General features: G+C 37.3%; 48 protein-coding genes and 1 pseudogene (2 of these 49 only partly in view). 24 read left to right on the plus strand and 25 right to left on the minus strand.

Going from position 1 to position 57,671, the window contains the following annotated elements; genetic code table 11:
• The 3 genes in view from ODR02_RS04730 to ODR02_RS04740 are tightly spaced (at most 33 nt apart) and all read left to right on the plus strand, a layout consistent with a single transcriptional unit that may run on beyond the window.
• Nucleotides 1-393 carry the 3' portion of a S9 family peptidase gene (locus tag ODR02_RS04730; protein WP_209786301.1) on the plus strand. The gene continues 1,650 nt to the left of window position 1, outside the view, so only the last 393 of its 2,043 coding nucleotides appear in the window; its start codon lies beyond the left edge, outside the window; it ends in the stop codon at nt 391-393.
• Nucleotides 394-414: 21 nt separating this feature from the next.
• Complete coding sequence (locus ODR02_RS04735) at nt 415-783, plus strand: four helix bundle protein (RefSeq protein ID WP_209786302.1); 369 nt, start codon at nt 415-417, stop codon at nt 781-783.
• Between the two features lie 33 nt (nt 784-816).
• Entirely contained in the window at nt 817-1,155 is a 339-nt protein-coding gene (locus tag ODR02_RS04740; RefSeq protein WP_209786303.1) for a hypothetical protein, read from the plus strand.
• 115 nt (nt 1,156-1,270) lie between these two features.
• Here the strand turns inward: ODR02_RS04740 and ODR02_RS04745 are convergent, their stop codons facing one another.
• On the minus strand, nt 1,271-1,762 hold the full coding sequence (locus ODR02_RS04745) for an SRPBCC family protein (protein ID WP_209786304.1): 492 nt from the start codon (nt 1,760-1,762) through the stop codon (nt 1,271-1,273).
• Between the two features lie 201 nt (nt 1,763-1,963).
• Here ODR02_RS04745 and ODR02_RS04750 point away from each other — a divergent pair, with 201 nt between their 5' ends.
• The 5 genes from ODR02_RS04750 to ODR02_RS04770 all read left to right on the plus strand — a co-directional run bounded on the left by ODR02_RS04750 (nt 1,964) and on the right by ODR02_RS04770 (nt 8,221).
• Complete coding sequence (locus ODR02_RS04750; RefSeq protein WP_209786305.1) at nt 1,964-3,508, plus strand: sensor histidine kinase; 1,545 nt, start codon at nt 1,964-1,966, stop codon at nt 3,506-3,508.
• 146 nt (nt 3,509-3,654) lie between these two features.
• Nucleotides 3,655-4,341, plus strand: a complete 687-nt coding sequence (locus tag ODR02_RS04755; protein WP_002982671.1) for a response regulator transcription factor — start codon at nt 3,655-3,657, stop codon at nt 4,339-4,341.
• Between the two features lie 78 nt (nt 4,342-4,419).
• Nucleotides 4,420-5,064, plus strand: a complete 645-nt coding sequence (locus tag ODR02_RS04760; protein WP_309511733.1) for a hypothetical protein — start codon at nt 4,420-4,422, stop codon at nt 5,062-5,064.
• Nucleotides 5,065-5,083: 19 nt separating this feature from the next.
• Nucleotides 5,084-5,446, plus strand: a complete 363-nt coding sequence (locus tag ODR02_RS04765) for a hypothetical protein (RefSeq protein ID WP_209786307.1) — start codon at nt 5,084-5,086, stop codon at nt 5,444-5,446.
• 69 nt (nt 5,447-5,515) lie between these two features.
• Entirely contained in the window at nt 5,516-8,221 is a 2,706-nt protein-coding gene (locus tag ODR02_RS04770; RefSeq protein WP_309511734.1) for a TonB-dependent receptor domain-containing protein, read from the plus strand.
• Nucleotides 8,222-8,425: 204 nt separating this feature from the next.
• Here ODR02_RS04770 and ODR02_RS04775 read toward each other — a convergent pair whose 3' ends face one another.
• From ODR02_RS04775 to ODR02_RS04830, 12 genes are all read right to left on the minus strand, one after another.
• A complete protein-coding gene (locus tag ODR02_RS04775; protein WP_309511735.1) occupies nt 8,426-8,923 on the minus strand; it encodes a phosphoheptose isomerase in 498 nt (165 codons plus the stop codon).
• Between the two features lie 25 nt (nt 8,924-8,948).
• The gene (locus tag ODR02_RS04780; RefSeq protein WP_309511736.1) at nt 8,949-11,231 is read right to left on the minus strand and encodes a GH92 family glycosyl hydrolase; all 2,283 of its coding nucleotides are present in this window, start codon (nt 11,229-11,231) and stop codon (nt 8,949-8,951) included.
• A 21-nt stretch (nt 11,232-11,252) separates the two neighbouring features.
• Complete coding sequence (locus ODR02_RS04785) at nt 11,253-12,113, minus strand: ROK family protein (RefSeq protein ID WP_309511737.1); 861 nt, start codon at nt 12,111-12,113, stop codon at nt 11,253-11,255.
• 132 nt (nt 12,114-12,245) lie between these two features.
• Nucleotides 12,246-14,654 carry an endo-beta-N-acetylglucosaminidase H gene (locus ODR02_RS04790; RefSeq protein WP_309511738.1) on the minus strand — a complete coding sequence of 803 codons (2,409 nt, stop codon included), beginning with the start codon at nt 14,652-14,654 and terminating at the stop codon, nt 12,246-12,248.
• Between the two features lie 57 nt (nt 14,655-14,711).
• Nucleotides 14,712-16,862, minus strand: coding sequence for an endo-beta-N-acetylglucosaminidase H (locus ODR02_RS04795; RefSeq protein WP_309511739.1), 2,151 nt, complete (start codon nt 16,860-16,862; stop codon nt 14,712-14,714).
• Between the two features lie 109 nt (nt 16,863-16,971).
• On the minus strand, nt 16,972-18,399 hold the full coding sequence (locus tag ODR02_RS04800; RefSeq protein WP_105683164.1) for a glycoside hydrolase family 125 protein: 1,428 nt from the start codon (nt 18,397-18,399) through the stop codon (nt 16,972-16,974).
• Between the two features lie 32 nt (nt 18,400-18,431).
• Complete coding sequence (locus ODR02_RS04805) at nt 18,432-20,663, minus strand: GH92 family glycosyl hydrolase (protein ID WP_309511740.1); 2,232 nt, start codon at nt 20,661-20,663, stop codon at nt 18,432-18,434.
• Nucleotides 20,664-20,779: 116 nt separating this feature from the next.
• Nucleotides 20,780-21,751 (minus strand): glycoside hydrolase family 130 protein, encoded by a 972-nt coding sequence (locus tag ODR02_RS04810; protein WP_047376309.1) that lies wholly within the window; start codon nt 21,749-21,751, stop codon nt 20,780-20,782.
• Between the two features lie 32 nt (nt 21,752-21,783).
• Entirely contained in the window at nt 21,784-23,082 is a 1,299-nt protein-coding gene (locus ODR02_RS04815; RefSeq protein ID WP_309511741.1) for an MFS transporter, read from the minus strand.
• Nucleotides 23,083-23,254: 172 nt separating this feature from the next.
• Nucleotides 23,255-24,880, minus strand: a complete 1,626-nt coding sequence (locus tag ODR02_RS04820; RefSeq protein ID WP_209786317.1) for a SusD/RagB family nutrient-binding outer membrane lipoprotein — start codon at nt 24,878-24,880, stop codon at nt 23,255-23,257.
• A gap of 17 nt (nt 24,881-24,897) precedes the next feature.
• A complete protein-coding gene (locus ODR02_RS04825; protein ID WP_309511742.1) occupies nt 24,898-27,858 on the minus strand; it encodes a SusC/RagA family TonB-linked outer membrane protein in 2,961 nt (986 codons plus the stop codon).
• Nucleotides 27,859-28,244: 386 nt separating this feature from the next.
• The gene (locus ODR02_RS04830) at nt 28,245-29,123 is read right to left on the minus strand and encodes an AraC family transcriptional regulator (RefSeq protein WP_105683159.1); all 879 of its coding nucleotides are present in this window, start codon (nt 29,121-29,123) and stop codon (nt 28,245-28,247) included.
• A gap of 199 nt (nt 29,124-29,322) precedes the next feature.
• Here ODR02_RS04830 and ODR02_RS04835 point away from each other — a divergent pair, with 199 nt between their 5' ends.
• The 7 genes from ODR02_RS04835 (at nt 29,323) to ODR02_RS04865 (ending at nt 36,696) form a co-directional block, all read left to right on the plus strand.
• Complete coding sequence (locus ODR02_RS04835; RefSeq protein ID WP_309511743.1) at nt 29,323-30,189, plus strand: helix-turn-helix domain-containing protein; 867 nt, start codon at nt 29,323-29,325, stop codon at nt 30,187-30,189.
• Nucleotides 30,190-30,277: 88 nt separating this feature from the next.
• A complete protein-coding gene (locus tag ODR02_RS04840) occupies nt 30,278-30,697 on the plus strand; it encodes an OsmC family protein (protein WP_002982623.1) in 420 nt (139 codons plus the stop codon).
• Nucleotides 30,698-30,872: 175 nt separating this feature from the next.
• Nucleotides 30,873-31,478, plus strand: coding sequence for a TetR/AcrR family transcriptional regulator (locus ODR02_RS04845; protein WP_209786320.1), 606 nt, complete (start codon nt 30,873-30,875; stop codon nt 31,476-31,478).
• A 10-nt stretch (nt 31,479-31,488) separates the two neighbouring features.
• Nucleotides 31,489-32,757 carry an acetyl-CoA C-acetyltransferase gene (locus ODR02_RS04850; RefSeq protein WP_309511744.1) on the plus strand — a complete coding sequence of 423 codons (1,269 nt, stop codon included), beginning with the start codon at nt 31,489-31,491 and terminating at the stop codon, nt 32,755-32,757.
• Between the two features lie 11 nt (nt 32,758-32,768).
• Entirely contained in the window at nt 32,769-33,194 is a 426-nt protein-coding gene (locus ODR02_RS04855) for a PaaI family thioesterase (protein WP_209786322.1), read from the plus strand.
• A 2-nt stretch (nt 33,195-33,196) separates the two neighbouring features.
• Nucleotides 33,197-34,438, plus strand: coding sequence for a beta-ketoacyl-ACP synthase II (gene fabF / locus ODR02_RS04860; RefSeq protein WP_209786323.1), 1,242 nt, complete (start codon nt 33,197-33,199; stop codon nt 34,436-34,438).
• 725 nt (nt 34,439-35,163) lie between these two features.
• Nucleotides 35,164-36,696: a hypothetical protein gene (locus tag ODR02_RS04865; protein ID WP_309511745.1), complete on the plus strand. Its 1,533-nt coding sequence runs from the start codon at nt 35,164-35,166 to the stop codon at nt 36,694-36,696.
• Nucleotides 36,697-36,944: 248 nt separating this feature from the next.
• On the opposite strand, the gene ODR02_RS04870 is transcribed toward ODR02_RS04865, so the two are convergent.
• The 4 genes and pseudogenes from ODR02_RS04870 to msrB all read right to left on the minus strand — a co-directional run bounded on the left by ODR02_RS04870 (nt 36,945) and on the right by msrB (nt 39,257).
• Nucleotides 36,945-37,367, minus strand: coding sequence for a hypothetical protein (locus ODR02_RS04870; protein WP_309511746.1), 423 nt, complete (start codon nt 37,365-37,367; stop codon nt 36,945-36,947).
• 110 nt (nt 37,368-37,477) lie between these two features.
• Nucleotides 37,478-38,233 (minus strand): murein L,D-transpeptidase catalytic domain family protein, encoded by a 756-nt coding sequence (locus ODR02_RS04875; RefSeq protein ID WP_105683153.1) that lies wholly within the window; start codon nt 38,231-38,233, stop codon nt 37,478-37,480.
• A gap of 193 nt (nt 38,234-38,426) precedes the next feature.
• Nucleotides 38,427-38,765 (minus strand): annotated as a pseudogene (locus ODR02_RS23565) (DUF7079 family protein); the annotation flags it as partial.
• Nucleotides 38,766-38,810: 45 nt separating this feature from the next.
• Nucleotides 38,811-39,257 (minus strand): peptide-methionine (R)-S-oxide reductase MsrB, encoded by a 447-nt coding sequence (msrB, locus tag ODR02_RS04880; RefSeq protein ID WP_245169797.1) that lies wholly within the window; start codon nt 39,255-39,257, stop codon nt 38,811-38,813.
• A gap of 213 nt (nt 39,258-39,470) precedes the next feature.
• Here msrB and ODR02_RS04885 point away from each other — a divergent pair, with 213 nt between their 5' ends.
• Nucleotides 39,471-40,715, plus strand: a complete 1,245-nt coding sequence (locus tag ODR02_RS04885; protein WP_209786327.1) for a DUF445 domain-containing protein — start codon at nt 39,471-39,473, stop codon at nt 40,713-40,715.
• A 26-nt stretch (nt 40,716-40,741) separates the two neighbouring features.
• Complete coding sequence (locus ODR02_RS04890) at nt 40,742-41,632, plus strand: hypothetical protein (RefSeq protein ID WP_309511748.1); 891 nt, start codon at nt 40,742-40,744, stop codon at nt 41,630-41,632.
• A gap of 32 nt (nt 41,633-41,664) precedes the next feature.
• Here the strand turns inward: ODR02_RS04890 and ODR02_RS04895 are convergent, their stop codons facing one another.
• Both ODR02_RS04895 and ODR02_RS04900 read right to left on the minus strand, forming a co-directional pair.
• The gene (locus ODR02_RS04895) at nt 41,665-42,702 is read right to left on the minus strand and encodes a quinone-dependent dihydroorotate dehydrogenase (protein WP_309511749.1); all 1,038 of its coding nucleotides are present in this window, start codon (nt 42,700-42,702) and stop codon (nt 41,665-41,667) included.
• 313 nt (nt 42,703-43,015) lie between these two features.
• Nucleotides 43,016-43,711 (minus strand): pseudouridine synthase, encoded by a 696-nt coding sequence (locus ODR02_RS04900; protein WP_209786330.1) that lies wholly within the window; start codon nt 43,709-43,711, stop codon nt 43,016-43,018.
• 196 nt (nt 43,712-43,907) lie between these two features.
• On the opposite strand from ODR02_RS04900, the gene ODR02_RS04905 reads away from it, so the two are divergent.
• The 4 genes from ODR02_RS04905 to ODR02_RS04920 all read left to right on the plus strand — a co-directional run bounded on the left by ODR02_RS04905 (nt 43,908) and on the right by ODR02_RS04920 (nt 48,282).
• Nucleotides 43,908-44,108 carry a hypothetical protein gene (locus ODR02_RS04905; RefSeq protein WP_209786331.1) on the plus strand — a complete coding sequence of 67 codons (201 nt, stop codon included), beginning with the start codon at nt 43,908-43,910 and terminating at the stop codon, nt 44,106-44,108.
• A 51-nt stretch (nt 44,109-44,159) separates the two neighbouring features.
• Entirely contained in the window at nt 44,160-45,701 is a 1,542-nt protein-coding gene (locus ODR02_RS04910; RefSeq protein ID WP_105683146.1) for a glycine--tRNA ligase, read from the plus strand.
• A gap of 104 nt (nt 45,702-45,805) precedes the next feature.
• Nucleotides 45,806-46,645, plus strand: a complete 840-nt coding sequence (locus ODR02_RS04915) for a hypothetical protein (RefSeq protein WP_309511750.1) — start codon at nt 45,806-45,808, stop codon at nt 46,643-46,645.
• A gap of 107 nt (nt 46,646-46,752) precedes the next feature.
• Nucleotides 46,753-48,282, plus strand: a complete 1,530-nt coding sequence (locus tag ODR02_RS04920) for a hypothetical protein (RefSeq protein WP_209786334.1) — start codon at nt 46,753-46,755, stop codon at nt 48,280-48,282.
• A gap of 120 nt (nt 48,283-48,402) precedes the next feature.
• On the opposite strand, the gene ODR02_RS04925 is transcribed toward ODR02_RS04920, so the two are convergent.
• Nucleotides 48,403-49,731: a M48 family metalloprotease gene (locus ODR02_RS04925; RefSeq protein WP_309511751.1), complete on the minus strand. Its 1,329-nt coding sequence runs from the start codon at nt 49,729-49,731 to the stop codon at nt 48,403-48,405.
• Nucleotides 49,732-49,830: 99 nt separating this feature from the next.
• On the opposite strand from ODR02_RS04925, the gene ODR02_RS04930 reads away from it, so the two are divergent.
• From ODR02_RS04930 to ODR02_RS04940, 3 genes are read left to right on the plus strand one after another with little or no spacing between them, the layout of a single operon-like run.
• Nucleotides 49,831-50,964 carry a serine hydrolase domain-containing protein gene (locus tag ODR02_RS04930; protein ID WP_209786336.1) on the plus strand — a complete coding sequence of 378 codons (1,134 nt, stop codon included), beginning with the start codon at nt 49,831-49,833 and terminating at the stop codon, nt 50,962-50,964.
• A 5-nt stretch (nt 50,965-50,969) separates the two neighbouring features.
• Entirely contained in the window at nt 50,970-51,581 is a 612-nt protein-coding gene (locus ODR02_RS04935; RefSeq protein ID WP_209786337.1) for a YdeI/OmpD-associated family protein, read from the plus strand.
• 11 nt (nt 51,582-51,592) lie between these two features.
• A complete protein-coding gene (locus ODR02_RS04940; protein WP_309511752.1) occupies nt 51,593-53,152 on the plus strand; it encodes a tetratricopeptide repeat protein in 1,560 nt (519 codons plus the stop codon).
• Here ODR02_RS04940 and ODR02_RS04945 read toward each other — a convergent pair whose 3' ends face one another.
• From ODR02_RS04945 to ODR02_RS04965, 5 genes are all read right to left on the minus strand, one after another.
• On the minus strand, nt 53,153-54,064 hold the full coding sequence (locus ODR02_RS04945; protein WP_209786339.1) for a hypothetical protein: 912 nt from the start codon (nt 54,062-54,064) through the stop codon (nt 53,153-53,155). It lies immediately after the preceding gene.
• A gap of 11 nt (nt 54,065-54,075) precedes the next feature.
• A complete protein-coding gene (locus tag ODR02_RS04950; protein ID WP_309511753.1) occupies nt 54,076-54,888 on the minus strand; it encodes a hypothetical protein in 813 nt (270 codons plus the stop codon).
• An 11-nt stretch (nt 54,889-54,899) separates the two neighbouring features.
• On the minus strand, nt 54,900-55,760 hold the full coding sequence (locus ODR02_RS04955; RefSeq protein WP_209786341.1) for a hypothetical protein: 861 nt from the start codon (nt 55,758-55,760) through the stop codon (nt 54,900-54,902).
• Nucleotides 55,761-55,992: 232 nt separating this feature from the next.
• Nucleotides 55,993-57,264, minus strand: a complete 1,272-nt coding sequence (locus ODR02_RS04960) for a Y-family DNA polymerase (RefSeq protein WP_209786342.1) — start codon at nt 57,262-57,264, stop codon at nt 55,993-55,995.
• A 172-nt stretch (nt 57,265-57,436) separates the two neighbouring features.
• Nucleotides 57,437-57,671: the 3' end of a Na+/H+ antiporter gene (locus tag ODR02_RS04965; RefSeq protein ID WP_209786343.1), read on the minus strand. It continues 1,349 nt past the right edge of the window; 235 of the gene's 1,584 nt are visible here — the last part of the coding sequence; the start codon falls outside the window, past its right edge; it ends in the stop codon at nt 57,437-57,439.

A 57,671-nucleotide genomic window follows, 5' to 3' on the forward strand; every position in this document is an offset into this window, starting at 1 on the left:
TTCCATGGAATTGTAGCACAAGTCCCTTTCGTAGACGTTGTGAGCACCATGCTGGATGATACAATTCCTTTGACAACAGGAGAATATGATGAATGGGGAAATCCAAATGATGAGGAATATTATCATTATATGAAAGACTACTCTCCTTATGATAATGTGGAAGCTAAAGATTACCCGCACATGCTCATCACTACAGGGTTCCATGACTCTCAGGTACAGTATTGGGAACCTGCAAAATGGACAGCAAAACTAAGAGAATTAAAGACAGACGACAATATTTTAGTCTTTAAAACGGACATGAGCTCAGGACACGGAGGAGCAAGTGGAAGATTTGAGTCTCTGAAAGAAGATGCACTGGAGTATGCATTTCTATTAAAGATAAATGATCAATGATAAAAGATAATTGATATGAATATGGACAACAATTACAATCAGATGTTTGCACAAAAGACTAAATCTTTAACCATAGCAATCATTAATGAGTTGTCTAACATTTCATATTCTGATAAAATATCAAATATAAGAAAACAAGTTTTCAGATCTGTTTCCTCAACAGCAAGTAACTATAGAGCGATATGCAGAGCAAGATCCAGCAAAGAAAAGTATTCTAAAATATGCATTGTCGTAGAAGAAGCTGACAAAACTTTATTTTGGCTGGAGTTAATAGAGGAGCTACATTTACTTGAAAAAGAAAGTTTAGATGTTCTTATTAAAGAAGCCACCGAAATTTTGAAAGTGACCTCTGCCTATAAAAGGAAATTAGGTAAAGAATTAAAGCGTTAAAACATCAATTATTAATTATCATTTATCAATTATATGAACGAATCCGAATATTGGAAAAAGATAGAACAGTTCTTCGAAGACAATTTTCAGACTGAGAAGAATCCGCCCATTGAAACCCTTTTATTTCTGATAGGGCTACAGGAGCTGGGAAGCGGCCAGCAAAAATACACGAAAGAAGATAAAGTAAATCTGATTCACATTGCAGTATGCAGGTTGCTTGAGCCTTTTGGATATTATAAGTTTACGCATTATGAAGACGGATGGCCACAGTTTGAAAGTCTGGAAGAACTTCCGGAATTAAGACCCAATGAGCAGACCCTTCTTATGAAAAAGGCAATTATTCAGTATTTCCAGGAAGAAGAGCTTTTATAAAGGCTGGAAGTTTGAAGAATGAAACAGGAAGTTAATCCTGTCGATAAATAAAAAGAGGGTTTTCCAATGGAAAATCCTCTTTTTTATAAATAAGTATTTTTTAACCTGTTCAAATTCATCCAATTAATTCTTCCAATTGATTCAGCCCCATTTTAAATCCTTCTTCAAATCCCATATCCATGAGCTTTTTCATAATTTCAGGAGAATGGTAATGAATATTAATAGTCACTTTGGTTCCTTCTTCTATTCCGGTAAAACCGATCAGCCATTTTGACCTTGGAAAATCTTCATTGATATTTCCTTCTTCATCCGCGAAAGCACTTAGCCAGTCAAGGCTTCTGTGTTCCATTATCTCCCCATACTGAGTTTTAGAATACATAGGTCCTTTTTCTCCGTTGGGTCCTACCATTGCATACATCCAGATTCCTCCTTCCCTGAAATCCTGACTTATCGTCTCGCATTTCCATGGTTTGGGACCCCACCACTGATCCAGTAATTCAGCCTGGGTAAAATAGTTCCACACTGTTGAAACATCAGCTTTATAAATCTTCATGACATAAGTACTTGCTGCATCAAAATCTTTGTTGAAAATGATATTAGATTCCATAAATATTTATTTTTAATAAAGTTAGCACTTTATTTATAGAAAGGGACTTTTCATATGACAACTAAAAGATAATTCATAAAAAATTGTTAAAAAACACTCTTTTAAGAGAAAAAAAACAATTTTTTGGCTCGTTTTTTGTTTATGTACTCTTAAAACAATTAATTTTAACATTCATTTTTCCAAAACCTATATAATTAAATAATGAATAACAAATTCATCCCAATAATTTCAGTGTTTATGACGATCTCACTGATTGTCTTTGTAACGCTCCAATTTTATTGGCTGAAAGGCTATTACGGCGTACTGGAACAGGATTTTTCAAATAAAGTGTATGCAGTTTTGGAAAGTACTTCAAAAAGTATTGAAGAAATTGAGGCTGACAAATACCTGAATCAGGATTATAAAGATTTCAGGAAAAATATTCTTGCCAACAGCAAACAGCCATCTTTAACCACCATCCAGCAGGTGGCGGATTCCGGTACTCAGAGACAGATTATCTATTCTAAAAATATTATTGAAAAAACACAGCTTCCCATTTCCCAAAAAGGAGATTCTATTAAGCTGACCACTTTATATACAGATGAAGCCGCCTATAAAATAAAAAGAGATACCACCAATCGCGAACTTCTGACGCAAGATATCAATCAGGAGATTGAGACTGGAGATTACTCCATGAAAGAATTCGTCAAAGTATATGGAAACAATCTTCCTATCACTAAAAGAGTGGATCCGAAAACCCTGGACTCTGTTATTGCAAAAGAACTTAAAATACGAGGTATAACAGCTAAATTCGGATATGGAGTTCTGGACAGCAACAATAAGCTTACAAGCATTGCCAATAAGGCTTACAAGGAGAAAAAAGACAGTAATACCTACAGCTTTCCTCTTTTTGCCGATAAGAAAAATACGTTATACAGCCTCGCCTTAGTATTCCCTAAAAAAGAATATTCCCTTGCGATGAACAACTGGCCAATGCTTCTGGGAACATTCCTGTCCCTTCTTACGATTCTTGGGATTTACATTATTTCCATCAATTATATGATGAGGCAGAAGAAACTTGCTGAAGTAAAAACAGACTTCATCAACAATATGTCCCATGAGTTTAAAACACCATTGGCAACCATTTCTGTGGCTACGGATTCATTAGCTAATGACAAAATAGCCACCAATCCGGATAAGGTAAAATATTACTCCGAACTGATCAAGCAGGAGAACTTAAGGATGAAAAAGCAGGTGGAAAACGTACTCAATATGTCTAAGCTTGAAAGGAATGAAGTAGAACTATTCTTAAAAGAAACCAATGTAAGGGAATTGATTAAAAGAACAACCGAATCTTTCAATCTGATTGTACAGCAAAGAAACGGTTCTCTTACTCAGAAATTCAATGCCACTCATTATAATTTTAAAATAGACGAGTTCCATATCTCGAATATGCTGGTCAACTTACTGGACAATGCCAATAAATATTCTCCTGAAGCACCGGAAATACATGTGGAAACAAGAAACGAAGGACACTGGTATATCATTGAAATTTCCGACAAAGGAATGGGAATGGACACCCAGAATAAAACCAAAATTTTCGAAAAATTCTTCAGAGAAGAAACCGGAAATATTCACAACGTAAAAGGACAGGGATTAGGCCTTTCCTACGTTAAGAAAATTGTAGAACTGCACAAAGGACAGATTATCGTAGATTCTCATAAAGGAAAAGGAAGTATTTTTACGATAAAACTGCCGATGGGTTAGGAAATAAACGATGAATGATAAGTGATAAAAACATCAATTATCAATAATCATTTATCAATTATAAAAAAGGTTAAACCAAATATCAAAATATAGAAGATAGAGTGAGGAAGTTCATTCTTAATGTTAATTATTAATTATTAAAAGTTATGAGCAACAGAATATTATTAGTAGAGGACGATCAGAGTTTCGGGGCGGTGCTTAAAGATTATTTAACCATCAATAATTTTGAAGTAACTCTTGCCACTGATGGGGAGCAGGGACTTAAAGAATTTACAGAAAATGAATTCGATATCTGCATATTTGACGTAATGATGCCTAAAAAAGATGGGTTTTCATTAGCGGAAGATGTAAAAAAGATTGATAAAAATACACCCATCATATTCCTTACAGCAAGAAATATGAGAGAAGATATTTTGAAAGGATATCAGCTGGGTGCTGATGATTATATCACAAAACCATTTGATACTGAACTTCTTTTGTACAAAATCAAAGCAATTCTTCAGAGAAGTTCTACCTTGGAAAATGAGGAGCAGGAACAATTCAAAATCAGCAATATTTTCTTCGACTCTATGTTGAGGCAATTGAAAGTAGGTGATAAAGAATACAAACTTTCTCCTAAAGAAAACGAATTATTAAAACTTCTTTGCATCCATAGAAATGATTTCATGCCGAGAGATCTTGCGTTAAGAAAGATCTGGAAAAAAGAGAATTACTTTACAGCAAGAAGTATGGACGTATATATCGCGAAGCTTCGTAAATTATTAAAAGACGACGAAGGATTGGAAATTATCAACGTTCACGGAGAAGGATTTAGACTTTTGGTAAAAAATTAATCCAAAAATCAAATTATAAGTATAAAATTAGCAAAACAATTGAAAATGTTTTGCTAATTTTGTTTCATACCCATGGATATGAAGAATACATTTATAGGTTTGATCGCCGTATCACTATTAGCTGCCTCTTGTAAAAAGGATGAAAGAGCTACTTATTTAAAAGAAGAAGCCAACGCTGGCCAGCCCAACGTGGCCCTAAATACTACCTCAAAAACAGCTCTGATGGATCAGGCAGGCATCCAATCCAGCCCTGCTCCTGCACCAATGGCTACAGCTCCCGGAATGAATCCTCCACACGGACAACCTGGCCACCGATGCGATATTCCGGTAGGACAGCCGCTGAACAGTAAACCTGCCGGAGCGACTCCCACTACACAGAATGTAAACGTGAATGGAGGCAACACCATTCAAATTGATCCTAATGCAGTATCGCCAGGGAAAATTACCCTTGATAACAACGGGAAACAGGTAAAAACGGCTCCCGGAATGAATCCTCCTCACGGGCAACCGGGACACCGCTGTGATATTCCGGTAGGACAGCCTTTAAACAGCAAACCTGCTCCCGCTCCACAAGCTGCACAAAATGTAATTCAGACAATACCAGCGCCTGCTCCCGCACCAGCTGCACAAAATCTGGCAATGGGTGAAAAACCAAAACTGAATCCGGCACATGGTGAGCCCTGGCACAGCTGTTCTCTAAAAGTTGGTGATCCTTTACCATAAATTTTGTATTTTTGCAGATATGAAGCTGTTTCACCTACTTGCAATAGTGTTTTGCCTGGGAGTCTTTTTGATTCCCAAGGATAACTTCTATGCACAAGGAATGCAGGAAACATGCTGTAAAGCAGAATCTTCCAAGAAAATGGACTGCTGCAAAAATCATTCTTCAAAAAAAGACAGCCAACATGATAAAACAAAATCATGTAATGATGACTGCTGCTCATCCTGTGTGGCCTGCTATACTTTTATTGAAACGCCTTTCTCAAAAAATCTACGTTTGGAACTGTCTTATTACAAAGCGAATAAGAATCCTCAGTTTCAATATTCAGATCCATATCTTTCAGACCGTTTAAAGGAAATCTGGCAACCACCTAAGGTAGGTTAATTAAAATATCACGAGTTCATTATACTATGTAATGAGCTGTTTTTTAATTAATTTAAACTTTTAAACAAAATGAAATTACCTATTTCCAGGTTTATACTTGGTGCATTATTCCTATTTACACAATTTATATCTGCTCAGACACTTTCAAAAAATCAGTTCAAAGTAAAAGGGAACTGTGAGATGTGTAAAACAAGAATTGAAAGTGCTGCCAAAAAAGCGGGTGCAAAAACAGCAGTTTACTCTGTTGATCTTCAAACCCTAACTGTAGAAACAGATAAGATATCTACAGATTATATTTTGCAAAAAGTGGCTGAAGCAGGCCACGACAATGAGAAGTTCAAAGCTCCGGATACTGTTTATAATAGCCTTCCGGGATGTTGTCTGTATAGCAGAGATCTGCAGCCATCACAAGCGGAAGCCCATCACGAACACCATACCAATGCTAATGTTTCTGATAAAAAAGAAAACGAATTCTATGTAAGGGGAAACTGCGCTTCATGTAAAGCCAGAATAGAAAAAGCATCAAAAGATGCCGGAGCCAGTGCAGCAAAATGGAATGCACAAAAACAAACGGTTACACTGAATTTTGACCCTTCAAAAACCTCATCAGATAAAATTTTAAAAGCAATTGCTGATGCGGGTCATGACAATGAAAAATACAAAGCTTCAGATGCTGTTTATAATGGACTGCCGGGATGTTGTCTGTACGACAGAGAGTTTACTTTCGGTGAGCCTAATCCCAAGGTACATTATGAAGAAGAAGCAAAACATGAAGATCATAAAGATCATGAGGCCTCTTCAGCTAAAGAGGATCATTCCCAGCATGAAAAGAGCATTGACGGAGTGGTAGTAACAGGTTCTAAAGCAGCAACAGCTTTAAGTAAGAAAGAAGCCGGACTTGTTTTTAATATTGATAAGAAAGAGCTGTTAAAGGCTGCTTGCTGTAATCTGTCTGAAAGTTTCGAAACCAATGCAACGGTGGATGTATCTTTCAGCAATGCCGTTACAGGAACAAAACAGCTGAAAATGCTTGGCCTGGATCAAAAATACACCAGCCTAACGAAGGAACAGTTGCCTGAAATCAGAGGACTTGCTTCTGCATACGGACTCAACTTTATTCCGGGAAGATGGATTGAAAGTATCCAGCTTACTAAAGGTGGAAGTACTGTAACCAACGGTTATGAAAGTATCACGGGACAGATTAATACTGAACTTTTGAAGAATGCAAAAACTCCGGAAACATCATTAAATATTTTTTCTGATTTTAACGGAAGAGCAGAAGTGAATATTACCAATGTGTCTCCTATCAATGATAAATGGTCACAGACTTTCCTTCTTCACGGAAACGGAACTTTCGGGAATACAGATATGAATCATGATGGTTTCCTGGACAGACCGAAAGGAACACAGATCAATGCTGCTTATTTGCTGAATTATAATGACCTTGAAAAATCAGGATTCGGGTCTCACTTTGGAATTAATTTTATCAGAGATGAAAGAACCGCAGGACAGGTTGCTTTTGATAAAAAGCTTGGTCAGGACAAACAGCCTTTTTATGGGGTAGGAATTGATATCTCAAGATTCCAGGTGTGGAATAAAACAGGATATGTTTTTAAAGGAAAACCTTATCAAAGTATCGGATGGATGAACCAGTACGTTTATCATCAGCAGGATAGTTTCTTCGGATTGAGAAATTATGCGGGGCAGCAGCACACCTATTACTCAAATTTAATCTTTGAAAGTATCATCGGAAATACCAATCATAAGTATAAAGCAGGAGCAAGTTTCCTATATGACGGTTATAAAGAAACGTATTTGATAGATGATATGAGAAGAAATGAAATTGTACCGGGTATTTTTGCGGAGTATACTTTAACTGGTTTAAAATATACTTTAGTAGCAGGTTCAAGAGTAGATTTCCACAATCTTGCAGGAACACAGTTTACGCCGAGACTTAATTTTAAATATGATTTCACTCCTCAGACTATTGTAAGACTTTCTGCAGGAAGAGGATTCAGAACAGCCAATGTATTTGCGGAAAGCCAGCAGTATTTTGCATCGAACAGAGCGATTAATATTTTGCCCAACGGTGGAAATATTTATGGCTTAAAACCTGAAATTGCATGGAACTATGGGGCAAGCTTACAACAGGAATTCAAATTATTCGGAAGAAAATCCAGCATTGTTGCCGATTTCTTCAGAACAGATTTTCAGGATCAGGTATTGGTGGATCTTGACAAATCTCCTCAACAGCTAACATTTTATAATCTGGAAGGAAAGTCTTTTGCCAATTCATTCCAGACCCAATGGGATCTTATGCCCATAAAAAATCTTGAAGTAAGGCTGGCCTATAAATATTATGATGTACAGGCCGATTATATTGGGGGAAGAAGAGAAGTTCCTTTCATGGCAAAACACAGAGGTTTTGTGAATTTAGCGTATTCTACCAATAAAAATAACAATGGAGGATTCTGGAGTTTTGATACTACTTTAAACTGGGTCGGAAAACAGAGACTTCCTGATACATCAAGTAATCCGGCAGAGTTTCAGTTAGCAACCTATTCTGAATCTTATGCCGTTCTGAACGCTCAGATCTCAAAAAATTTCAATAAAAAGATCAGAGCTTACGTAGGAGGAGAAAACCTGACTTCTTATTATCAGAAAAATGCGATTGTTGATTTTAAAAATCCTTTCGGAAATTATTTTGACGGAGGAATGGTGTATGCTCCTATTATGAAAGCTAACTTTTATGTAGGACTGGATGTGACGTTTTAAAAGCTGGAAGCTGGAAGAATGAAGCTGGGAGTGCTATTAGCCGATGGAATTCTTAATTGGAATAAATTACAGGTATTCTCTAATAAAATCTTACAAATTTTAATTATGATATTTAGAGGTTCTGATAACCTCCAGTAGCTTCCTTCTTCCAGCCTCAAGCTTCCTTACAATAAAAAATCCGCTTCAATGAAGCGGATTTTTTATTTATCTTCCAAAGTCATCCTGTACTCTTACGATATCATCTTCGTCTGAAGGATTGGTTGCATCGGTATGCTGCCAGATTTCGGCTACAATTCCCCAGCCTGCAAGACCAATCAATCTGTGTCTTTCTCCCTGCTGAAGTTTTACCTGATCTTTCGGACCATATTCTCCCAATTCTCCTTCTTCATCAGTGTTGCTTCTTTTGATACCAACGGTTCCTTCCACCACCTGCCAGATCTCAGCTCTTCTGTGGTGATACTGCCAGCTTAATCTTGCTTCCGGAGCAACGATAAGAATTTTCGGGCTTAGCTTCCCTCCTATTCTCAGATTGTCTACATCAATCCCATCGAAATATTGGTTAGCAAAATCCTGTGCCTGCGTTTCATCAATCACAAAGAATCCTCCCCATGGTCTTGTATCATCTTTTGCTGCGATGTTAAAACCTTGCGTTTCCAGCATGCTTTCTACTCTATCGAATATTTCTTTTTTTTCTGTACTCATACAGCTTGTATTTCTAAATTAAAAATTATTTATTTGATTCTTCTTTTGACATTGAATAGGGAAAATCTTTTTCCTGTGAACCTCTTTCTTTGTTAGGCTTATTATCCATTTTAAAGTCTAAAACAGCTCCTTTCATTAATTCTTTATGGCTTAACCAGTTTTTGGAATAAGGCTGCTGATTGACATTCAAAGATTTTACATATAAATTCTCCGCATTATTTTCCGGAGCTTTTACTTCAATTTTCTTACCATTTTCAAGATGGATGGTAGCTTCTTTAAATAATGGTGCTCCCAATACATACTGATCTGTTGCCGGTGTCACAGGATAAAACCCAAGGGCTGAGAAAATATACCACGCAGAAGTCTGTCCGTTATCTTCGTCTCCGCAATATCCGTCAGGGGTAGCGTGATACAGTTTATTCATCACCTGTCTTGCCCAATATTGTGTTTTATAAGGCGCTCCTGCATAATTGTACAGATAGATCATATGCTGGATAGGCTGATTTCCGTGGGCATATTGTCCCATATTCATAATCTGCATTTCTCTGATTTCGTGAATTACGCCTCCATAATAACTGTCATCAAAAACCGGTGGCAATGAGAATACTTCATCCAATTTGGCTTCAAATTTCTTTTTTCCACCCATCAATTCAGACAAACCATCAATATCCTGGAAAACAGACCATGTGTAATGCCAGCTGTTTCCTTCAGTAAATGCATCGCCCCATTTGAAAGGATTGAAAGGTTTCTGGAAATTTCCATCCTTGTTTTTACCACGCATCAATCCGGTTTCTTTGTCAAATACATTTTTGTAATTGTAGGCTCTTTTCTTGTAAATATCAATCTCAGAAGCTGGCTTCCCTAATGCTTTTCCTAACTGATAAATTGAAAAGTCATCATAAGCATATTCCAGTGTTCTTGCTGCATTTTCGTTAATTTTCACATCGTAAGGGACATAGCCTAACGTATTGTAATATTCCACTCCGGCACGGCCTACAGCTTCTATTGGACCTTCATGATTCGCACCGTGTTTTACAGCCTGCCAAAGCGCTTCCGTATCATATCCGCGAAGTCCTTTGATGTAGGCATCTGCCACTACTGATGCGGAATTATTTCCAATCATAATATCAGAATATCCCGGACTGCTCCATTCTGGTAAAAATCCTCCTTCTTTGTAAGCATTTGCTAATCCTTCCTGCATTTCTACATTGATACCTGGATAAACAAGATTCAGGAAAGGATACAAAGCCCGGAAAGTATCCCAGAATCCGGTTCCTGCAAACATTCTTCCGTCAACAATTTTACCATTGTAAGGGCTCCAGTGTTTTATTTTATTCTGAGCATCTATTTCATATAATTTTTGCGGGAAGAATAAAGTTCTGTATAAAGAGGAATAAAAAGTTCTCATCTGCTGGTCTGTTCCTCCTTTTACCTCAATCTTTCCTAATGTTTTGTTCCAGATATTTTTAGCATCGGTTTTTACCTGTTCAAAATTTCTGGTTCCAATTTCTCTTTTAAGATTCAATTCTGCCTGCTCAAAACTGATGAATGAAGAGGCTACTTTTGCATAAACCGTTTCTTTATTTTTAAGCTTAAATCCTACTACAGCTCCTGTATGATCGCTGGTAATTTCCAACTGATCATTCACCAACTTATCATCTTTCCATGTTTTTGTCAGTTCAAAATCTTTATCAAACTGAATGACAAAGTAGTTTTTAAAGTTCTCATATTTCCCGGTAGAATACCTCGTTGTATAACCCAGGATTTTTCTTTCCTTCGGTAAAATCTTGATATAAGATCCTTTGTTTAATGCATCAACAACTACGTAAGCGCTGTCTGTCTTTGGAAAATCAAATTTAAAATAAGAGGCTCTTTCCGTAGGGGTAAACTCTGTAGTGACATTGATATCTGCCAGATAAACACTATAAAAGTAAGGCGTAGTAACCTCAGCTTTGTGGCTGAACCAACTTGCTCTTTCGTCTTCTTTGAATTTTACTTTTCCCACTCCCGGCATGATGGCAAATGCGCCATAATCATTCATCCAGGGAGAGGGTTGGTGCGTTTGTTTAAATCCTTTTATTTTATCTGCATCGTAGGTATATGCCCATCCGTCACCCATCTTACCGGTCTGGGGAGTCCAGATATTCATTCCCCATGGAAGTCCGACGGCCGGATAGGTATTTCCATTGGATAAAGAGGGTTTGGATTGTGTTCCCATTAGAGGATTCACATAATCTACGGGAGATACATTCTGACCTAAAGCCCAGGCCTGTAATAACAGTAAGCAAGTAGAAAATATAAACTTCATTGTATCTTTTCGTTTGTTAATTTATATAAGCTTTTTTAATGCATAGCTGGCAGCTCCAAGAATGGCTGCATCTTCAAATATAGCAGAAATTTTAACCTGCAAGTTAATATTATTCTTTGTTAAATTCTGAATAAATCTTTGCTCGAAATGAGGATAAGCTTTGGCAATATTTCCTCCTATAACTAAAACTTCCGGTTTGTAATGATCTACATATCTGATAATAAATTCTGAAAAAGAATCTGCGTATTCATCAAAAATTCTGGTCTGTATTTCTGTAGGTTTATCCAACAAATCTTTGGTTCCCGAGATTTCTTCTCCGGTCAGTTCTTTATAATGATTCACAAACCAGCGTGTCGCCAGATAATCTTCACAGATAGAATCTCTGAAAGGAGAATCCCACAAGTCTTCATCGGAAGCAAATTCTCCATTAAAGAAGGTCGTTCCCAATCCTGTACCGAGAGTCACTCCAAAAGCACTATCGAATCCTTGAGCACAACCTCCGAATACCTCCCCTTCCATGAAGGCCGCCGCGTCATTTACAAAATGAATCTGTTCCTGAGAAATATCCAGTCTTTTTGCCAGCTCTTCTTTAATATTGACCTGATAGATATCTATAAATTTCCCCTGCTGCATTAGGGATATCCCGTTTTCATAATCGAAAGGTCCCGGCATTGCGATACCAATGAGAAGATTTTCTTTTACCAGATCATGAGCCACTTTATGAATGGCGGAAACCCAGGCAGTGAAAATAACTTCTTTATTTTCGAAAGCATCTACATGTTCTCTTACATAGGTAGAAGAAATGATTTCACGTTTTTCCGGATCTACCTGAGCCAATGTGATGTGCGACCCTCCGATATCTATTCCTACAATATTCTGCATTATTTTTTTATTTTAAATTCAAGACATCCCTGTGACTGAAAAAACAGACAAACAGAAGTATGCCCCTGTCTGTCTGCTTTGTATTTCAGACTTTATATTTATAATCCTGATAACTATATCATTATCTGAATCTTACTTTACAATAATTTTACCTGTTGAAATTACTTTACTGTTTGCGGATGTAATCTTGTAAATATAAGTACCACTGATTAAATCCTGTGTATTCACAGCATTATTATTTTGATTAATGCTCTGTTTTTTGAATAATTTTCCTGAAACATCATACAATGCCACTTCACTTGCAGAGTTGTCGCTGATGGTAAAGTGAATATCATTTCCTCTTTTCACAGGATTTGGATAGACTGTACTGTTCTCTTTTATCGATTCAATATCTTTCACGGCAAGAGATGAAGCACAGGCCACATCTGTTCTCCAGTTGGCATCTGTCATATTGATCAGGGTGGCAAAATGAGTGTTTGCCGTAGCATCTAAAGCACCTAAGCCACTTCCTTCATCCATTTTCCAATTGGCTTCAAGACCTGTGGAGTTGGCAGGAACATTACAGCTGTTACTCAATATTTCCTGTGGTGTTAGTGCTTTTTTCCAAACTCTGAATTCATCCAGAAAACCGTTGATTGTACGGGAATTGTCATAATTTCTTCCCAGATAAAGGATTCCGTTTGCTGTAAAGTTACCCGTTACTGCAAAGCTGGCATCAAGGTTTCCGTTGACATAAATTTTCATCGCTGCCCCATCATAAGTGGCTGCTATATGATACCATGTATTGGTATTGAATGCGGTATTTGTATTAAGCTTCACCTGTGATGAACCGAAGCTCAGGATAAACTGAAGTTTGTTATTCGCCAGATTTCCATCTCCGAAACGAAGCATTGCCGAGTTATTATCTCCTACTTCCACTCCCATTACTGATGAAATATAAGGGAATCCTGTTTTGAAAGCATTCACTTTTACCCAACCTTCAAATGTCATGGCATTTCCGCTCAGGTTAAATTGTCCTGCATTAAGATAGTGCGTGCTTCCGTTGAAAGAAAGAGATCTTGCTCCGGGACTTGTAACAAGTGCAAAGCCACTGTTGAATGATCCTTCTCCTGAATAGGTACTTGTAGTTCCTCCGGCACATCCCGCCTGTACTTTCCATACATAATTTGTATTTGGGGTAAGATTTTGAAGGGCGTAAGAGTTGGTTGTAATATTCGGAATTTCAGACCAAGTGGTGGCTGCTGCAGTTTTATACTGCAGTGTATATGAAGTTGCATTTCCTGCATCCCAAGATAGCTGAGCAGTATTACCAAGGAAACTTCCGGAAGTTAATCCTGATGGCGTAGTGCAGCCACTTCCGGAGTTAAACCTTGGTGCAAAAATATAAGTACTTGTTAATGTCGGTGAGCAGTTGGACTGTATTCTCCAATCGTAATTGGTGTTCAGGGTAAGGTTATTGATGACAATATTATTTCCTGAGTAATTATTGGCTACGTTTGTCCATACTGTAGAGTTGGCCGGTTTGTAATCAATGTTATAAGACTGGGAAGCGTTGGAAGTCCAGTTTAGTTTTGCTGAAGTTCCTGTTACATTGGAAACATCAAGTCCCAATGGCGGATCACAGGTTTGTCCCTGAGACCATGAGTATAATTGACCGCTTAAAAGTGTATTTTCATTATAAAGAATATTGGAACCTGTGCTCAGATAGCTGGCTACATTGGTTCCTCCCAGGTCATACCACATGAATACACCATATTGGTCATTCTTTGTACTGGTTGCTAAGCTTGCCAGTGTAGTTGCTGATGTAGAACTTGGATTCGAATTTTGGATCCATGTTGCCGCTGCAGAGATTTTGGATTTATTAAGAGGAGGAACAACAGGCGCATTGTATGTACTGTACATCGCATTCCATGTATAATCAATATAATTTCCTGCTAAATCTCCATTATAAGTTTGTCTTGTGGTAGCCGGGCCATAGTAGTAGAATGTAATCAGTTTATCCGGCATTGCTGCTTTCAATTCCTGCAGCAGCATTACAAAAGAACTGTTATTAGGCTGCCCTGTTCCGTTATTTCCATATCCTGCGTATTCATCATCAAGGTCTACTCCATCCAGACCGTAAGTATAAACGGTATGAGCCACCTGCAAAGCGAAATCTTTTGCTGCTTCACGGTTAGGAAAATTAGAAATTCCTGCTCCCTGGTGATTTCCTAAAAGATCAAGCAATACTTTTATCCCTTTTTGCTGTAAAGGTTTTACATAGGTATTGACATCATTAAGGACTTTGGTAACATTGTTATTGTTTGAGATATAAGCACGGTTTTTGGAAACATCATAGTTGATATTCGCTGCAAAAATAATAGCCACATCAAAAAGCTGTCTGTTCGTATTCTGCAAAGTATAGGAACCTGCATTCAGCGGATTATTATTATTTACTTCCACATAGCAGACACCTAAAGGATCAAGCTGCTGTGCTTTGAGTAATGGAGCCGACTGAAGCATTAAGGCCATCAGGGGAATAAAAAAGGATTTTTTTCTCATAGTATATCAATTTTGTAGTAGAAAAATCATTGGGCCGAAGCCCAATGACTGTGGTTATTATTTTACAATTAGTTTTTCGGATTGTTTTAAGCTTCCATCATGAGATTCAAACTGAAGAATATAATTTCCTGCAGAAATTCTGCTTAATTCGTATTGATTGTCTCCTGAGTTCAGGGATTTTGTGTCTACAATTCTTCCGTTAAAATCATAAACCGTTAATTTCCCTTTGCTGTATTCATCAGGAACAGAGACTGTAAGTGATGAAGATTTGCTTACCGGGTTAGGATATAATTTTATTTGATTTTTAACGCTTATCTCTCCCACATTTATCGCCTTTTGGCCTGAAGTTCTTGCTAATGCTGAACTTCCTGTTGTACATGGTAGATCTGTTCCCCAATTAGACGCATCAACACCTGTTAATGTTAAAGTCACTCCGTTTCCGGAAGTATCCTGAACTGTAGAACCACTGCCTTCGTTAAACTTCCAGTAGGCAGCCAGTGAAGTTGCCGGAACGGATACATTACACATATTCTGACTGATTTCGGTCTGGCTCAAAGCCCGTTTCCAAACTCTTACCTCATCTATCTTTCCATTGAAGTTTCGGGAAGTATTGTACAAATATCCTACATTGAACGCTCCGTTTGAATTCACACTTCCGGTTTGTGCTTTAGTGGCATTCAGAACTCCGTTGATATACAATTTCATATTGCTACCATCATAAGTAGCTGCCACATGATACCAGGTATTGGCATTTAAAACCGTTGCAGAAGCCAGTTTTTGCTGTACATTGTTAATACTTACGACAAACTGCAGTTTATTATTTGCCAGACCTGCATCTCCTAATCGTAAGAATGCAGAATTGCTGTCGCTGATCTCCGTTCCCATGATCGAGGAAATATATGGAGATGCTGATTTGAATGATGAAGGCTTGATCCATCCTTCAAAAGATAATGCAGAACCGCTTAGATTCATACTTCCGGCAGCTCCTGATTCCGTGCTTCCATCCAGAGACAGAGCATAAGAACCTGTAGGCGTTGTTCCTGAAGTGCTTGTAAATCTTGGAGCAAACATATAAGCGCTTTTCACGCTGCAGTTGGTTCTGATTCTCCAGTCATATTCGGTATTGGCTGTTAATCCGGAAACGGTTACGGAAGTGGAACTTGTTGCTGATACCGCATTGGTCCAAGTTGTTGAAGATGCTGGTTTATAATCAATATCATAAGTATTGGTTCCTACGGCTGACCAGTTTAGTTTTGCACTTGTTCCCGTAAGATTGCTTGTATACAATCCGATAGGTGCATCACAATTAGTTCCTTGTGTCCATGATTGTAAAGGAGTGCTTAAAACAGTTGGCTCTCCGTACAACGTCTGAGTTCCTGCTGAAAGTTGTGACGTTTCATTAGTTCCATGTAAATCATACCACATGAATACTCCGTATCCGCCATTTTTGGTCTGGGTAGCCAGACTGGTGGTTGTAGAATTGGAAGTATTTCCCATCCATACAGCCGCAGGAGAAATTTGCGCTTTGGTAAGAGGTGGTACATTTGGAGCTGAGAATGTTCCGTACATTGCATTCCAGCTGTAGTTGACATTGTCTCCTACTCTGGCTCCGTTCCAGGAAAGCCTTGAAGCTGCAGGTCCATAATAATAGAATGAAATAATTTTATTCGGTAATAAAGCTCTGAGCTCCTGAACCAACATTACAAAAGAGCTGTCATTAGGCTGCCCTGTTCCGTTATTTCCATATTCTGAATATTCATCATCAAAATCAATTCCATCAAGACCGTAAGTATTCACTGTATTGGCAAGCTGTAATGCAAAGTCTTTTGCTGCTTCACGGGTAGGAAAATTACAGATCCCAGCCCCTTGGTGATTTCCCAAAATCGTCAGCACTACTTTCATTCCTTTTTGCTGGAGTGGTTTTATGTAGGTATCTGCATTGGTAAGAACTTTCGTGACATTATTATTGGAATAGAGATAAGCTCTTCCACGGCTGGTATCATAATTAATGTTAGCCGCAAAAATATTCACCACATTGAACAGGTAGCTGTTCGATGTCTGCAGTTTGTACGCTCCTGCATTCAGGAGGTTGTTGTTGTTCACTTCCACATAGCATATTCCTGTAGGGCTAAGCTGTTGTGCGTTAATCAGAGAACCTGACTGAAGCATCATGGCAATCAGTGCGGTAAAGATGGATTTTTTTTTCATTGTATAATTTTTTTAAGGTGTTTTGGTGTCTGAATTTTATATAGCATTCCCCTGACACCTTCTTTTTTGGGAAGGAATCTCAGATGAATACACCAAATAAAAGGGTGGGCTATGTCAGTAGCTCAGGGTTTTCGTTAAAGGTTTTCCATAACAATTCTCCAAACAAGGTATTTGCCCATGCAAACCATTCTCTGGTGAACTTTTTGGCATCGTCTTTATGGAAGGATTCATGCATAAAGCCTGTTCCTCCGTGCGTTTTCTGTAAGGTATCTATACACCATCTGATCTCACTTTTGTCTTTGGTAGTGAGTGCCTTCATGATGATACTCATTGGCCAGATCATATCCAATCCGATATGTGGACCTCCTATTCCCTCTGCCAGCTTACCTTTGAAGAAGAACGGATTGTTTTCTGACCATACAAATTTTCTTGTATTCAAATACACAGGGTCATCAGCTTTCACCGCATCCAGATAAGGCAGTCCCAGCAAGCTTGGGCAGTTCGCATCATCCATCAGGTTGTAACTTCCGAAGCCATTCACTTCAAAAGCATATATTTTTCCAAATTCAGGATGATTGTAAATTCCGTATTTTTTGATGGCTGCATCTACCTCATCAGCAAGGCTGTTCAGTTGTTGAGCCAATGTTTTTTCGTTTTTAATCTGAGAAACCATTTCCGCAGCCTGACGTAAACTTACTACTGCAAATAAGTTAGATGGAATCAGGAATCCATAGATGGTAGCATCATCACTTGGACGGAACATAGAGCTGATCAATCCTACAGGTTTTGTCGGATAACCATATCCTCCCATCGGTACCCCATCTGTTGCCCAGGCTGTTGTACGCTCGAATTTGTAAGGTCCTAGATCATGTTTTCTCTGCTGTTCTGTAAAGGTCTGCAGGGTAAGTTTAATTCCTTTCAGCCAGTTGGCATCAAAAGGTTTTGTATCTCCTGTTGTTTTCCAGAAGTGGTAGGCCAGACGGATAGGATAGCAAAGCGAGTCAATTTCCCATTTTCTTTCATGGGTTCCCGGCTTCATATCGGTATGGTCGTATTCTTTCCATTTGCTGATCTTCTGATCATCGTTGTAGAAAGCATTCGCGTAAGGATCTTTCAGGATGAAAGTAGTCTGCTTGTGGATTACTCCTGAGATCAGTTTATGCAGTTTTTCATCTTTTTTCGAAAACTGCAGATAAGGGAAAACCTGTGCAGAACTGTCACGAAGCCACATAGCATCGATATCCCCTGTGATTACGTACGTATCAGGCGTTCCGTTGGTTTCATTATAGAAAACAGTAGTATCTAATGTATTGGGAAAGCTGTTTTCAAAAAGCCAGCTTAGCTCTTTGTTTTTCACTTTCTTTTTAAACGCTGCAATAGCATTTTCTACGGATTCGCTGGTAAAATGTCTTTTTTCTTTAGGAACACGGACAACAGGAAAATCGTCCAATACTAAATTTTTAGCAAAAACATTCTGAGTGAACAGCAATCCGGCTCCGGCCAGTGCACTTGTTTTAATAAAATTTCTCCTTTCCATTGATACTTTTGTTTCGTTTATTTTTATTAGTCTTATTTTACCGGTTTACTTCCCATTACAAATCTCAGCTCACCTCCGTTCATAATATCGCTGTGGTTCAGCTCCCAGCTTTTGTATTCTTTTCCGTTCAGGAACATTTTCTGTACATAGATATTCTTGTCGGATATCTTGTCTGCAATTACGGTGAACGTTTTTCCATTTTCTAATTTTAATGATGCTTTAGGAAACTGTGGTGCTCCGATGGCATAAACAGGTTTCCCCGGTGTCACAGGATAGAATCCTAATGAAGAGAAAATATACCATGCTGACATTTGACCGCAGTCTTCGTTATTAACAATTCCATCAGGTTTAGCGGCGTACATATTGTCACGGATAAATTTTACCATTTTCTGAGTCTTGTAAGGGCTCCCTGCATAATTGTACAGATACGGAACATGATGTCCCGGTTCATCCCCGAATCCTAAAGACCCGATAAATCCTGAGATATCTACGTGCTGTTCTCCTTCCATGTGAAGCGCTTCAGTGAAGGTTTTATCCAGTTTTTCTTCAAATCCTTTTTTCCCTCCGTACAGATTCATCATTTCATCAATCTGATGAGGAACAAAGAAGTCATAGGCCCAGATATTTCCGGAAACCCAGTGGGGTTGAAGTTTTTTCCAATCATTAAGTTTGAAATCCGCTAAGAATTTTCCGTCTTTTTGTCTTGGCCAGAAGTGATTGTTTTCTTTATTGAAAGTATTCAGGAAGTTCATAGAACGCTTTTTATATACTTCTGATTCCTCTTTCTTCCCTAGTTTTTCAGCAAGCTGTTGAATGCACCAGTCGTCATAAGAATATTCCAATGTTGCCGAAACAGAAGCTCCGTTTTCTGATGGAGTGTAGCCTAATTTGATATAGTCATTAAGGCCTCCGCCGCCATCGCTGCTGCTCATTTTATCTGTCAAAGAAGCATCTTTCATTGCGGCAAATGCTTTTTCCGCGTCAATACCCGGAACTCCTTTTGAAATGGCATCCCAGATTACTGAAGCACTGTGATACCCTAACATACAGAAGTTATCATAGCCGCAAAGCTCCCAGATTGGCATATGGTCTTTACGGTCTGTATATCTGCTGATCAAGGAATTGGCAAATTCTTTTGTATGTTTCTGATCCATAATGGTTAACAGTGGGTGAGTTGCTCTGAATCCGTCCCAGTAGGAATAGGTACTGTAATTCGTGAACCATTTTGTATTCATGTTTTCCTGAGCGGCAACATAGTCTCCATTCACGTCCATGTAAAGGTTAGGGGCAATGAATGTATGGTAAACTCCTGTGTAGAAAATTTTTCTCTGGCTGTCTGTTCCTCCTGTCACCTGGAATCTGCCAATAAGGTCTCTCCATGTCTTTTGTGCAGTTTCCTTCGCTTTTGCAAAATCAACATTTGTTGCTTCAGTATCGAAATTTTCCTGTGCGTTTTCTGTACTCACGGGAGACAATGATACTTTTACTTCAATACTTTCCTGATCTTCAGTTGAAAATCTTACGAATGCTTTAGCATCCTTAGCAAGGGCAATTTTTTCATCATTTTTGACTTTTCCGTCAGCATACACGCCATAAGACTTAAACGGTTTGGAAAACTCCATCACGAAGTAAGCAAATCGTTTACCTCCCCAGCCGTTGCTGTAACAGTATCCTTTGATTTTATTATTACCTTCTACACTTACTAATGTATGGTAGATATTTCCGAAGATTTTATTCGTTGGATCAATAATGATATTAGACTCATCACTTTTCGGGAAAGTATATTTATGAAATCCTACTCTTGGAGAAGCGGTAAGCTCTGCTTTAATTCCATAGCTGTCCAGCATTACGGAATAATACCCGGGAGAAGCAATTTCTTTATCATGCGTGAATTTTGAACGGTACCCTGTTTCAGGATTCTCTTCCGTTCCTGGAACCATTTTTACCTGTCCCACAGTAGGCATTACCAGAATATCTCCAAGGTCTGCCCATCCTGTTCCGCTAAGATGGTTATGACTGAATCCCATGATCGTTTTACTGCTGTAGTGATATCCGGAACACCAGTCCCAGTCGCCACTTTTTGTATTCTGATCCGGACTCAGCTGTATCATCCCGAATGGCGTGGTTGCCCCCGGAAATGTATGTCCATGCCCTCCTGTGCCTATGAAAGGATCTACCCAGGATAAAACATCATTTTTATTTTGCTGGGCACTGGCTACAGAAATCAGGGTGGTAAAAAAGCAGATTAGCAGTTCTTTTTTCATGATAAGAGAGGTATCGGAGATTTTTTTGTTTAAAAATAGGAAAACCATTATAAAATTCCCAGAAAACGGGAAAATTAAGATGATTAACCTATTTTCCTAAACTTTATATTACTGTATTAAATTGAATTCTTTTTCATAAAATCAATGATTTCTGAGATATATCCAAAGGCAATCGCCACTACGGTATCAGCAGCACCATAATATACGGTTACTTTATCACCTTCTGTAAGGGCTGCACAAGGGAAAACCACATTCGGTACATCTCCTGTCAGTTCATACAATTCAGCCGGAGCCAACAGATAAGGCTTCGTTCTGTACAATACTTTTGTAGGATCTTCAAGATCAAGCAAAGCTGCTCCCATTGAATACCTGAATCCTCTGCAGGTATTAATTACTCCATGATAGAAAAGCAGCCATCCTTCTTCTGTTTTGATAGGAACCGGCCCACCACCAATCTTTGTACACTGCCATGCACTGTCTTCAAAAGGGGTTACTTTCATCACACAACGGTGCTCCCCCCAGTATTTCATATCAGGGCTATAGCTGATATAAATATCACCAAAAGGTGTATGTCCGTTATCACTAGGACGGCTCAACATGGCATATTTACCATTGATTTTTTCAGGGAACAAAACTCCGTTTCTGTTGAAGGGAAGAAATGCATTTTCACACTGAAAAAATTCTTTAAAATCAAAAGTATATCCAATACCGATGGTAGGTCCATTGTATCCGTTGCACCAAGTAATCCAGTAACGGTCTTCTATAAAAGTGACACGGGGATCATATTTGTAATCGGATTCAATCATATCCGTATTTCCTGCCTGCATTTCAATAGGGTCATGATTAATATCCCAATTGATTCCATCTTTACTGAAACCAGCAAAAATATTCATCTGTACTGCCTTGTTATCACAACGGAATACTCCTGCAAATCCATCCTCAAAAGGAATTACTGCACTGTTGAATATACTGTTAGATGTTGGTATCGCGTATCTGTTAATGATCGGGTTTTCGGAAAACCTCCACATGATATCATTGCAACCTTCCGGGCGATCCTGCCAAGGGATCATTACTGATTGAGCTGTCATAAAGTATTTTTACTTTTTATTTTTAATTATTATTAATTGATTTGTTGTTCTTTTTGATTTTCCGGATAAGGGAAAGGAACGAATAAAGTGGCTAAAAATGCAGGAATGGTAGCAATCAAGACCCAGATAAAGAACATTTTGTATCCTATCCAGTCACTGATCATCCCACTGAACATTCCGGGAATCATTACTCCAAGATTCATAATTCCTGTTGCAAATGCATAATGAGCAGTTTTATGTTTTCCTGGCGCAATCTGCTGCATCATGTAAAGCATCAATCCTACAAAACCAAATCCATAGCCGAAATATTCCACCACTACAGCAATTCCCACAGGCATTAGATCTGAAGGCTGGTAATGAGCCAGTAGTGCATATACTACAAAAGGAATATTAAATGCACAGCATAGCCATATCAAAGAATTTTTCAGTCCGCGGGCTGAGATAAAATATCCTGCCAATACGGATCCTAAGATAAATGCTGCAGAGCCGTAGGTTCCATAAATAAGTCCGATATCAGAAGTGGATAATCCTAATCCTCCTGATGTTCTTGGAGCTTTAAAAAATAAAGGAGCTATTTTGATCGCAAATCCTTCTGCAAAACGGTACAGAATGATGAAGAGGATACACCATAGAATTTTCTTTTTGGTAAAGAAAGAAGTAATCACTTCTAACAGTTCTGTACGAACATTCCCTGCTGTTTTCTCATCTTTCTTTTCTTCTTTGTTTTCTTTTGGCAGCATGAAATAGTGATAAATCGCTAATACAAAAAACAGTAATGCATAGATCACCATAATGATCATCCAGGCATGAGTAACTCCTTTTGTTTTTTCTAAAATACCGGCAAAATAAACTAATGCACCACTGCTGATAATCTTGGCAAGATTGTAAAAAGCGCCCTGCCAGCCGATATATTTCGCCTGCTCTTTATTGGTAAGAAAACCAATATACGTTCCGTCTGCTACCACATCATGGGTAGCTCCACAAAATGCTATTACGGCAAAAAGCGCAATACTGTATTTGAAAAAGTCATGCATTGGAAGACTTAAAGCAACTAATGCAAACAGAATTCCTATAGCAAACTGAGTAGAAATAACAAAGAACTTTTTTGTTTTATAGATCTCCAAAAACGGACTCCAAAGTGGTTTTAAAGTCCAGGAGAATAGGATAAGAGCTGTCCAGAATGTAATCTGCGAATCCGAAACACCCATATCTTTATACATGATTCCTGAAACCGCATTAATGGTTACAAAGGGAACACCCATTGCAAAGTATAATGTGGAAATCCAAAGAATTGGCTGGATCCGACGGGTTCCGGAGTTGTTTTTTCCCATATTTAAAAATAAGATTCTAAATAAAAGAGAACATCTCAAAAATTCATTCAGACTAAAAACGAAACTATAATTTTTTTGGAGATTCTACTCTATTCTCCTGTCTTAATGAATGGATCAAATAAAAATCTGATATTGAGATGTCTCTTTACTGATGAGTGATTCTGAATATTTTTTATTTCTTATCCCACCATAGCTTGGTGCCTCCGGTATCAGGTCCGTTCAGCATTTGTGCAGCCTGCTGGTAGTTATATAATGAAGTTTTGGTATCAATAGTGAAAGGAATTCTTCTGATCATTGCTTCCGTACTGATCGCTCCACCGCTGTCATTTTTTCTTACCTTGAAAAGAATCGGGTAGCCTGTTCTTCTCTGCTCAGCCCATGCTTCCGGTCCGTTTGGATAAAGTGAAAGCCATTTTTGGGTAATAATTCTTTCTAATTTTCTTTCGTTGGTATCCCCGTTATTCCATGCAATGGTAATGGTACTTAGCTGAGGATTTCCTACAGCAACATTATTTTCTGCATTTTTTGGATCAACATAAGGAGCTTCTGTAGAAGTAGTATCAGCAAGATAAGAAGCGACATTAGCACTTTTCCCCCATTCCCCGAAAGACTGTTGAACTCCGGTAGTATAGTTAGCTTGAATATCTCCCGCTCCTGCATATCCTCTTAAAGCAGCTTCCGCTTTCAGGAACCATGTTTCTGCAGCAGTGAATAATTTCATTTTCCCATCAGTTCCGGAAAAATAATCTCCGCTGGCAGATTTTGCCTGTGGTTGTGAGAATGCTCCATAAGTAGATTTACCATTTAATAAATCAATTCCCTGGCGCACTCCTATATATTTACCCTGAACATCAGCATCTTTTGCAGGAATTGCATATGCCGAAAGTCTCGGGTCATTATATCCGTTCATATAAGCCATCAAAGGCGCACCTATTAAACAATCTCCCCATGAGTAAATGATGAAGCTCAATTCTGACTGTCCTACACTGATCAAAGCATTATCTGCATTGTCAGTAATTAATCCTGCAGGTGAAGCCAAAGCCTCTTCTGCATATTGTTTAGATTTTGCAGGATCAGCATAACTCATTCTCATGGCTAATCTCAGCTTTAGTGAATTAGCAAATTTTGCCCATTGAGCCATATTTCCTCCATATACTAAGTCTGCACTTTTCAATGAGGTCTTATCTTCAACATTCTGGGCTGCCGACATTGCAATTACTTTCTGTAAATCTGTAATGGCCGCAGTAAGATCTGCAATAAAATAGTTGTAAGCCTCTTGTTGAGAATCAAAATCTGTAACTCCGTTAGGGTTAGGTTTTTCATATTTGCTGTAAACTACAGGACCATGGCTGTCTGAAACTCTTGCCGCTGTAATAACTTTCAGAATTTTTTTCACAGCAAGGGTTCCCGTAAAATCTACACCCGGATAGTTTCCTTTGGCAGCATTATCGATAATGATAGAATAATTGAAAATATCCTGCTGTCTGGCAATAATTCTGTTATTCCATCCGTCCATCATAGAATAAGTAAGGTTATTTACTCCTCCGTTAAAAGGTGTTGCGGTACTGAACATTCCGCTGTACATATCTGCACTCAGGTTAGGATATAACTGATAATCTGCCTGCAGCCCTCTCTGGATAGATTTCATAGGGTTCACAACCGCGATAAAGTCAGCGTAAAAATTTTCAGGGCCTCCCAGCTTTTCCTGATTATATTGGTCAAAGTCATTAGTACATCCGGAAGCTGAGAACAGAACTGCAGCTCCAAATACCAATGTTTTAATAGTATTGATTTTCATTGTCGTAATTGTAAAAGTTAGAAGTTAGCTTTTAATGATAAACCGATAGATCTGGTAACTGGCAGACCGAATGAATCTACTCCCACTCCACCAGGTGTATTCCCTGATACCTGCTCAGGATCAAACGGTGCTTTCTTGTAGAAGAAAAATAAATTGGTTCCTACTAAACTTACCGTTGCATTTTTCAAATATTTTGAGTTAACATCAAACATATATGAAACAGATGCCTGACGTAAACGTATTGTTGTAGCACTATACAGATAGGCTTCATCAACTCCTTTTCCAAATCCTTCGGTTGTTCCTACTGCTTTATAATAATCTTTAGCGTTAGTCAACCCAGTATAAGCCTGCCCTGCATTAGGAGTTCCCGGTGCATACACTGCATTTGGGATTGATACGCCTCCAGCATCTCTAGCATCAGCAGTGGTCTGGCTTACTCCATATAAATCATTGGCTTTTTCTGTAAGTGATAATACTTTACCTCCGAATTTCCCATCAATAAGGAAAGATATTCCCAGTTTCCCAATATTAAATGAGTTATTGAATCCCATAATAAACTTAGGGTTCGGGTTACCCAAATAAGAAGGCGTACTCTCTGCTAAAGGAACCCCTTTCTCATTCACAAGAACACGGCCCTGGTCATCTCTTTTAAATTTGATTCCGTAAAGATCTCCAAAAGAACCTCCCAGTTTTAATCTTGTATAGTCACCACCTCCGGTTAATGAAAAAGTTAGATCTTTAGAAACATTGATACTTGTTGGTAATAATTCAACGATCTTGTTTTTATTGGCCGATGCATTCAATGTAGCAGTCCATCCGAATTTTTCCGAATCAAAGATTTTATAAGATAATGAAGATTCAAAACCTGTATTTCGGATTTTTCCGGCATTAATATAATAGGATCCCGGAGCCAATCCTCCTAAATAAGAAGGAATTGTAGTTTCCAACAACTGGTTACTGGTATTTGAATTGTAATAAGTAATATCAAAATTCAGTTTGTTATTCAGCATTCTCAACTCAGTTCCGGCTTCAAACGTTTTATTAAGTTCCGGCTTTGGAAGCAATGCCTCAAAACCTGCCCCTGTAGCAAAAGAACTCTTAGGATATACAATCGTTCCGGCATCTACTCCATAAACATATCCTTTATTATATTCAACCATCGCATTGGTGATATTCGTAGGTAATCCCAAACCAACAGTTGCATAAGACCCTCTTACTTTCCAGAAATTAATAACTTCCGGAAGTTTGAACACAGAAGATAATATAGCATTTGCTCCTACAGATTCATAATCAAATCCGGTTCTTCCTGTTAATGCTAATGTAGAATCCCAGTCATTTCTGAAAGTCATGTCTACATAGAACATATTTTTGTACCCTACGGAAGCACTCGCAAAAACAGACTGTACCTGTTTTTTCATGTTCGTATAGGTATTATGATATCCATCTCCCGGCGCTCTGTTTACATTCCACTGAAGGTTATTCAATGTAAAAAGATTAGGATTTGCCAGATAAGCATTATCAATTTGTCCTATTTTATTTCTTGTTGTATTTATACTTCCTCCTACTGTAAAATCTAAAGAGATAGATTCACTTACTTTAGGGCTACCGATTAATAAAACATCACCATAAGTAGAAGAATTTTCATAGGTATTTTTAAGCATTCTACCATTAATACCATTAGCCAGTAAGCTAGGCGCTGAAAAAGCAGCAATATCACGCTGGCTGTCTGAAATATTCCAGCTGTAGTTTCCTCTCACTCTTGCAGTCAACCATGGATTAATCTGGTAAGACAATGAAAGGGCACCGTATGTATTTTTGTTACTCACTGTAACCGGGTTTCTGTTTAAGATCCAGTAAGGATTCTGGGTCACAGGATTTCCTTTGAAACTTCCATCCGGGTTTACTTCCCACCAGTTTTGAGCTGGTAAAAATCTCGTTTTATCCAAATAAGAATAATTATTGCCTCCGTATTGGTCAAAATCTACTCCTCTCGGTAACCAGTACAAACTTGTCAAAGGAGAAAAAGAAGCTCCCGGAGTCTGTCTGTTCTTACTTTCCTGTAATGATCCGATGAAATTGGCATCCAATGTCAGTTTATCATCCAAAAACTTACTTGAGTTTCTGAAAGAGACATTATACTGATCAAAATACGACATTGGAACCACTCCTTTATTGGTCGTATTTCCGATAGAGAAATAGTTTGTTGATTTTTCATTTCCTGACTGGAAAGAAAGACTGTTTACCCATGTAGTTCCTGTTTGCAGAAAATCTTTAAGATAATCCTTTGAAGATCCTTTTGCACCCCAGCTATCTACTGCCTGACCTGGCTGCTGACCAGCAACAGATGGATCATAAGACAAATAACTGTGCTGTAGTTTTGGAAGGCTGTACGCTCTGTCTACGGTAAGGCTGGAACTGTAAGTAATTGAACTTTTTCCTGCACGCCCTTTTTTAGTCGTAATCAAAATAGCTCCGTTACCTCCTGCAGAACCGTACAGTGCAGAAGCCGAAGCTCCTTTTAGGAAGTTCATGCTTTCAATATCATCCGGGTTGATGGAGCTCAGTACATCTCCCGGATCCGGCATATTGGAATACTGCCCGATATCTGCTGATTTTCCTGTTCCGTTGATAATGGGAATACCATCAATTACATATAATGGCTGTGCATTGTTTACAGATTTATTCCCTCTCATGATCACCCTTACGGAGCTTCCTACACCATTGGTTCTGTTGATCTGTACGTTGGATACTTTTCCATTGATCGAATTTAATAGATTGGGAGTTTTCACTTCTGTAAGCTCATCTCCACCAATCTGCTGACTGGAATACGTCAAAGAGCGGGCCTGCCTTTTTATCCCCAAAGAGGTGACTACGACCTCCTCAATACTGTTTGTCTTCGTAGTGTCGGCCGATTTTTTCTCCTGTGCATTCGCAGAAAGTGAAAAAACGAACAGAACAGGTATAACTGCTTTTCTCATAAGGTTTAGATTCGTTAGATTTAATTGAGAATCAATGACATTGCTTTGTTATTCAATACAAAAAAAATTATTGTTTTTTCAGCAAAATTTTATCGTTTATGTATTAAATAATTTAAAGTTTTGTTAAGATTTAATTCACATTCACAAATCTAAATTTTGTAACCAGTCTGATATAATACTATTTTATCATAAAACGATATTATTTTTTCAGCAATTTTATTAAAAAGCAACTAAACATTTATATATCAACAAAATACACCACATTAAAATCAGTAGAAAAAAGGGGATTTATCTTACATTTTATCCAAAAAAAATCGGATATGAATACCCGGTTTTGTATTTTATTTTGAACTGATGATACAGAAAAAGTAAGTTGTAAAAGAATATTATTCAATTTTTTTCACTCCTTTAAACTGTTCTTTAAATTCAGTGGGAGTTGTCTTTTTAATAGACTTAAATACCTTATTGAAGTTGGCAATATTATTAAATCCGGCTTCAAAAGCAATTTCAAAGACCGTAAGATTTTTTTCCATCAGCCAGCGTGCAGCATAGCTGATTCTTATCTCATTCAGATAATTGATAAAAGTCTTTCCGGTTCTTTTCTTAATAAACCTATTGAAAGTCACATTGCTCATATTCACCATGGAAGCTACTTTATCCAGTGTGATTTTATTTTCAAAATTTTTATGAACAAAATCGTGGATGATCTTCATTTTATCATTATCAGCAAAAGTCTCCAGTTCAATACTATAGGATGATAAAAGTATTTTATTTTCAGCAACAGCCAGTTCATTGAGAATTTTCATAATTTCTATGAATGATTCAAAACTGTTCATCTTTGACAGATTGAGAAACGAGTCTTTTAGTTTCTCAGCAGTTTCAGCTGAAAAAAGAATTCCTCTGATGGAATCTTTCATCAGATTATTGATAGGTTTAAGAATATTTTTCTCCATCAGCGACTGGTGAAAGAAATCCTGATTAAACTGTATCGTGATCTCGTGGGTTTTTCTGTTTTTGCATCTGTAATTAGCCCAGCAATGCGGTAAATTAGGCCCTACCAATACCAATTCTATATTTCCGATCTCTCCCGTATGATCTCCTACCATCCTGCGGTATCCTTTTCCTTTGTAGATAAAATTGATTTCAATTTCCGGATGATAGTGATAGGGAAAGTCAAATGATGCTTTAATCCTGTCAAATACGAGAAAACTATCCTCAGGAGACAGTGGAGTTATTTCTCTCAGAATATTTTCTAATTCGCTCATACAGGCAGTTATAAAAAAGGGTTAATAATATGGGTCGCAGCACAAATCTTTGTAAAAATGATAAAATAATATCAATGTAAAAACATATTTCCGATTTATTTTATTCCAATTTTATATGTCAGACATCAGAAATTTGGGTTTCAATAATTTAATACAGCTTAAATCATGCTTTTTTGTATCTTTAAACTAAAGTTAAGGTATGCCGCAACAGATTGTTTTTGAAGATCACTATAAAAGACTCGGATTGGAAATATTTTCAGGAGAAAATCTGGAGAATTTTAACGGGAATCGTTTCAGAACTGATATCAAAGTATTTTTCATTCCTTCAGGATACGAACTTACGGTAGACTTTAATCATTATAAGACAAAGAAACCTTCACTTTTTTTCCTGACTAACCAGCATCTAAGTATCCAAAAAGGAAAAGATGAATCTATTCTTCTTTTCTACAACCGTGATTTCTACTGTATCCAGATTCATGATAAAGAAGTAGCTTGTGATGGGCTTCTCTTTCATAATGTATTCGAAATACCTTATGTGGAGCTTGATGATTCAGAAACGAGTCTTATAAAAGGACTGTTTCAAAATATCCACGATGAACTGGAATGGAAAGATTCTTCTGCCGAGGAAATGATCAGAACCTATGTAAAACAGATGATCATCCGAGCAACCAGAAAATGGAAACAACAGAATTTAGACAATAACGCCGTCCGAATTCCGGGTACTGAACTAGATGTTTTCAGAGATTTCAGCAGACATCTGGAAATTCATTTCAGAGAAAAACATAATGTGGCAGAGTATGCAGACCTGCTTCATATGGCACCAAAAACATTAACCCATAAATTTAAAAGTTTAAATCTGGATTCTCCCAACCAGTTCATCATCAACAGAATTTTGTTAGAAGCTAAAAGATTATTATTCTACACTGATAAACCTGTTAAAGAAATTGCCTATACTCTTGGATATGAAGATCCGGCTTATTTTAACCGCCTTTTCACCAATAAAACGGGAAGCACTCCTGCAAATTTTAAAAAAAATTACTCTTCGGGAAAAAAGTACAATATTTAAGTCTTTTTATCTATTGAATATACCTCATTGCAGACATACCTTTGTAACATCAAAATCAAACAATACTAAATACAAAAAAACAAACATTATGAGACGTAACGCAACAGCCGTTTGGAACGGTACCATCAAAGAAGGAAAAGGACATTTAACAACACAAAGTACAACTTTAAACCAGACTCAATACTCTTTCAACAGCCGTTTTGCGGATGGTGTAGGTACAAATCCTGAAGAATTACTGGCAGCAGCTCATGCAGGATGTTTCACCATGAAATTAGATGCTGAGCTTTCACAAGCCGGATACAATCCTGAAGAATTAAAAACAACTTCGGTCATCACTCTTGATCCCAATATTGGAAAGATTACAAAATCTGAACTGACTTTGACTGCTAAAGTTCCGGGAATCTCTGAAGAAGAATTCCAGAAATTTGCTAAAATCGCCGAAGAAGGATGTCCTGTAAGTGCAGCATTCAACTTTGAGATTACATTGAATGCTACTTTGGAAAATTAAAAATCTTAATTTCAATATCAATAGGAACGGGCTTTAGCCCGTTTTTTATTTTAAAACAATTCTATTGGCTTTAGCCAAAACTTAAAGACACAGAAGATCTGTATCCGTAAATTTTAAAATAAAATATACCGAGTGGTATATTTTTGTATATTTGCATAGTATTTAACCATTTATAATGTCGAAGGCCGAAAAAACAAAACAGCATATCATCGAGAAAACAGCAACTCTTTTTAATACAAAGGGTTATATTTCCACATCGCTGTCCGACATTACACAAGCAACCGGATTAACGAAAGGAAGTATTTACGGAAATTTTGAAAACAAAGATGAAGTAGCCATTGAAGTCTATAAATACAATGCCGGATTGCTGGGCAAAACCCTTAGCCGTTCTTTTGGTGATGAGTTCCCCACTTCTCTGGATAAGCTTCATGCTTTTGTAGATTTCTATCGCAAAAACTGGAAGTTTGTTTTCTCAAACGGAGGCTGTCCCATCATGAATGCAGCAACGGAAGCAGATGATTCTTTCCCTGCTTTAAAAAATCAGGTTAAAAAGTCTTTTGAACAATGGATGTCAAAAATTTCATCAGCTATTATGGAAGGACAAAAGAAAGGGGAAATTAACAGCAATGTAAATGCAGAACAATTCGCATCTCTATTCATCATGCTTATTGAAGGCGGAATCCTGCTTTCAAAAACAATGGGTGATCAAAGCTTTCTAAACAATGCTTTAGACAAAATCACCAGCATGATAGATCATGAACTCAATATTCTTCCATCATAAATTATATCATATGGAAACAAAAAAAGTGGCTATTGTAGGATACAACAGAATTCCTTTCGCCAGAATGAATACCGCTTATTCGGAGCAGGGTAATCAGGATCTCCTGCTTGCTTCTCTGAACGGATTAATAGACCGTTATCATCTTCAGGGGAAACGCCTCGGAGAAGTTGCCGGCGGAGCTGTTATTAAACACATCTCTGAAAGCAACCTCATCAGAGAAACCGTAATGAATACTTCTCTTGATCCTGCAACTCCTGCCTGTGATCTTCAGCAGGCATGTGACACAGGTATTGAAGCGGCTATTTATATCGGAAATAAAATTGCATTGGGCCAGATAGAATCAGGGATTGCATGCGGTGTGGAAGCAATGAGCAATATTCCGTTTGAGTCTTCACCAAGATTAAGAAAAGCGCTTTTAAAAGCCAATAAAGAAAAATCTGCTTTTGGAAAAATAAAACAGCTTTTAAGTCCGAAACTGAAAGACTGGATGCCTATTCCTTACAAAGGACAGGAGCCTAAAACAGGTCTGGTAATGGGCGAACACACAGAAATTACTGCCAAATACTACAATATTCCCAGAGAAGAACAGGATTTACTGGCTTTAAAAAGTCATCAGAATATGGCTAAAGCTTATGATGAAGGATTCTTTGATGATATGATTACTCCTGCTTTTGGCCTAGATAAAGACAATAATCTAAGACGTGACAGCAGTATTGAAAAACTATCACAGCTAAAACCTGCTTTTGATAAACAGAACGGAACGTTAACCGCTGGAAATTCTACCCCTTTTACGGACGGAGCTTCCGCAGTTTTACTGGCCAGTGAAGAATGGGCAAAAGCTAACAATCTTCCTGTTTTAGCTTATATCAGTTTTTCTGAACTGGCAGGAATAGAATATGTTGAAAATAAACAGGATCTACTTCTTGCCCCTGTTTTTGCCGCAGAGAGAATGCTTAAAAAAGCAGGGATGAATCTATCTGACTTTGATTATTATGAAATTCATGAAGCTTTTGCAGCACAGGTTTTAACAACCATAAAAATCTGGGAAAATGAGGAACTTGCCAAAAAATTCGGACTGGAGAAAGCACTTGGAAAGATAGACAGAAGTAAATTGAATGTAAAAGGAGGAAGCCTTGCAGCGGCACATCCTTTTGCAGCAACAGGCGGAAGAATTATTGCAACCCTGGCAAAATTACTTCATGAAAAAGGCAGCGGAAAAGGATTCATATCCATCTGTGCAGCCCGTGGGCAGGGAGTAACCATGATTTTAGAAAAATAAAAATTGAAAGTATGGATAGATTAGCACAATTACAGCAATTCATTGGAAAAGAATTCCATCAGTCACCATCCCCTTTTATGAAATGGCTAAACCCCATCGTTCTTTCTGCAGATGAGGGACAACTGGCATTTCAGTATACGGTAAGAGCGGAATGGCTGAATCCCATAGGAAATCTTCATGGTGGAGTTACAGCCGCAATAGTAGACGATATCATTGGTGCCACCATGTTTTCTTTAAATGAAAATTCTTTCATTACCACCATAAATAATGTCATTGATTATTTTTCAACTGCAAAAGAAAATGATAATATTGTAGCTGAAACTAAAATCATTAAAAGAGGTAAGCAATTTGTCAATGCACAATGCGAAATATGGAATGCAGACAAAACACGCTTAATCGCAAGAGGAACCTCTAATTTATTCAAAATCAATAGCTAATTATGAAAAGAGTTGTCATTACAGGTCTGGGCGCAGTGACGCCTTTGGGAAATAATGTCGAAGAATTTTGGCAAAATAGTATCAACGGAGTGAGTGGAGCTAATAAAATCACCCTTTTTGATACAGAAAAATTTAAAGTACATTTCGCATGTGAGGTTAAGAACTTTGATCCAAAACTTCATTTAACACACAACGAAATCAAAAGAAGTGATTTATTTTCACAATATGCCATGTATTCCACTGCGGAAGCTCTAAAAGATTCTGGTCTTGAACTGGAAAATATGGATCCTTTCGATATTGGAGTAATCTGGGGAACCGGACAAGGCGGAATGTGGACTTTCGAAAGTGAAGTCATGAATTTTGCAGCCGGAGACGGAACGCCAAGATTCAATCCATTCTTTGTACCAAAATTCATTGCCAATATGGCATCAGGAATGATTTCTATGAAATATGGCTTGCAGGGAATTAATTATACAACAGTTTCTGCATGTGCAACAGGAAATACGGCGTTGATGGATGCTTTCAACTATATCCGTCTTGGAAAAGCAAAAGTCATTGTAAGCGGTGGTTCTGAAGCTGCTATTTCTCCGGCTTCTATAGGTGGATTTTCCATTATGAAAGCCATGTCTACAAGAAATGACGACTTTGCAACAGCCAGCCGCCCGTATGATGCAGACAGAGATGGTTTTGTAATGGGTGAAGGTTCCGGAACATTGATTCTGGAAGAATATGAGCACGCCAAAGCAAGAGGGGCAAAAATTTACGCAGAATTAGTAGGGGCTGCAATGACAGCTGATGCTTATCACATGACAGCACCTCATCCTGATGGTGTTGGAGCTATCAAAGCAATGCAGCTAGCCCTTAATGAAGCAGGAATCAACGTGGATGATATTGATTACCTTAATCCGCATGCAACCTCTACTCCGCTTGGAGATTTGGTTGAGTTGAACGGAATTAATAAATTATTTAAAGGAAGTAAAAACCTTGACATCAGTGCTACAAAATCTATGACAGGCCACTTATTGGGTGCTGCAGGAGCCGTTGAAGCGATTATTTCTATTAAAGCGATTCAAAATGGAATTATTCCTCCAACAATCAATCTTCACAAGATTGACGAGAATATTCCTCAGGATGTCAATATTGTTTTTGGAGAAGCAAAGGAAAAAGATATTACCTATGCCTTAAGTAATGCTTTTGGATTCGGAGGGCATAACGCGACTTTAGTGTTCAAGAAATTCAGCTAATTCTGAAATCAAAATAGTTTTAATCCCTGTATTTTTATACAGGGATTCTTTATTTATTCTATAAATAAAAAGTAATAATTTACTGATTAAAAAAATCTTTAAAAATTAATTATAATACGACTTCTTTTGTCGCTACCTGTCAATATCTTTGTTTCAGTAAAAATCTTGCAAGAGTTTACAAAATAATTATTTAAACAGAAAAAATGATGTATAACTTCAACATAACGGCACAGAAGGCTCCTTTTACTCCCCTTACTCCGACTTTTATTTAACAGGGTGAAACTCTCAAAAATCGGATTCGAATTGAGAGGCTATAGCTATAGAAAAAGCAGACAGACTGACTGCTTTTATTTTATTGATCATTGATTGTGACAATTCTCTGGATACGCTGGGGCACCCCAACCTCTCCCGGTTCTCTTATGCATTGATGCGCAAACAAATTGCATACGTAATCTGCTCCATACATTACAATGGTTCCTCTACAGGCATCCTATATCCAATTCCCTATAATCTCAATGAGTATCCATTATCGCTCTGGTAAGTTTAAAATCCTTTCACTCAATAATATATAAATAAGTAAAAAAAACTTAAAAACATCATTACGCACAGGGAGAAAACGAGAAAAGTGTAACGCTATTCAAGAAACTTTAAAATCCTGATTTTGTAAATAATTTAGTATTAAAACTTCAAAAAAATCATATTTAACATAACAAAAAAAAATTAATATGTCAATACAACTTGTAAACCCCTCTACCAATGAAATGTTGAATTATTATCCGACTACAACATTTCTGCATAACGGATCTGCTATTCCATCAAACATTAACGATAATGATGGAGTTATTTACCTAAAATATTCCGGAAGTACTTATGTCCTTGAAGACTTTATGGGAGGCCATCCTATTAATGTAAGAAGATTCGGAATTGACAGCATTGACAAAGGCTATACTTCAGCTGCCATCAATAAAGGAATAGAGCTGGCAAGAAAATACGATTACAAATCTATATATATTCCCAGCGGAGATTATAATATATCTGAAACTATCAAAATAGACGTTAAAAATTATACAACGATCAGAATTGATGGGAATTTAAAAGTAAGTAGCTCGTTGATAGGCAATGCAATATTCATAGGACCTACGCTTCATACTAAAGAAAATCCAGTTCCTCCCATAGAAAATTCTTTAGTAGGCCTGAATATTCAGGGGCTTAATTGTGATAAAGGTACATATGACGCATCAGACAATACTATTGGAGTAAAAATCAATAATATCATTGCTTCTTCCATTGAAATCAAGAGAGTGTACGGATTTGATATAGGAGTACTTTTGTATTCTGATAAAGGTAACGGAGGTGGTATATCTTATAATACCTTCCAGCTTAATCATCTTCATGATAATAAAATCAGTATAAAATTTGAAAAAGCGGATGATGATGGATATATTAATGAAAATATTTTTTACGGCGGAACCTTCAATCATAGCACAGAATTTCCAAAAATTGAAACGTACCATATATTGATGGAAAATAATGTACAGAACAAAAATCCCTATAATAACAACAGATTCTTTTATCCTTCTTTTGAAGACAATGATACTGAGAATGCTACAGCAGCTAAAATATCCGGAGAAAGCAATACCATTGTAGGACCAAGAATGGAAAACCCAGCTAATCCTGAATATCAAATTATTTTCGATACAGATTCCAAAAGATGTCAGGTTATTTCCAAAGGCTTTGGCCTTTACAAAAGCTCTGTAAAAAACCTTGGCAGCGAAAATTCTTATGAAACCAACAGTGGCAATCTACTAACAACAAACTCGGAAAATCCTGTATTGACATTACAAAACCAGGCATCTTCAGCATTTACACTTTATAATGGTTTAGATACATCCGGTAATACGGTTTTCTCTGTGAACGGTGAAGGAAAAGGATTTTATGGAAATTCTGTATATACTGAAAAAGGATTCAGATGGACAACTTCTGACGGAAGCAAAAATGACAGAGGCCTGTTCTCCGGAAGTGGAGACCCTTCCATTTCCGCTAATCCGGGAAGTATCTATATTAATAACAATGGAGGGGATAAAATGCTTTGGGTGAAAACAACAGGAAGCAGCTCCACAGGCTGGAAACTGATAGGAACACAGGCTGCACCTCTTACCGCACCTATTCCTCCTACTCCCGTTACAGCAGAGGATGTATGGAAGAGATTATATGATCTGGAGGAGAAACTTAAAGCAGCAGGCTTACTATCTTCTTAAATTAAAACTAAATAATCTTTTGCCCATAAAGAGTTCGATATTCTATCGGGCTCTTTCCTTTTACATTTTGGATCATTACTTTGAAAAAAGGATTGACCACAGCTATTTAGAGTAAGATTGTCTGATAATAATAATAATAATAATAATAATAATAGGAATTTGACAGAAAATGAAAAGCAGCCAAAACTGATTGCTTCAAAACATAAAGAATCTATATCTTCACTTAAAGAGAGCTGTATCAAAGTTTATTATGCATCGGGAACAAAAAAATCATCTTCATTATCTGACATCGGGATATAAAGTCTCTCCCATTCTTCACCTTTTACCATATCCCAGCTGTGTCCGGCCCCTTTAAGATCTTCAGCCAAAAGAATGATTCCTGGTTCAATAATAAATGTAGTGCCGTCTGTTACTTTAAATCTTATATTCCCTCTGATGGTAATAACATATTGCCTTCTGGGCGCCGGATGATCACTTTTTTCCCATTCTTCCGTTTCATTACTGATCCAGAAAACTTTTGCATTGATAGGTTTAAGCGTGGGCATTTTACCTTTCTCAAAAGTGCATGATCCATCAGGATTATTAATCAGTCTTATAGCGGGAATAAATCCGACAGAAGTTTCCGTATCTACACTTATACTCTTATGATGGTCATGTTGTCCTTTTATCATGCTATGATATTTTAAGGCTAAAAAGTTGATATAAATTTAATGGTTATTTTCGAATTGCAGAACTTATTTAAAAGAAAAAGAGCAGTCAAATCTGACTGCTCTTTTTATCTTTACGCTTTCAACCATTCTGAGGAAGAAAGATAGTTCTGATCCGGGTAATAGATGAACAGACAGTTTTTTCCTTTAATCGTATTGATTATAGATTGTGTCAGCTCTCTTGGAACAGCGGGGCATCCCCAGCTTCTTCCGATTCTTTTGTGCATAGACGCGAAGGCATCACTTACATAATCAGCACCATGCAAAACAATTGCTCTTCTGTAGGCTGCATCATTAAAGCCTTTATCCATTCCCAATAGTTTCAAAGAATATCCGTTGTCGCCCTGATAGGTTGCATCTGTAATATAAAATCCTAAGCTGCTCTGTAACGAACTTTCCTTGTTAGAAAAATTCGTCGCAAATTCTTCGCCGGTATTTTTTCCGTGTGCTACCAATGAGTTGAACAGAACTTTTTTGTCTTCCAGGTCAATGATCCAAAGTCTTTTTGTATTAGAAGACATAGAAAAATCGCAGATAGTTAATAAGTGCGAGTCTTGAGTAAGCAATCCTGCTTTTTTTAAATTTTCATAACCAGTTAATGCTTTTGAGAACACTTCATAATTCAATTCATGTTCAGGGTCAAATGCAATAGATTGGTACAATGCTTCTGATGAAGACACTGCTGTAGTGCTCTTCTCAGATTTCGTTTCAGCTACTTTTTCAGTTTTCGTTGTTTTTACATTCTCACTTTTCGCCACCACTCTTGGGGAAATGTAGAATGAAGTCGTCACCATGTAAACAAGGCCTAATACGCTATAAAATCCTTTCATTCAATACTATATAAATCCAAATTAGTGAGGCAAAAGTATAAAAACATAATTACCAAGGGGTTATAACTCTAAAAAGTTTAACGCTATTTAAGAAACTTTAACGTCCTGATTTTGTGAATTAAAGCACTTATTCTGAAAAAATTTCAAGTAAATAAAGGCTGATAATACTCAATATTTTCTTCCATTGAAGAAGTCAGAACCTCGTTTGATTATAGATTTCTTCAAGTCTTTTCCAATAATCTCTATTTATGGGTTGGTATATTGGATAAATACATTTGATAGCCAGAATATCCAGTTTACTTCGAAATTCCATCCAGGTCATAATATTTTTAACTAATCTTTTTTCTTCAAAACCAGCCCATTCACCCGCCGGATTCAGAAGATTGGAAAAAAGAACAGGAAAAACTTCATACTGATCTATCTTTTTAATCTTTTCAAGGTTAAAAGGGCTTTTAAGGAAAATACCGGTTATATACTGAAATTGCCACTCCTGAAGCTCTGTATCGAGATACAAATCGGCAAGCGCCAGCCATACAAGCTTCCGTTATTCAAAGAGCACAGGTTCATTCATGGATGTTTAATTCTTAGAATCCGCTACAAATTCAAGACTCACAGAATTCATACAGTATCTCAATCCCGTAGGTTTCGGACCATCATCAAAAACGTGTCCCAAATGGGAATCGCATCTTTTGCAGAGCACTTCTACCCTGTCCATCCCATAAGACTGATCTCTTACATAATAAACACCTTCTTTATCAGCTTCAAAAAAACTCGGCCATCCGCAGCTGCTGGAAAATTTTGAGGTAGAACGGAACAGGTGGTTTCCACACACGGCACAGTAATACTCTCCTACTTCATCAAATTCATTATACTTTCCTGTAAAAGCTCTTTCTGTTGCTGCTTCTCGGGCGATGGCATACAAATCCGGAGCAAGGAGTTTTTTCCATTCATCATTGGAAACGTTAAGTTTTGTAGTATCTGTTCTGGAGTAATATGGATTGTTTTTTGCTTCTGTATTTTCCATAGAAGTTTTTTTAATAGATTCGTATTTCTGCGTACATGCCTGCAGAAAAAATAATAAGGTGAGTGAAACTAAAAATTTCATCGTAAATTTCATTCTTTAACGGCAAAAGATTGGGTTGGCATTATTTTGACTTAAATGACATCAATCTTTATGGTTTAAAAGCTTTTATTAAGATTAAACGGTTTCATAACCAAATTTAGTAAATTTGAGAATATGAATGACGAAGCAAAAAGAAAACAACTCAGAAAATATAAAGCATTTGCCACAGGATTATTTGTTCTGATGGCTGTTATTTTCATTGTTACCACTATTGTACAGAAGTCTAATAACTCTCATTGGATCGGCTATGTACGGGCTTTTGCTGAGGCCGCTATGGTAGGCGCATTGGCAGATTGGTTTGCAGTTACTGCATTATTCCGCCATCCTCTCGGTCTTCCTATTCCTCATACCAACCTTATTGAAAACAGCAAACAGAGACTGGGAGACAACCTGGGGAGCTTTGTAGTAGGTAATTTCCTTTCTCCTCAGAATATACGTCCTTATATTCAAAAGCTTAAGGTTTCCAACTTTGTCGGGGAATGGCTGGGTAAAGAAAAGAGTCAGGATATTTTGATTAAAAATCTTTCTGATATTGTTCTTGACATTCTTAATAAACTTGATGACTCTACGGTAAGTCAATTTATTAGCAAAAAAGTATCTGAAATGACAGATGATATTAAGCTTAATAAGGTAGTAGGAAACGGAATCGGCTATATTCTGGAAAAGAATGACCACCAGAGAATCATCACCAATCTTTCTAAGCAGATCAAGGAATACATCATTGAAAACGATGAAATGATCCAGGAACGGGTAAAGAAAGGCAGCTATTCATTCATTCCTTCTTTTGTAGATACTAAAATTGCAGATAAAATTGCAGACGGGCTTTCTGATTTTTTTAAGGAAATAGAAGAAAACCCTCAGCATGAAGTAAGAGGACTGATTACTCAGAAGATTCATGAATTTTCTATTGATCTGAAAGAAGATCCGAAATGGGATGAAGAATTTAAAACGATCAAAAACGGACTTCTGAAAAATGATAAACTGGATGAATACTCCAATGACATTTGGGTTTCTATCAAAAAAACGCTGATGAAAGAGCTTCAGGAAGAAAACTCCTCATTGAAAAATTATCTTACTAAAAACCTGAATGAGTTCGCACAAAATTTAAAGACAGATGAAAATCTTCAGAACAAAATTGACCATTGGGTTCGGGTAACGGCTTATAAATACATTCTGAAAAACACCCATCAGTTTGGAAACCTCATCAGTACGACTGTCGGTAACTGGCAGGGAAAAGAGCTCAGTGAAAAGCTGGAGCTGGAGGTAGGAAAAGACTTACAGTTTATCCGGGTCAACGGAACACTGGTGGGAGGTCTGGTCGGCCTGATTATCTACACCATTGCTCACTTCTTCATTTAAAAACTAACATCCACGATCACTCAACCATGAAAAAAAATTTTACATTATTCTTTTTCTTATCCCTCACGTTTTTTCTCAGCCAAAAAATTGAATTAAAAAAGGTAACAGATTCTTCGCAAACTTTTACCGGACAGATTGGAGGAGCTCCTATTACCCTACAGCTCAGCTACACAGGAGTGGTAGACTGTGACCAGTATCAGCACTACGTTGATGGATGGTACTATTATGATAAATACAAAAAGAAAATCCCGCTTACCGGAATATATGATTATTATGGACATCTGTCGCTGTATAATTTTGGAACAAAACAAAAACAGAATTCTAAGCTTTTGAAAGAGCAGATCACTTCCCTTCAGAAAGTAGAAAAGACGGATGAAATAGTTCAGAAATTACTCCCAAAGGAATCTATCATATTTGATCAATCCACTCTTAAAAACAATCCAATTCCCGGCCATTTTTATTTTGGTAAAAAGGTTCAGCCTGCAACATTATTTACAGGAAATGCTATGATCTACCGCCTCAACAATTATCTGTACTTACCAAATAATAAAAAGATCAATACTTATGATTTCATCAATAAAGCTGGAGGAAATGAACTGCTATCCTACTCTTCAGGAGAAAATGGGAACAGGGTTCTGCTCTATTTTGAGCAGACTTCAAATTTTAATGCCTGCGGACAATGTGGAGCCAGTGATGGAGAAAAAGGCTACAGAGTTCTTTATTTTACAAAAGACTGGAATTATAAAAACTATGAGGAATTCCTGATTGAAAGCTGCTGGGAAAATATTTATGATGTCACCAAAACAAGATCCAAAGACAAGCAAACGATTCAATATAAAATCGCCAAATCCGAAGGAACTCCTGCCCATACACTTACTGTAGACATAAAAAATGCATCCATAGTAAAATCAAAATAAAAAAGAGAGTCACAATAACTCTCTTTATATTTTTATCTTGGTAATCTGCTTGCTCTTTTCAGAAGTTCCTGATTGATTTCGTTAATCAGTTCCGGACCTTCATAAATAAATCCGGTGTACAGCTGAACCAATGTGGCTCCTGCATCTAATTTTTCCATCGCATCTTTTGCAGAATGAATTCCTCCTACCCCAATGATTGGGAATGCTCTGTTGCTTTTATCGGAAAGGTACTTAATCATCTTTGTACTTCTTTCACGGATCGGTTTTCCGCTTAGTCCGCCATTTCCTATTTGCTTTAAAACTTCTGGTGATGTCTTCAGGCCTTCTCTGTTGACAGAGGTGTTGGAAACTACGATACCATCAATTTTCGTTTCTGCAATCAGCTCAATGATTTCGTCTAACTGATTGTTATTCAAATCCGGAGCAATTTTCAGTAAAATAGGTTTCTGTACAGACTTTGACTGGTTTATTTTCTTTACTTCTGTAATCAGCTCTCTCAGATATTCTACATCTTCCAGTTTGGCGTGGCTTCCTACATTCGGACAGCTTACATTCAGTACAAAATAGTCTACATGAGGATGAAGACCTTCAAAACAGTCCAGATAATCCTGGGTATAGTTTTCCGGGCTTGTATCGGTATTTTTTCCGATGTTACCTCCGATGATTATTTCTCCTTTATTGGATTTCAGTTTTTCAATAGCCGCTTCAAGACCATCATTGTTGAATCCCATTCTGTTGATGATTCCACCATCTTCAATAAGACGGAACAATCTTTTCTTAGGATTTCCGGCCTGTGCTCTTGGTGTTACCGTACCGATTTCTACAAATCCGAACCCAAGATGTCCTAATTCGTTGAACAAAACTGCATTTTTATCGAAACCGGCAGCTAATCCAACAGGATTTTTAAATTTTAATCCGAAAACTTCTCTTTCCAGACGTTTGTCTTCAATAGGTTTGGGTAAAAATAGTTTGGTAAGAAATCCAAAATTTTTAAGCATTGAAAATGTAAAATGATGAACTTCCTCGGGATCAAATTTGAAAAGAATGGGACGAATGAGCGATTTGTACATTGAAAAAAAGTTTTACAAAAATACTCATTTTAAAATTAATGCTAGATTAACCTATGATATTTTATCAAAATGGCTGATCTATAGTATCTATAAGATGGAAAGCAACTATATATGCAACAAATCAGTGGGATTTTTAACGCTAGGACCGCAAAGAAAAATGACCATCCTGAAAACATTTTGGTTCGCAAGGACGTTTCACTAAGCGAAGTACGCGTTATCATTCTTTGCTGAACGAAGTGCCTTAGCGCTCGAAAAGTAAATATTTAAATACATTCTTAGTGAACATTGCATTAAAAAATATTTACAAATAACATTAAGAATAAGAACTCAGATCAAAATTCAGAATATCTCCTACTCTTTTGAACTCATCATCTATAGTGGCATTTACTGTAATTCTTTCATTAGAAACAGGATGATTAAAAATCAATTGATGGGCGTGAAGCGTCATTTTGCTGATCTCAAATGTTTGAAGCCACAACTTATTTTGTTTATTGCAACCATGTTTTCGGCAACCTAAAATAGGATGCAGAATATGTTTAAAATGTTTTCTCAACTGATGAAATCTTCCCGTCTCAGGAATTGCTTCTACCAAACAATATCTCGAAGTCTGATGTTTTAAAAAAGGTAAATCTATTTCTGAAGTCTGCAAACGGCGGTAGTAGGTAATGGCATTTTGTTTGACTTCATTTTCATTAACCAAATCATAATCAATGGTTTCTTCTTCTTTTGTCCATCCACGAAGAATGGCCAGATACTTCTTCTCCACTTCGCGTGACGCAAACTGCTCGCTCATAATTCTAAGAGTATCTTTATCTAAGGTAAACAGCAGAACACCCGAAGTCTTTCGGTCTAACCGATGTACAGGATATACTTTTTGTCCGATCTGTTTCTTCAACTCCTGAATAGCATAGGTATCGGCTTCTCCCGCATAGAAAGATTTGTGAACCAACAGTCCGCTGGGTTTGTTGATGGCAATAATATGCTCGTCACGATAAAGAATTTCTAACATGGTGCAAAAGTAGAAATTTCCGGCCGATTTAGCCCTGATTGAGCGGTATGTTTGAGCTCTTTTCTGTTTTTAGGCGGCGGCTTTGCCGCCGCCTAAAAACAGAAAAAGCGAGTAGCGAAAGCAAATTCCCGGCTCCTTGATCAAACTTCAAATAAAAGGTTTATATTAGTAAAAGGTTTCCCTTAATTTTAAAAAAATGACAGACTATTTTGGTTTTTTTGTAAAATTGATCGTGATCGCTGTTGTTATAACGATCGCTACAATTTTTTTTGTGCCCTTAAAAAAATACAGAATAGCAAAGATATTACTGTTTATTATTGCCGGTATTTTATTTATCATTGGTGTGGGAGGATGCTTTTTGATGACCATCTCTAATGTAGGTTCTTACAGGTATTAATATTTTCCCAATAAAAAACATTATTTTTGCATATCAGACGTTAAAAAAATTATGGCAAAGCAAGAAGATGTTTTCAAGAAAGTGATTTCTCACGCTAAAGAATATGGTTTTATTTTCCCATCGAGTGAGATCTATGATGGTTTATCCGCTGTTTACGATTATGGACAGAACGGTGCCGAACTTAAAAATAATATCAAACAATATTGGTGGAAAGCGATGGTACAGCTTAACGAAAATATTGTCGGCATTGATTCAGCAATCCTTATGCATCCAACAACATGGAAAGCATCAGGCCACGTAGACGCTTTCAACGATCCATTGATTGATAATAAAGATTCTAAGAAACGTTTCAGAGCAGACGTTTTGGTGGAAGATTATTGTGCTAAAATTGAAGATAAAGAGAATAAAGAAATCGAAAAAGCAGCGAAAAGATTCGGTGAGGCTTTCGATAAAGATCAGTTTGTTGCTACGAATCCAAAAATTCTGGAATACAGAGCAAAAAGAGAAGCAATTCTTTCAAGGCTGGCTAAATCTCTGGAAAATGAAGACCTTGCTGATGTAAAAGCGTTGATTGAAGAGCTTGAAATTGCAGATCCTGATACGGGTTCTAAAAACTGGACAGAAGTAAGACAATTCAACCTGATGTTCGGAACAAAACTGGGCGCTTCTGCTGACAGTGCGATGGATCTTTACCTTAGACCGGAAACGGCTCAGGGTATTTTCGTTAACTTCCTGAATGTACAGAAAACTTCACGTCATAAGCTTCCTTTCGGTATTGCACAGATTGGTAAGGCCTTCAGAAACGAGATTGTGGCAAGACAGTTTATTTTCAGAATGCGTGAATTCGAACAGATGGAAATGCAGTTCTTTGTTGCTCCGGGAACAGAACTTGATTTCTACGAACAATGGAAGCAAAAACGTCTGAACTGGCACAGAGCTTTAGGTTTGGGAGACGAGAACTACAGATTCCACGATCACGAAAAGCTTGCTCACTATGCGAATGCTGCAGCTGATATTGAGTTTAACTTCCCATTCGGATTTAAAGAACTGGAAGGAATTCACTCAAGAACAGATTTCGACTTAAAAGCTCACGAGGAATTCTCCGGAAGAAAGCTTCAGTTCTTTGATCCTGAGAGAAACGAAAACTATGTTCCTTATGTAGTGGAAACGTCCGTAGGTTTAGACCGATTATTCCTTTCTATATTTTCACACTGCCTGAGAGACGAAGTATTGGAAGACGGTTCAGAAAGAACAGTTTTATCTTTACCTCCGGCATTAGCACCAATCAAAGCAGCTATTCTTCCATTGATGAAAAAAGATGGTCTTGCAGAATATGCAGAAAATATCTTCAATGATCTGAAATACGATTTCAACTTATTCTACGAAGAGAAAGATGCTATTGGAAAACGTTACAGAAGACAGGATGCCATTGGTACTCCTTACTGTATCACTGTAGATCACGACTCTTTAGTTGATCACACCGTAACCATCAGAGACAGAGACACGATGCAGCAGGAAAGAGTTCCTGTTTCAGAGTTGAGAAGAATCATTGATGAAAAAACAAACTTCAGAAATTTACTTTCTAAAATATAATTGAAGAGCCCTGGTTAGGGCTTTTTTATTTTTCAACTATTCCGGATCAACATGCCACAAAAATTGTTATTTTTAGCGGACTAAAAACTAAACGAATAATAACCATGAAAAAACTGATGCTTTCATCACTGGCTTTGGCAGTGCTCTCAGGCTGTGTGTCTAATGATAATCCGGCCGATCACAGAGATAACAGCAATAATTCTCATAATAATAACGGTCCTTTTCATCTCCTGAAAAAAGCAACTGACGTAAATCCAGGCGGTCAGCCCTACATGGTGGAGTTTAAGTATAACGGAGATCAGATTATAGAAACTTACAATGCTTCAGATGATGACAGAGTGGTTTATACCTATAGCGGATACAATAGTGATTATATTGCTAAAACTGAAGAATTTATTGGTGGTGCCCTGGTTCTCAGGAGAGAATTCACCTATTCCAATGGAAGGCTTTCAACAGAAAAGATAACCGATCAGGAACAAGGAACGCTTATCTATACCAAAATCTATCAGTATATCAGTGATACCCATGTACAGTTTAATGAGTATAAAAGCGGAACTTATAATCCTTCAACGGGAATGTATTCAGATCTTGTATTTGCACAGGTGGATGTTAATTTAACCAATGCCGGAAATGTAGCTTCTGCCAAATACACCTATAACGGAGTTACCTATACTATTACCAATACTTATGATACCTTCAATAATCCTATGAAAAATATAAGAGGTTTTGTGAAGATCAATTTATTTGATGTGAGTGACGGACAAATAGGGTATAATAACCTATTGAATCAAACAGAGAGCTATTCCGGTTCATCCAATGGAACCAACAAAATTACTGCTGTGTATACACTTAACAGCGACAACTATCCTACCAAAGCCGTTACTACATATGATATCTCAGGTAATGGAACAAGTACTCATAACTGGCTTTACGAGTATTATTAATAATTATTTTGCATTTTAGGTTATAAGCTTTGGAAATATTTCCAAAGCTTTTTTATTTTTCGCAACATATAGGTTAATTTATTACTTTTATCCCTCAAATTTTAACCATGAAAAAAATAACTCTGATAATGTTTGGGCTGGTCCAGACCTTTGCATTTTCCCAAACTCAGGATCTGACAACACTCGCTGCGGGTGATCATGTAGGAATGAATGCTCTATTCGATGATAAAGACAATCTTTACGGTTACGTTTCTCTCTATTCTTACGGAAAATCCGGTGATAAAACCAAAAAGTTTGAGTATGTTATATTAGATAAAAACCTCAACCCTGTTGCCAACAAAGAATTTGAAGGTGATATCACGGCTGCTTCTTATTTAGGATATGTAGATTTTAAAGGACAGATTATTTTAAAACCTTCCATGATGGACTATTCCCTGGTAAAAACAAGAGAAGTATTTACTCCCGTTTCTATGGTGATAGATCCTAAAACAAACTCTATTACCAGAAAAATATATTACGACTATCTGGAAAATGGTACTTTCAAAGAAATCAATGAACCCAAAAGCTGGAAAGAACAGCGTAAGGAAAACCGTGAGGAGAAAAAAGATAAAGGCTACAACTACATTTCTGCCGTAGGAGAACTGAAAGAAGGAGGCTATTTTGCTGTGGAATATAAAGATTACGGAAAATACGAAAACAGCAATAGTCTTATTAAGTTTGATGCTAACAAAAAGGAAGTCTGGAGATATAAGTATAACACAGACGGAAGTAAAAAGCTGTACACTACCTTATCCGTTCTGGAAAGAGATGAAAATTATATGTACTGCATCATGAAAAAGGTTAATGACAAGCAGAAAACATTCAGTGTGATGGTTCTTGATATGAAAACCGGAAAAGAAACGTCCAATAAACCGGTTACAGGATTATCTGATGATACGATAGACAATATTGAATCCTTCTACTCCAACTACAGAAAGCTTGATAATGATAAAACTTTTGATGATAAAGTAGTCCTGCTAGGAAGAAACTATGATGATTCCGAATCCGTAGGGTTTGCAAGAATGATTCTCAACAAATCTGATTTCACAGTAGATACCAAAGCAATTAATTATGAGCCTAATATCTCTACATTTCTTCCCAAAGTTAATAAATATGGAATGGTAGAAAGCGGTTATATGCTTCAGACCAAAGACATGTATTTTATGAACGATGGAAGCATAGGTATCTTATCCGAAAAATATAAACCTGCAGGTCAATATAATGCTCCGAAAACCACTGATCTTGTGTATATCTATACCGATAAAGATTTCAAAGTGAAAAATGTTCAGGTTTTTGAAAAGGAAAAATCAAAATGGGTAAACAGTGACTATCTGTTCTCACAGTACCTCAACGGAGGAAAAGATGTGGTATTTTTCTACCGCGACTATCAAAAAGACGAAGTAACCAGGCAGAAAAGATGGAATCTATTTATCAATACCATTATTGATGGAAAGTTCAAACAGGAAATCATTCCCATTTCTGAAAAAGACAACTATGCCGTAACTCCGTACGTTGGAAAAGAAGGCTATATCCTGCTTCGTGAATATAACGAAAAAGAAAAATTCAATAAAATCCGTTTGGAGAAATTAAATTACTAATATAAAAAGAACCCTGACAAAACATCAGGGTTATTTCTTTTATGTTTTGGCTTAAGCCAGTGGGATTTTTTGTTATTTTAAACGGGCTAAAGCCCGTTCCTATTGATCCTTTAATGATGATCAGTTTACCTTCGCTATCGTTTCATTCGTCTGATAAAAGTCTGCAATATTCTTTATTTCATCCAGGCTTAAATTCCACATAAAGTTCAGAAATTGCTGATAACTTTCACTTTGATTTTTAGGCTCTATCCGATCCAGATACCGGTTCAGGTTATAATTTTTTCTTGCCTCATATATTTTGGAAAAACATCTTCCCAGCCAGCTTTTATAATACTTTTCCTCTTCATCATCCTGTAAAAACTGCATGGCAGTGTAAATGCCCAACCCATAATCCTCCGAATGGAAATAATTGGGCAAAATTTCCATCCTGGCTGTTTTTTTCAATGTGAGAAACAGATCCGAAGGTTTTTCCGGAATAAAAGGTGTTTTGAGTTCTGTAAAAGTCTTTTTAAGCATTACAATCCTTCTGGATACTTCAGGATGCGATGCCAGGGAATCTTTATTAAGCTTTTCTTTGTAGAAATTATAATTGTACAGGGAGAAGTCTTCCTTCTTCATCCACTTCTCATTGAAAACCTGTTTAGGAAGATTAAAAAGTTTCTTATAGGTATCCACCTTCAATTCTCTTGGTGAAATGGTATCAAAATCCTGAAGCCTTTGAAGTGCATTTACAAATTCAGCTTTCTTGAAATCACTGTTTTTAAAAATGATATATCCTAAAGAATCTGCCTGCATTTCACTTTGTCTTCTTTCCACCCCTTTTTTGTACGCAGTATTTTTAAAAATGTCAAAAGCTTTCTGATTCTGGCTCTGGCTTCTGCGTGTTGTTGTTGATTTTATATTCTCCACCACCACTTTATCCAGCTTATCCTGTTCGATAATTTTTAAAAAAGTTTTCAGAGAATGTTCTTCTATTTTGTGCCCCAGCTCATGAGAAATCACCGCAGCAATCTGCTCCTCATTGTTCAGCCAGCTGTAAAGCCCCATATTGATTACAAAAGTTCCGTCAGCAAGGCAATAAGCGTTGGGTGTATTGTCTTTTGCAATCAGAATTTTCAGATCCTGAGGAATTGCAGGATTACTCTTTTTAAGACGATGAATCATGGATTGTATACTGGTCTCAAATTCGGATTTAAAGATAAAATCCTTATTCTTTACCTGCTTTTCAAAATCAGTTCCGAATTCTTTATAAATCTTGGATAGTTCAGAGCCTGTTTTCCCTGAATATTGGGATTTTAATCTCTTGACAGTTGCTTCATTATTGCCTTCAAAATTCTTTAAAAATGCTTTTCTCTGTATATAATCTGCAGTATCTATCGGTTTATACATCTGGGCTATTCCCATCATCGAAAGCAGGAAGCAGCCTAATACAATTAGTTTTCTGGTCATAGTTTTCATCAATAAGAACAAAAATAACTTATTTGCTGATTCATTTTAAATTTTATAACCAAATTATTCTAAATTTGTTAGAGACCCATTCATGAAACAATGAGAATACTGAAGTATATGATAGGCGGAGCTGTAGCAGGTGCAGCAGCAGCTTATTTTCTGGGATACGATTATTTATTTAGTGGTATTTCCAAGACCTATCTAAAAGGAAAGTCAAGTGCATACATTGATGATGGAGATCTTTTCCCCAGCAATCTTATTGCCACAGAAGAACCCAGGCTTTGGGAAGAAGATTCTGACTATAACAAAAAGGAGTTACCTAAAAATTTAGTTGAAAATTTAAAACTTTCCAAAACAGCCGCTTTTGTTGTGATAAGGCATGGTAAAATTCTTCATGAACAATATTGGGATGGTTACAATCAGCTTTCGCAGACCAATTCTTTTTCGATGGCAAAAGCAGTGACTGTTATGCTTTTAGGGAAAGCACTGGAAGAAGGGATTATCCCCTCCATTGATGAAAAACTTTCTGAATTTTACTCTGAATTTAAAAATAAAACATTTGGAAATCAGGTTACCCTTAAAAATTTAGCCCAAATGGAAGCCGGACTGGACTGGGATGAAAATTACAACAATCCGTTTCTTCCCAATGCCAAAGCCTATTATGGGAAAAGCCTCGTAAAAGCTGTATTCCCAAGAAAATTTAAAGAAGAGCCAGGCGTAAGATTCGAATATCAAAGCGGTTCCACTCAGCTTCTTGGTTTTGCCCTTCGAAAAGCTCTGAATCAGCCATTGGCAAGCTATTTATCAGAAAAATTCTGGATTCCTCTGGGAATGGAGCAGAATGCGAAATGGAGTACAGACGATCATGGTATGGAAAAAACGTATTGCTGTATTCATTCCAATGCCAGAGATTTTGCCAAATTGGGGCAGCTATTTCTTGATCATGGAAAAGTCGGAGATCAGCAAATCCTCAACGCAGACTTCGTTGAAAAGATGAGAACTCCTACAGAAAAGTCCGAAAACATCTATGGAATGGGACTTTGGATCAATCATGACAATCCAATCAAACATTATTATTTCCTTGGATTACAGGGGCAATATATCATTATGGTTCCGGAGCACAATATGGTTATTGTAAAAACCGGAAGCTATTCCAACAACCCTAAAAATGACAGGGGAAGACCTGATCAGGTAAAATTCCTTGTCAATGAAATGGTACAATTATTCCAATAAACACTATGGAGAAACACAGCGCAAAAGTTGATGAATACATTGAAAAATCTCCGGATTTTGCAAAACCTATTTTACAATATCTCCGTGAAACCATTCACGAAGCCTGTCCTGATGCGGAAGAAGCCATCAAGTGGCAATTTCCTACTTTCATGTACAAAGGAAAGATCCTATGCTCAATTACTGCTTTCAAACACTATTGCAGTCTGGGATTCTGGCTTCATCAGGAAATGAAAACTTTACAGGAAATAGAAACAAGTGCTGAAAAAAGTTCAATGTTCAGTTTAGGAAAAGTAACCCGTCTTGAAGACCTTCCTTCTAAACCTCAGCTGAAAAGAGCAATCCGGGAAGCCATGGAGCTTACAGATATGGGAGTTACCATGAAGAAAGCTCCTCCATCCAAAATAGAGATGGAAATCCCTGATTATTTTCAGTCTGCTTTAGATGCCCGGCCAAAGACAAAAGAAATTTTTGAAAAAGCTTCACCATCTTTCAGAAAAGAGTATATTGCATGGGTTACAGAAGCCAAAACAGAAGCTACCAGAAATAAAAGATTGGAACAGTCTTTGGAATGGATAGCGGAAGGTAAAGCCCGTAACTGGAAATACCAGAAAAAATAAAAAAACACACAATGAAGAAAAAAATTATACTCTTTTTCTTCCTTATTATTTCATTTTTTACATTCGCTCAGACATTTGATTTTGAGGGGCAGTACAAGTATGCCCGTATGTTGTCATCCAAAAATCCGGACAGCTCGGAAATTGTTCTGAATAAGATTATAGATTCTGCCCAGAGAAGAAATCTCCCGGAATTTCTGGCAAAGGCGTATTATTTAAAATCGTTCAACAGTTATTTAAAATCTGATGCTGAGAAAAGTCTTGATTTTGCAGATAAAGCTCTTAAAATATCTACCGAGAGCAACTACAATATCGGGAAAGCTCTTGCCTACAGAATGCAGGGAACTCAATATGCAAAGCTTGGACTGCTCAAGGAATCTTCCACAAGTCTCCGAAATGCTATCGCTGAAGTAAAAAATAATAATACAGAGGAAGGACATGAGCTGAAAGGAATGATCTTTAATTCTTTTTTGATCCTTCTCAATAAGAATCAGTACAAGGAAAAAGCATTCTATTCCAAAAGTGCCATTCAGGAATTTCAAAAGCTTAAAAATGTAACCCGACGGAATGAACTTTTAATTTCAGCGTATACCAATATGGGATACAATTTATCTGAGGTAAAAAATTTTAAGGAAGCCAAACCCTATTTTGTAAAAGCCCTTTCTTTGGTGGGAGAAAGCAATTATTATCTCCGGGCAAATATCCTTAATGATATCGGATTTTCGTTTTCAAAACAAAATAAGCCGGACAGTGCGGTGCTTTATTATAAGAAATCTCTGGCCATTGTAGATCAGTATGGTTTCAATGAAAAAAAGATTGAGGTTACCAAAAACCTTGAAGAAGTGTATGCTTTGCTCCACGATGATTCCAATACGGAAAAATATAAAATTGAAAATCTTACATTAAAAGACAGCATCGCCTACAACAAAGCAATGGCTGTCAACAAAACATTATCCCAAAAAGAAGAAAGTTTTCATCAGCAGCTCAATGAAAGCCATTCTACTTCAAAAGGACTTATCATAGCCTGTTTTGCGTTGATGATTATCCTAGGAGCTTTTATTTTCAATACCATCCGTCTTCGTAAAAAACATAAAGAAGCTGTTGCAAAAATTTACAGAGACGGTATTTCACCCGTTATTTATGAAGAAGATCCACAGGAAGTATCTGAGGATATTCAGGCAAAAAATACCTCTACTCCCACAGAAATAAAAATTTCGCCTGAAGTAGAGGAAAACATATTACACGGACTAAAAATATTCGAAGAAAATCTTGAGTTTAACAGTAAGAATATTTCACGTTATAACCTTGCAAACACATTGAATATCAACACGAAATATCTTTCAACAGTAATTAAGAAACATAAAAAATTCAACTTCAATCAGTACATCAATCATCTGAGGATCAATTATATTGTTAACCAATTGAAAAATGAGCCTCAATACAGAAAATATAAGATCAATCACCTCGCTGAAATCACAGGATATTCATCTCACAGCGCTTTTTCTCTTGAGTTCAAAAAGATCACCGGGCTGCATCCGTCTGCTTTTATTAAAACGCTTGATGAAATCTCCTGATTACTGTTCTGCTATAGTGAGATTATTGTAACCTCCCGTATTGTTGAGCGAAAAATTCGCAACGTTTGAATTATTTAAATTAAACCAGATATAAGGCATCAGTCTCTGCCCTGCTGTCATATAAAATGAGGCTGTACAATTGCTCCCTGCATCAATATTTACGATGCTGTTTGAGGACATGGTATTGGCACATTTTACAGTATTTACAACATTGGTGATGGCCAATCCCGCTGTATTATCATAAAGTTGCCAGATGGCTTCTATCTGAATAGGATTTAAAGGGTCTGTAGTATAATTAATGGCTAACGGAGCCAAATCTGTTGTGAAAGTAGCTACATAAATTCCGTTTCTGGGCGCTGTAAAGATGCCTGTAGCAGCATTGAAACTGGTTCCGGAATTACTTTCAAAAGTTTTGCTCCAGTCTACAAGATAATTACTGGCTCTGTTTTGTAAACCAGCTGTTATTGTTGGGGTAGCCGGGGTTACGAGTTTTACATTATTAGTTGTTTTGGCTGCAATAACAATCACTTTATTACCGGCAGGCTGTGCGGTAAGCAAAGGAAGCCACTCATTTCCATTGGAATATTCCACTCCATTGTTATAGCGTACGGCTCCTTCATCTGCCGCAGCTGCTGTCAGTGTGGAAGTTCCAAAACCAATCGCTCCGTTACCGGAATTTCTGGCATCTATTTTTACCGTGGGACTGAGAGTTCCTGCTCCTATTTTCCCGGCACTGTTAACAAGAACATCATTGCTCTGCTGAGCTGGAGTGAATGTGGATCCTGAAGCAGGGTTATCTTTTTGCCCGTCAATATGTAAAACACCTTGCGGGTTTGGGCTATTGATTCCAATCTGTGAAAATGCATATTGGAAACTTAAAGTCATTAAAATCAGTAAACAATTCTTTTTCATCATTTATCTTTTTATAATCCGAAAATACTTAAAGAAGTAAGCGTAGAATCAGTATCCAGTGTTTTTGAACTTCCCAGTTTTTGATTCAGGCTTACCGTAATGTTATCTCCCTGATTGAGGTTAAAAATCCCGGAACAGTTTCCGGCAACACGATTTCCGATCGTATTGTTTCCCGGATAACTTCCTACACATTTAAACACTTTACCGGTAGCGGAAGACGTTGAATTAGTCTGAATCAGCGTTTCATATCTTGAATCATTTGCAATGCTTCCTGAGGCCAGAGAAAAGGTAAAGGATACAATGTATACACCCGTTTTGGACGCTATAAAAGCTCCGGTACCAGTATTAAAGCTACCATTCACATCTGTTTTCTTAGTCCAGCCGATAACTGCTGTCTGTATTCCATCACTGAAACTTTGTCCTGAAGCATTTTCGGCATCCACAAAATCATTGGGAGCCTTATGAGCCAATGCTACCCAGGCTGTTCCGTTAGAATAGCTTAGGTCCTGAGTTCCGGAGTTATACCTCATCGCTCCGGCTTTTGCTGCAGAAGCAGATTGTGAAGTTCCTCCAATCCCAATGGCATTTAAGCGCTCCCCTGATCTCATATCCAGTCTTGTTTTCGGAGATTTTGTTCCGGCTCCTACATTTCCGGAAGAGGTAATCACCACATCATCATAATAACTGGAAAGTATGGAAACATTTGTGTTTTTCTGCCCGTCTATATGTAGTATTCCTTCCGGAGAAGACATATTAATTTCTATCTGAGCTTTCATCCCTATGCCACAGCAAATGAGTAAAGCCAGTCCTAATTTTTTTCTCATATCAAAGTGTGTTATTGTTCTAAAATCGAAAGATTTACGAAGCCGTATTCATTGCTTGCAGAAGACGTATCTGTTCTCAGACTCAGGTTTCCATTATAAACCGACTGATAGATATAGGGCTGAAGAGTATCACCTTTATTCAACTGAACTCCGGCAACACAGGATCCTGCCACCTGTGCCTGTTTTGAAATATTTGAGTAAGATTTCACGCATTTTTTCACCGTACTGCTTCCATTCACAACATATCTTGCTTCTGAAAAATACCCTGAAACTATGGGAATTCTAACAAAATCATAGGTAAAAGAAACAAGATATACGCCGGTTCTTGGCGCTGTAAAAACACCTGTTCCGGGAGTAAAGTTCCCTGTTGGGTCGGAAATCTCCGTCCATCCTGCAATCCCTGTAGAAACCTGATAGGGAATTTTCACAGCAAAGTTCCCTGCCTGAAGATTGGCTACCACTACTGCTTTGGTTGGGGAAGAAATAAGATCCTGCCATACAACACCATCTGAATACTGCATCTTTCCCCCGTTCAGCGGGTTATATCTTACAGCGCCACTGCCTGCAATGGCTGCGGTCTGACTGGTTTCTCCTATTCCAATTGAGTTGTCTGAATTCGTTGCAGACCGGGTGTCTACTCTGGTAGCAGGAGTTAAGGTTCCAATTCCTATTTCTCCGGTAGAGGTGATGGTGACATCATTGGCCATTTGAGTAGAAGATGGGACTCCGGATGAGGGATTATCTTTTGCCCCATCCACATGGAAAATGGTTTGAGGGCTTGAAGTATTAATTCCTACTTGTGCTTTCGATTGGCTTATCGTAAAGCACAAGGAAATGAGTATTCCCTTTATCAAAATACTTGGATTTTTCATTTAATTTGTGGTTTTAAAACGTGTACAATTCTTGGCCAAAGATAAATGTAAAAGCACGTTTCATACAATAGCGCCATTCAAACCAAAAACACACAAACCACTGAAAATAAGTCAAATAACACTTTATTTCACAGTATCAAAATACGGAATTTTACTATTTAAAATAAAACAGGCATGTTATTTTGTTGAAAAATTTTAAAGAATTTTTATTTTTTGAAGAAAAATTTCAGTACTAATGAAATCTAAAGTTTGCTTCCGGCAATGTATTCTTTTTCAGGAAGGCTTCATATTCCGGAGAAAGCTTTGCCCTTCCAAAAGTATTTTCACCGCTCATACTTCCCAAACGTACTTTATCTTTCCCGAATTTTCTGTTCATGGCATCCATTGCTTTCATCACAGGAAGGTGCTGGTTTTGTATATCTTCTTCGAAAAGGCTGATCTGTCTCTGATCTTCCGGCACAAAATCATTCACCATTACTCCTGCTCTTTTATAATGAAACCCTTCTCTGTAAATGGCTTCAAAAAGTTCATTCACTATTCTTCCGATTAGGATGGATGAATTAGTAGGATTGGAAAGAATCCGGGTCATTGCATTTTTATATTCAGGCAGATCTTTTCTAAAACGGTTGGTCTGTACAAAAACCGTAATCATTTTACAGCATGTATTCTGCTTTCTCAATCTTTCTGAGCAATACATTCCAAAAGTCTCTACCCTTTCTCTTACGTCTTCTTTCTTTGTCAGCATCTGCATAAAACTACGGGTAACCGCTATGGATTTTTTAGGAGACGGAGTATCAAGCTCAAGCTGGCGGGTTCCCTTCAGCTCATTAATCATTCTTATCCCATGAATTCCCATCACTTTTCGGACCCACATTTCAGGTTTCTGAAGAAGATCCCAGGCTTTATATACTCCACTGTCATTCATTTTAACAGCAAGCCGTCTACCTATTCCCCACACATCTCCTATATTGAGCCACTTCAGTGCTTTTTCAATTTTTTCGGGAGTATCCAGAATATACACTCCCTTAAAGTTATCCGGAAAGTCTTTTACAATCCTGTTTGCCACTTTACATAATGTTTTAGTGGGCGCAATCCCTATACTTACCGGAATATTTTCCTTATCATAAATTTCATTTCGGATTTTAAGACAATAGTCATACATATCAATATACTTAAACCCCGTTAAGTCAAGAAAAAGCTCATCGATACTATAAACTTCATGGTCAATAACATAAGATTTGGCAATATTAATGACCTGCTGGCTTTTATAATTATACAATTCAAATTTTGCAGAAAAGCTTTTCACATCATATTTCTGAAAAAGCTCTTTGTACTTGAATGCAGGAGCTGCCATAGGAATACCCAGATCTTTTGCTTCTTTACTTCTGGACACCACACATCCATCGTTGTTGGAAAGAACCACAACGGGTTTGCCTTCGAGATCAGGATCTAAAGTCCTTTCGCAGGAAACAAAAAAATTGTTACAATCTACCAGAGCATACATGACAATTGTATAGTAAAAATCTATACAAAATTAGAATTTTTAAAGAATAAAATAATCTTTTAGACCATAATTAACATCACATTTAACACTCTGAAAAACAAATGGATAAAATTTTTAAATACGACATGTTTTGTCGCATTAGCACTTTAATTTTGTTTTCAAAAAACATCCATTAAATCATCCTCAACCGTTCTTCCTCAAGATCAATCTGATAAAGCTGATGACGGATAATCTCTTCATTCACGGAAATATCTTTGTTAAGCTCTGAGAGAAACTGCCTCTGACTTTCCAGCATTTCAAAAAAGATATCTTTGGTTTTTTCATTCATCCATTCTGCATCATTTGCCTCTATTTTTTCTTCCCAGTGTTTCAGCATTCTTTCTAATCCGGCGTTACCATTCAGTTCA

Source organism: Chryseobacterium sp. CFS2 (assembly GCF_036543225.1).
Lineage (GTDB): Bacteria > Bacteroidota > Bacteroidia > Flavobacteriales > Weeksellaceae > Chryseobacterium > Chryseobacterium culicis_A.

Excerpts from the sequence above, each read along its gene's own strand:
- ODR02_RS04735 (WP_209786302.1), top strand. The coding sequence starts at position 415 with ATGGACAACAATTACAATCAGATGTTTGCACAAAAGACTAAATCTTTA.
- ODR02_RS04740 (WP_209786303.1), top strand. The coding sequence starts at position 817 with ATGAACGAATCCGAATATTGGAAAAAGATAGAACAGTTCTTCGAAGAC.
- ODR02_RS04745 (WP_209786304.1), bottom strand. The coding sequence starts at position 1,762 with ATGGAATCTAATATCATTTTCAACAAAGATTTTGATGCAGCAAGTACT.
- ODR02_RS04750 (WP_209786305.1), top strand. The coding sequence starts at position 1,964 with ATGAATAACAAATTCATCCCAATAATTTCAGTGTTTATGACGATCTCA.
- ODR02_RS04755 (WP_002982671.1), top strand. The coding sequence starts at position 3,655 with ATGAGCAACAGAATATTATTAGTAGAGGACGATCAGAGTTTCGGGGCG.
- ODR02_RS04760 (WP_309511733.1), top strand. The coding sequence starts at position 4,420 with ATGAAGAATACATTTATAGGTTTGATCGCCGTATCACTATTAGCTGCC.
- ODR02_RS04765 (WP_209786307.1), top strand. The coding sequence starts at position 5,084 with ATGAAGCTGTTTCACCTACTTGCAATAGTGTTTTGCCTGGGAGTCTTT.
- ODR02_RS04770 (WP_309511734.1), top strand. The coding sequence starts at position 5,516 with ATGAAATTACCTATTTCCAGGTTTATACTTGGTGCATTATTCCTATTT.
- ODR02_RS04775 (WP_309511735.1), bottom strand. The coding sequence starts at position 8,923 with ATGAGTACAGAAAAAAAAGAAATATTCGATAGAGTAGAAAGCATGCTG.
- ODR02_RS04780 (WP_309511736.1), bottom strand. The coding sequence starts at position 11,231 with ATGAAGTTTATATTTTCTACTTGCTTACTGTTATTACAGGCCTGGGCT.
- ODR02_RS04785 (WP_309511737.1), bottom strand. The coding sequence starts at position 12,113 with ATGCAGAATATTGTAGGAATAGATATCGGAGGGTCGCACATCACATTG.
- ODR02_RS04790 (WP_309511738.1), bottom strand. The coding sequence starts at position 14,654 with ATGAGAAAAAAATCCTTTTTTATTCCCCTGATGGCCTTAATGCTTCAG.
- ODR02_RS04795 (WP_309511739.1), bottom strand. The coding sequence starts at position 16,862 with ATGAAAAAAAAATCCATCTTTACCGCACTGATTGCCATGATGCTTCAG.
- ODR02_RS04800 (WP_105683164.1), bottom strand. The coding sequence starts at position 18,399 with ATGGAAAGGAGAAATTTTATTAAAACAAGTGCACTGGCCGGAGCCGGA.
- ODR02_RS04805 (WP_309511740.1), bottom strand. The coding sequence starts at position 20,663 with ATGAAAAAAGAACTGCTAATCTGCTTTTTTACCACCCTGATTTCTGTA.
- ODR02_RS04810 (WP_047376309.1), bottom strand. The coding sequence starts at position 21,751 with ATGACAGCTCAATCAGTAATGATCCCTTGGCAGGATCGCCCGGAAGGT.
- ODR02_RS04815 (WP_309511741.1), bottom strand. The coding sequence starts at position 23,082 with ATGGGAAAAAACAACTCCGGAACCCGTCGGATCCAGCCAATTCTTTGG.
- ODR02_RS04820 (WP_209786317.1), bottom strand. The coding sequence starts at position 24,880 with ATGAAAATCAATACTATTAAAACATTGGTATTTGGAGCTGCAGTTCTG.
- ODR02_RS04825 (WP_309511742.1), bottom strand. The coding sequence starts at position 27,858 with ATGAGAAAAGCAGTTATACCTGTTCTGTTCGTTTTTTCACTTTCTGCG.
- ODR02_RS04830 (WP_105683159.1), bottom strand. The coding sequence starts at position 29,123 with ATGAGCGAATTAGAAAATATTCTGAGAGAAATAACTCCACTGTCTCCT.
- ODR02_RS04835 (WP_309511743.1), top strand. The coding sequence starts at position 29,323 with ATGCCGCAACAGATTGTTTTTGAAGATCACTATAAAAGACTCGGATTG.
- ODR02_RS04840 (WP_002982623.1), top strand. The coding sequence starts at position 30,278 with ATGAGACGTAACGCAACAGCCGTTTGGAACGGTACCATCAAAGAAGGA.
- ODR02_RS04845 (WP_209786320.1), top strand. The coding sequence starts at position 30,873 with ATGTCGAAGGCCGAAAAAACAAAACAGCATATCATCGAGAAAACAGCA.
- ODR02_RS04850 (WP_309511744.1), top strand. The coding sequence starts at position 31,489 with ATGGAAACAAAAAAAGTGGCTATTGTAGGATACAACAGAATTCCTTTC.
- ODR02_RS04855 (WP_209786322.1), top strand. The coding sequence starts at position 32,769 with ATGGATAGATTAGCACAATTACAGCAATTCATTGGAAAAGAATTCCAT.
- fabF (WP_209786323.1), top strand. The coding sequence starts at position 33,197 with ATGAAAAGAGTTGTCATTACAGGTCTGGGCGCAGTGACGCCTTTGGGA.
- ODR02_RS04865 (WP_309511745.1), top strand. The coding sequence starts at position 35,164 with ATGTCAATACAACTTGTAAACCCCTCTACCAATGAAATGTTGAATTAT.
- ODR02_RS04870 (WP_309511746.1), bottom strand. The coding sequence starts at position 37,367 with ATGATAAAAGGACAACATGACCATCATAAGAGTATAAGTGTAGATACG.
- ODR02_RS04875 (WP_105683153.1), bottom strand. The coding sequence starts at position 38,233 with ATGAAAGGATTTTATAGCGTATTAGGCCTTGTTTACATGGTGACGACT.
- msrB (WP_245169797.1), bottom strand. The coding sequence starts at position 39,257 with ATGGAAAATACAGAAGCAAAAAACAATCCATATTACTCCAGAACAGAT.
- ODR02_RS04885 (WP_209786327.1), top strand. The coding sequence starts at position 39,471 with ATGAATGACGAAGCAAAAAGAAAACAACTCAGAAAATATAAAGCATTT.
- ODR02_RS04890 (WP_309511748.1), top strand. The coding sequence starts at position 40,742 with ATGAAAAAAAATTTTACATTATTCTTTTTCTTATCCCTCACGTTTTTT.
- ODR02_RS04895 (WP_309511749.1), bottom strand. The coding sequence starts at position 42,702 with ATGTACAAATCGCTCATTCGTCCCATTCTTTTCAAATTTGATCCCGAG.
- ODR02_RS04900 (WP_209786330.1), bottom strand. The coding sequence starts at position 43,711 with ATGTTAGAAATTCTTTATCGTGACGAGCATATTATTGCCATCAACAAA.
- ODR02_RS04905 (WP_209786331.1), top strand. The coding sequence starts at position 43,908 with ATGACAGACTATTTTGGTTTTTTTGTAAAATTGATCGTGATCGCTGTT.
- ODR02_RS04910 (WP_105683146.1), top strand. The coding sequence starts at position 44,160 with ATGGCAAAGCAAGAAGATGTTTTCAAGAAAGTGATTTCTCACGCTAAA.
- ODR02_RS04915 (WP_309511750.1), top strand. The coding sequence starts at position 45,806 with ATGAAAAAACTGATGCTTTCATCACTGGCTTTGGCAGTGCTCTCAGGC.
- ODR02_RS04920 (WP_209786334.1), top strand. The coding sequence starts at position 46,753 with ATGAAAAAAATAACTCTGATAATGTTTGGGCTGGTCCAGACCTTTGCA.
- ODR02_RS04925 (WP_309511751.1), bottom strand. The coding sequence starts at position 49,731 with ATGACCAGAAAACTAATTGTATTAGGCTGCTTCCTGCTTTCGATGATG.
- ODR02_RS04930 (WP_209786336.1), top strand. The coding sequence starts at position 49,831 with ATGAGAATACTGAAGTATATGATAGGCGGAGCTGTAGCAGGTGCAGCA.
- ODR02_RS04935 (WP_209786337.1), top strand. The coding sequence starts at position 50,970 with ATGGAGAAACACAGCGCAAAAGTTGATGAATACATTGAAAAATCTCCG.
- ODR02_RS04940 (WP_309511752.1), top strand. The coding sequence starts at position 51,593 with ATGAAGAAAAAAATTATACTCTTTTTCTTCCTTATTATTTCATTTTTT.
- ODR02_RS04945 (WP_209786339.1), bottom strand. The coding sequence starts at position 54,064 with ATGAAAAAGAATTGTTTACTGATTTTAATGACTTTAAGTTTCCAATAT.
- ODR02_RS04950 (WP_309511753.1), bottom strand. The coding sequence starts at position 54,888 with ATGAGAAAAAAATTAGGACTGGCTTTACTCATTTGCTGTGGCATAGGG.
- ODR02_RS04955 (WP_209786341.1), bottom strand. The coding sequence starts at position 55,760 with ATGAAAAATCCAAGTATTTTGATAAAGGGAATACTCATTTCCTTGTGC.
- ODR02_RS04960 (WP_209786342.1), bottom strand. The coding sequence starts at position 57,264 with ATGTATGCTCTGGTAGATTGTAACAATTTTTTTGTTTCCTGCGAAAGG.